The sequence below is a fragment of the Gottfriedia acidiceleris genome (assembly GCF_002128425.1).
Lineage (GTDB): Bacteria > Bacillota > Bacilli > Bacillales > Bacillaceae_G > Gottfriedia > Gottfriedia acidiceleris.
Genome location: NZ_NESS01000020.1, coordinates 1 through 52,875 on the forward strand (window position 1 = coordinate 1; position 52,875 = coordinate 52,875).

A 52,875-nucleotide genomic window follows, 5' to 3' on the forward strand; every position below is an offset into this window, starting at 1 on the left:
TCAGGTGATTATTGCGAAGAGGTCACACCCGTTCCCATACCGAACACGGCAGTTAAGCTCTTCAGCGTCGATGGTAGTTGGGGGTTTCCCCCTGTGAGAGTAGAACGTCGCCTGGTAAAAAAAAACATCAGCTACTAGGCTGATGTTTTTTTTTGTATTTATACATAGGTAAATAATGTGAAACTTGATTAGTATACTTAAAGAGGCTAATTTAACTGGTGTTTCACTTAAAGGAATTGGTTTAAGTAACAGTTCTTTCGAGGAACTCACCCTATACGATAATGTACACCGCGTAGGTAGGCGAAACAACGAAGAAAGCGACAATTGCCAGGCAGATTAGATTACAAACTTATTGTAGTCCTTTTTTAGTAGTTAAAAGGAACAAAGGTAAGTTCAAAACAGGAAAGTAGTATCATGTCAGAAAAAATTTTATAGATATAGAGCACAAAATTAGAACTATTTTCATATATTACAAAAAAATAGGCCCTAAATTGTATAAAAAGTTTTTAATTTGCAAAACTAAATAATAAACAAAATTGTTTAATCAATCGTAAATTACGTTTGAAAAACATTAAGAGGAGGAATAAAGGTGAATGAATTATCAAAATGTATAGTTTGCGAAGAGAAAAAGGAACATGGCATTCATATTATTGAAGCATTCGTATGCGAAGAGTGTGAAAAGAAAATCGTAAAAACTGAAACAGATGCACCTATATACAATTCCTTTGTAGAAAAGTTAAGATGTATTAGTACGGTGAAAGAAGAAATTGTAAATTAAAGATTAGCTTAAGCATAATAGACTAATAGTAGTAGTCTAATAAGTTTTTGTAAGTTAAAATAAAGTATAAAATGAAGGACCGATTATCTATACAGGTACCTCTACCATATTTAATTACTGTTTGGTCGCCCCTTTAGTGACTGGGCCTTTAAGTAATGGAGAGAACTTGTAAACATAATCGGTTTTTATATTGTCTATAAACTATTGGATTTTGAATTAGTTAGTTGTCTTAAATGTAGAGAGTCGAGTGTAGTAAGCTTTTATTAAAAATTATACTAGTATAGCGATACATACAAATAAATTGCGTAAATTAAAGGAAGCGTTATTAATGAATAAAATGCCGTTACTAAATGCACTGAAACAGTTCGTTAATGAAGAAACAATTTCTTTACATGTTCCAGGTCATAAAAATGGAAAGCACACTTTTATAAATGAATTAGGATTACCAAATATATTAAATTATGATGTGACGGAATTAAATGGATTAGATGACTTGCATTATCCTTCAGAGGTAATAAGTGAAGCTCAAAAAATGTTAGCTAAAGTATACAAAGCAGAAGAAAGTTTCTTTTTAGTAAATGGATCAACTGTGGGTAATCTAGCTGCAATTTTAGCATTATGTGGCGAGAATGACGAAGTATTGGTTCAACGCAATTGTCATAAATCAATTTTTCATGGTCTATTACTTGCTGGAGCAAAGCCTATATTCTTGCCATTAGATATTGATGAAGAGCTAGGACAGCCACTAGGGATAAACATTGAACAATCTATGTATGTAATAAAAAATTATCCAAAGGCAAAAGCAATAATTTTAACAAATCCTAATTACTATGGTATGTCTCAGAATTTGAAAAATATAATTGAATTCGCCCATAATATGGAGATCCCAACGATAGTAGATGAGGCTCATGGAGCACATTTTATAATTGGAGCACCTTTTCCAGAAGATGCACTATCTATGGGTGCTGATATTGTCATTCAGTCAGCGCATAAAACTTTGCCTGCAATGACAATGGGTTCATATTTACATATAAAATCAAGTCTTGTTTGTAAAGACAAATTAAGAGAAATGCTAAGAATGCTACAAAGCAGTAGTCCTTCTTATCCAATCATGGCTTCTTTAGATTACGCAAGGAATTTTGTCGAAACATTTTCTCTTGATAAAGTGAAAATACTTCAAAAGAAAATTGACGAGTTTATTAAAGAAGTTAATGAGTTATCTAGTATACAGGTAGTTACATCAAGTCGTATAAACTATATACAAGATTTACTAAAAGTAATCGTAAAAAGTGAAAAAGGACATACCGGTAAACAATTACAGGAAATATTTGAAAATGAGGGAATCTATTCAGAGCTTTCAGATTGGGGACATGTATTATTTATCCTTCCTCTAGATGAAAAATTTGATTTTAATGACCTTATTAATCGTATAAAAAAAGCAACTGAATCTATGGTATATATTGAAAATAAACAACCTAAACTTAACGTGCCTAATTTTACGAGTACAGTTTTACATAGTTATGCTGATTTAAAGAAAAAAAGGAAGTTGGTAAAAGATTTGGCAGATTCAGTAGGAGAAATCTCTACAGAAAATATTGTTCCTTATCCACCAGGCATTCCGATTTTATTAAAAGGTGAACTAGTTACTAAAAAGCATGTCGAATATATTCATGATGTATATCAATATGGAATGACGATTCAAAACTTGATTGAAGGCAAAAATTTACAAATCGAAGTATTGATTTAGGAGGAAAGAAACTTGAAATCTTTATTTATTACATTTGAAGGACCAGAGGGTGCAGGGAAAACAACAATTATAAATATGATCGCAGAGGAACTTAATAAAAGAAGTGTAAATTTTATATCAACTCGCGAACCAGGTGGTATTCGTATCGCTGAAAGTATAAGAAATATTATATTAAATACAGAGAATGTTGAAATGGACAAGCGTACGGAGGCACTACTTTATGCTGCAGCGAGGAGACAGCATTTGGCAGAGAAAGTAATCCCTGCATTAGAAGAAGGAAAAATTGTGTTATGTGATCGATTCGTAGATAGCTCTCTTGCATATCAAGGTGTTGGTAGAGGAATCGGAATAGATGAAATTTATAATATCAATCAATTTGCGATTGATGGTTTAATGCCTGATTTAACAATTTACTTTGATTTAGACCCTAAAGTTGGGTTAAATAGAGTTCATCAAGCAGATGAGAGAGAAATCAACCGATTGGATTTAGAAGAACTAGACTTTCATTTAAAAGTTCAAAGTGGATATGCTGAAATCATGAAGAGAGAACCATGGCGCTTTAAACGAATTGATGCATCAAACTCGATCGACCAAGTATTTAATGATACTTTAAAAGTTATTTTAGGAAAAATCGAAGAAATTTAATTATTTTCAAAAATTGATTACATGAACAATAACGTGACGGAACTGGTATAATAGAAGAAAGAACCTCCGGAACTTAACTAAAAATTACTTATATCAATATGTAAGTATTATAGCTAGATTTATGTAATTGATAAAACGATTCAAAAAAACGATAAACGATGCAATTAAAAAAAGTATCATTGATTAATTTATAGATATGAGTAGGTGTAAACATGAAAACATCTTGGGAGGAACTAAGCGAGCGTCAGCCAGTTGCTACAAAAATGTTAAAAAATGCAGTAATTAAAAACAGGGTAGCTCATGCTTACTTATTTGAGGGCCCAAGAGGAACTGGTAAACGCGAACTTGCATTCCACTACACAAAAGTATTACTATGTGAGAATGTAAGTGGCGCTACACCTTGTGGAACTTGTCGTAATTGTAGGCGTGTCGATTCCGGTAATCACCCAAATGTTTATGTAATCGAGCCTGAAGAAGCTTCTATAAAGAAACATCAAATTCAACAATTACAAGAAGAATTCGCTAAAACAGCTGTTGAATCAAATCGAAAAATTTATATAATAGACCACGCTGATCGAATGACGACAAATGCAGCTAATTCTTTATTAAAATTTTTGGAGGAGCCAGTCTCAATTACAACTGCATTTTTATTAACTGAACAAGTACAACAAATTTTGCCAACGATCCAATCTCGCTGTCAATCAATCCATTTTAATCCATTACCAACAAAATATTTTGAAGAACATTTAGTTAATATCGAGCTCCAATCAAACTTAATACCATTATTAGCAAGATTAACAAATAGTGAAGCAGTTGCACTTCAAATTGCTGAAGAAGAATGGTTTGCACAAGCTAGAGATTTAGTGATAGAATTATATGAAGCATTATTAACAACAAAAAAAGATAGTCTTCTAGTCATACAACAAAATGTTTCTCGTTATTTTGATACGAAGGAACAGTTACAAATGATGCTTGATATGCTTTTATTAGCCTTTAAAGATATGCTATATATATATGCTGAGCAAGATCAAAACGTTGTTTTTAAAAATGAAGAACCATTAATGAGACAAGCGTTAAATCGTATTTCATTAGAGAAAATAACTACTTGTTTAGAAATCATCCTTTTTGCTAAAAAGCGATTAACATCAAACGCAAATATGTTAATGGTTTTAGAGCAAATGATTATAGAGCTACAGGAGGGATTGTAGATTGTGTACGAAGTAGTCGGAGTACGTTTTAAAAAAGCAGGTAAAATCTATTATTTCGACCCAAATGGATTAGCAATCCCTAAAGATACTTTTGTCATCGTTGAAACGGTGAGAGGGATTGAATTTGGAAAAGTAGTTGTACCAAATAAAAAGGTCGGAGAAAATGACGTAGTCCTTCCGTTAAAAAAAGTTATGCGATTAGCTGATGAGCATGATCGTACGATTGTTGAAGAGAATAAACAATCAGCTAAAGAAGCTTATGAAGTTTGTTCTAGTAAAGTTATGCAACATGAACTAGATATGAAATTAGTTGATGTCGAATATACGTTTGATCGAAACAAAGTCATCTTTTATTTTACTGCAGATGGTAGAATAGACTTTAGGGAACTAGTAAAGGATTTAGCTGCAGTATTCCGTACTCGAATTGAATTAAGACAAATAGGAGTACGTGATGAAGCTAAAATGCTTGGTGGGATTGGGCCTTGCGGTAGAATGTTGTGTTGTTCAACGTTCTTAGGTGATTTTGAACCAGTATCCATTAAAATGGCTAAAGATCAAAATCTTTCCCTTAACCCGGCGAAAATTTCAGGACTTTGCGGCCGATTAATGTGCTGCTTAAAATATGAAAATGACGAGTATGAGGCTGCAAAAGAACAGCTTCCAGACTTAGAGGATATCATCAAAACAGCAGAAGGTCCTGGAAGAGTAGTAGGATTGAACATCTTAGAACGAGTTATTCAAGTAGAATTGATCAAAAAAGAACGCGTTGTGGAGTATACCCTAGATGATTTAATTCATGAGGGAGTCGTGTCAATACAAACCACAGATTAAGAGGTGGTAAGATTGGACAAGAAGAATATATTCTTATCTCTTTCCAATATGGAAGAACAAATTCAAGATTTATCAACACAGCTTAGCGACTTAAAACAATATATCGCTGAGCTACTAGAAGAAAATCACTATACGAAAATTGAGAATGATCACTTACGAGAACGATTAGGTCTAAATAAACGTATAGAAGAAAAAGTACAAATAAAAGACTCAAAGAAGAAAAAGGTACAAAAGGATAAGGATCTTGGGGAAGGCTATGATAATTTAGCAAGACTGTACCAAGAGGGTTTCCATATTTGTAATCTACATTATGGAAGCGTACGTCATGGTGAGGACTGTCTGTTTTGTTTATCCTTCTTTGATAAAAAGTAATGGTAGGCTATTCCGGAAGAAGCGAACGATTACCTTTTTAGAAAACAGCTGTTAAGTAAGCTGCTTAAAAAGGTAAAGTGCGCACGTTCCAAATGGAATAGCTTCTTTTTATGCATTGCTAGTTAATTATTATAAGATTAGGCAATGCTAAAAGATAATATTGGTGTGAATTTGAAAGGAACTAATTATGCTTAAAGGTGACGAACGCTTAGATTACTTATTAACCGATGATATGAGGATTATACAAAGTCCATCTGTTTTTTCATTTTCATTAGATGCAGTTCTTTTATCTAATTTTACATATGTCCCAATCCAGAAAGGTACAATTGTTGATTTATGCTCTGGAAATGGAGTTATTCCATTGATGCTACACCGAAGATCTAAAGCAAATATAATAGGTGTAGAAATACAAGAGAGATTGTACGATATGGCTAAAAGAAGTATTGAATATAACAAGTTAGACGAAAAAATAACAATGATTCATGACGACTTAAAAAATGCACCAACTAAAATAGGTAGAGAATTTGTAGATGTTGTTACTTGTAATCCACCATACTTTCAAGATATTCCGACTTCTGAACAAAATATGAATGAACATTATGCAATAGCGAGACATGAGATTAAAACGAATTTAGAAGAAGTAATCAATGCAAGTAAACAACTTTTGAAACATGGTGGGAAGTTGGCGATGGTTCATCGTCCAGGACGTATGTTGGATATTGTTACAACAATGCGTAAACATGGTATTGAGCCGAAAAGGATTCAGTTTGTTTATCCAAAAATGGGTAAGGAAGCAAATACACTTCTAATTGAAGGTATGAAAGGTGGTAAGGCTGAACTTAAAATTTTGCCTCCGATTTACGTATATGAGGAAAATAACGAGTATACGGCTGAGTTAAAGGAAATTCTATATGCAAGACCATAAACACTATTTATACGTGCTAGAATGTTCTGATGCAACTTTCTATGCAGGGTATACGACAAATATTGAGCGTAGAGTAAAACAACATAACGATGGAAAGGGTGCGAAATATACGAGAGGTAGAACACCAGTAAATTGTATATTTTTTGAGGAGTATCCAACTAAAAGAGAAGCAATGCAAGCGGAATACGCTTTTAAGCAATTATCAAGAGAAAACAAAGAACGTTATATGAGAGGAGGAATAAGCAATGATTAAAAGCCAGAAGAGCTTTTTAAATGAAGAATTAGGTTGTCTTTATTTAATACCAACGCCTATTGGTAACTTAGAAGATATGACGTTTAGAGCGGTACGAATACTAAAAGAAGTGGACTATATTGCAGCGGAGGATACCCGCAACACGAAAAAGCTTTGTAATCACTTCGAAATACCAACACCATTAGTAAGTTATCATGAGCATAATAAAGAAAAAGCAGGTCAAAAGCTTGTGGAAGATTTAAAACAAGGATTAAAAATTGGATTAGTAAGCGATGCGGGAATGCCATGCATAAATGATCCAGGTTATGAGCTTGTAAAGCTTTGTTTAGAAGAAGGCATTTCTGTCATTCCTTTACCTGGTGCAAATGCTGCATTAACATCTTTAATATCATCTGGACTACCTACCGATTCATTTTTATACATAGGATTTTTGGCACGTCAAAAGAAAGATAAGAAGAAACAATTGGAACCATTAAAGGGGCAACGTAGTACAGTCATTTTGTACGAGTCTCCACACCGTTTAAAAGAGACGCTACACGTTATTCTTGAAGTATTAGGTGACAGAAAAATAGTACTTTGTAGAGAATTAACAAAGAAATTCGAAGAGTTTTTACGAGGGACAGTTAGTGATGCGATCGATTGGGCAACGAATGAAGAAGTACGTGGAGAGTTTGTAGTTGTTTTAGAAGGGGCATCTGAAGAAGAAGTGAATAACAATGAGGAGTGTTGGTGGCAGGAGCTGTCCATTAACCAACATGTCGATTGGTACATAAACGAAAAAAACGAAAAAAGTAAAGATGCAATAAAACTCGTAGCGAAGGATCGTTCATTAAATAAAAGGGACGTCTATGCTGAATATCACGAAATTTAAAACGGATTAAAAATGAAGTTAGGCTGTCTTGTTTATTTGTAATTCTCTACTCATTTTTACTTATTTTTTATTTAGAGAATGCAATTAAAATAGGCAGCCTCTTCAATTTAATTATTATTAGCTATAAATTGTTCAATCTCGAATTTTAAAAGCTCTGCGCCTTTTTTACTTAAAACAATTTTACCATCAGCAACCTCGAGATTATTTTGAGAAATTTCTCCCGTCATCATACAAGTCATATTTGGTTCATATTTTTTTAGGATAATTCGATCATCCTGTACAAATATTTCCAGTGTGTCTCTTTCAGTGATATTTAGTGTTCTTCTAAGTTCAATTGGAATTACTACACGACCAAGCTCGTCTACCTTACGGACAATTCCTGTAGATTTCATAATTAATCCTCCTATATAAAGTTTTTTTGAAAATAAATGTACTATGTAGTCAAAAAACAAAGCTACATAGTGCTACTATGCCAAAATGGGTTAATTAAAGAGAAAATGTATGTATATTTATGAGAAATAATAGAAATAGATGTTACTATTGTGTAAAATTTAACTTATAAAATAAGTATGAAGTTGTAATAGTTAATGGGGATATGTAGATAACTCATTTTTCATTTTATAATGAAATGCAAAATCATGCGAATAATTTAGTGTCAATATTTAGAAATTTTTGAAGGAGGATTTTTGGTCAATGAGTAATAAAACTTTTTATATTACAACCCCAATATATTATCCGAGCGGAAAATTACATATAGGTCATGCTTATACGACTGTTGCTGGGGATGCAATGGCTAGATATAAGAGACTTCAAGGTTATGATGTTTTTTATTTAACGGGTACAGATGAACATGGTCAAAAAATTCAACGAAAAGCTGAGGAATTAAATGTCTCGCCTCAAGAATACTTAGATAATATCGTTGTTGGAATTAAGGACTTATGGACGAAATTAGATATTTCATATGATGACTTTATCCGTACGACAGAAAGCCGACATAAAGAAATTGTTGAGAAGATTTTCAAGCAATTACTTGATCAAGGTGACATTTATTTGGACGAGTATGAAGGTTGGTATTCGGTGCCAGATGAAACATATTATACTGAAACACAAATTGTAGATCCTTTATATAATGAAGAAGGAAAAATTATTGGTGGAAAGAGTCCGGACAGCGGTCATCCAGTAGAGCTAGTTAAGGAAGAGTCGTATTTCTTTAAAATGAGTAAATATGCTGACCGATTACTGAAGTATTATGAAGATAACCCAGAATTTATTCAACCTGAATCAAGAAAAAATGAAATGATCAACAATTTCATTAAACCAGGTTTAGAAGATTTAGCTGTTTCACGTACTTCATTCGACTGGGGTGTAAAAGTACCTGGCAATGCTAAACACGTTATTTACGTTTGGATTGACGCGTTATCTAACTATATTACAGCGTTAGGATATGGTACAGATAATGAAGAAAACTATAAAAAATACTGGCCAGCGAATGTTCATTTAGTTGGTAAAGAAATTGTACGTTTCCATACGATTTATTGGCCGATTATGTTAATGGCATTAGACTTACCATTACCTAAAAAAGTCTTTGCTCATGGATGGTTATTAATGAAAGACGGCAAGATGAGTAAATCAAAAGGAAATGTAGTAGATCCAGTAGTACTAATCGACCGATATGGATTAGATGCCCTAAGATACTACTTATTACGTGAAGTTCCTTTTGGATCAGATGGAATTTTTACACCTGAAGGATTCGTTGACCGAATTAATTTTGATTTAGCGAATGACTTAGGTAATTTATTAAATCGAACAATTGCAATGATCCAAAAATATTTTGATGGTAATATTCCTGCAGTTAATGGAACAGTAACAGATTTTGATGAAAACCTTCAACAAATGGCAAAAAGCACGAAAGAAACTGTTGAAGCTGCAATGGAAAATATGGAGTTTTCAGTTGCATTAACAAATATTTGGCAGTTCGTTAGTCGTACAAACAAATACATTGATGAGACACAGCCATGGGTACTTGCTAAAGATGAAAGCCGTGTACAAGAACTAGCTTCTGTAATGGCACATTTAGCTGAATCTTTACGTCAAGTTGGGATTTTACTAAAACCTTTCTTAACTCAGACTCCAGCGAAAATTTTCACTCAATTAGGACTAGTTGACGAGAAGATTCTTTCATGGGACAGTCTTAATCAGTTTGGAGCAATCCAAGAGGATACGAGAGTACAAAAGGGTGGTCCAATTTTCCCTCGTTTAGAGACAGAAGTTGAAGTTGCATACATTAAAGAACAAATGCAAGGGACTGTAAAACCAGTGGTAGAAGAGAAAGTGGAAGAAACTGTTCCTGAGATTACAATTGATGAGTTCTTTAAAGTTCAACTAAAGGTCGCTGAAGTAAAAGAAGCTGGTGCCGTAAAAGGAGCAAAAAAACTTCTAAAACTTCAATTAGATTTAGGAAATGAATCAAGACAAGTTGTATCGGGTATAGCGGAATACTATAAACCAGAAGACTTAATTGGTAGAAAAGTGATCTGTGTAACGAATTTAAAACCTGTTAAGCTTAGAGGGGAACTTTCCGAAGGGATGATCCTTGCAGGAAGTATTGAAGGTAAGCTATCACTTGCAACAATTGATCAATCATTACCAAACGGTACTATTATTAAATAAAGTTACTAGGAAAAGTATTTCGTGTAAAAACTAACATGAAATACTTTTCTTTTTAATTTGTTTTACTGAAATAATTGTTGTATAGTGCAGAAAATTGTAAAAATATCATAGGAATCACAAATATGATAATATTTTGTTGGATTATGGCAGGTGTTAACAAGATGTTGTTAAAAAATGTCATTATATGAAGAAAATATTACAGATTGATTACAATAGTAAAATGAAAAAATTATCAGAATTTGTTTATTAAAAGTAAGAAAGTCTTGATATAGCATGGAATTAATTTAAAATATCTTTAAAATTTTATTAGAAATTGTTTAATTTTGACCGTTTCTTTTTGTAACGGAATTGTTAACTGTGCGTTAGGTAAGAAATTTTACGGTATGCTAGACTAAATCTCAGATGAGCAAAGGGGAAGTAAAAATGCTTTTTGATACACATGTACATTTAAATGCAGATCAATACAAAGAAGACCTTGAAGAAGTAATTAGTAGAGCTCTAGAAGCAGGAGTTGTTCATCAAGTAGTTGTTGGCTTTGATCGACCAACAATTACGAAAGCTATGGAATTAATTGAGAAATATGATTTTCTTTATGCAGCTATTGGCTGGCATCCAGTTGATGCAATTGATGCAACAGAAGAAGATTTTGAATGGATTAAGGAATTATCAAAACATCCTAAAGTAGTAGCAATTGGTGAAACTGGATTAGATTACTACTGGGATAAGTCTCCAAAAGAAATCCAAAAAGAAGTATTTCGTAAACAAATTCAATTAGCAAAAGAATGCGGACTACCGATTGTTATTCACAATCGAGACGCAACAGAAGACATTGTAACCATTTTAAAAGAAGAAAATGCATCAGAAGTAGGTGGCATCATGCACTGCTTCGGCGGAAGTGTGGAAACTGCAAAAGAATGTATTAATATGAACTTCTATATTTCATTAGGAGGACCAGTTACATTTAAGAATGCAAAAAAACCAAAAGAAGTTGCGACAGAAATTCCGTTAGAAAATCTATTAATCGAAACGGATTGTCCATACTTAACACCACATCCGTATAGAGGAAAAAGAAATGAACCTAGCTATGTATCACTTGTTGCTGAAGAAATTGCACGTTTAAAAAATATATCAGTTGAGGAAGTTCAAAAACGAACCTTCGAAAATGCGTGTAATATTTTTCAGATTAACAAATGATCTCATGAACTAGTACGAATAGATATTATTCGTCACAGTTCACGTATGAAGAGTTGAAGAATTTGTCGAAAGAAAACTCTTCTACTTCTAAATCTAGTAAACATACATTCAGTAGAGTAGAAGCACTAGTTAATAGGTTTGGAGCTAGTCAATCTTTTTTCTCAGGCGAAAAGGAGGAGTAAAATCGTGATAGACGCGAATAGGTTACTTTCTAGACTTGGGAGTAGTAAAAAACTAGCAGTACAACTTGCAGGAGCTTTAGTTTTCACTGGATCAGTAGGTACAGGAGCATATGAGGGACTTAAAGAACAAGTAACTCTTGAGGTAGACGGGAAGGAACAGGTTATTCAAACACATGCAAATACTGTGGCTGAATTATTAAAAGAACAAAATATTAATATTACGAATGCAGATGAAATATATCCGTCAGCTAAAACGAAAATATCAGATGATATGGATATTACAGTTCATTTAGCGAAACCTGTTAAACTTACGATCGATGGGCAGGAAAAAGTCATTAAGACAACTGCTCAAACGGTAAAGGAATTATTAAAAGAACAAAATATTATGATCAATCCTGAAGATGTTATAATGCCTGCACTGTCAACACCGTTAGAGGAAAATGGTAAAGTAACTTACGAAAAAGCATTCCCTATGGTTTTAAATGATGGAGGAGTTTCTAAAAAAGTATTTGCAACTTCGACTACTGTCGCTGACTTTTTAGAAAAGCAGAACATTACATTAAACGAATTTGACCGAGTTGAACCAGGTGCCGGCGAAATGATCAAACAAAATGATACAGTTCGAGTTATCCGTGTCGAAAAAGTCAACGATGTGGTGGAAGAGCCTGTAGATTTTAAAGAAAAAGAGAAAAAAGATTCTTCTATGTATAAAGATGAATCTTCGGTCATTTCAGAAGGTGTAAAAGGACTTGTTAAACGTAACTTTGAATTGATTAAAGAAAATGGTAAAGTAGTTTCTAAAACACTAGTTGATGAAACGATATTAAAAGAACCTGTTGATCGAGTAGTTGCAGTTGGAACAAAGTCTGTACCAACATCAAGTGCATTAGTAAAATCTAGTGCCCCAAAATCAAGTAGTAAGGTAAAGGAAATGTATGTTGAAGCAACTGCATATTCACCTTATGATGCTGGGATGTCTGGTGTTACAGCTTTAGGTATTAATGTTCGTAAAAACCCTAATACAAAACTGATTGCAGTTGATCCAAAAGTTATTCCTTTAGGATCTAAAGTTTGGGTTGAAGGATATGGTGTTGCTATTGCTGGTGATACTGGTGGAGCAATTAAAGGTAGAAGGATCGATATTTTAATGCCTACAAAAGACGATTGTTTTGATTTTGGTCGTCGTACAGTAAAAATTCGTATTATTAAATAATATTTTTAAAATAGATCGTTGTTTGAATGAAAGTAGAAGGATAAGCCCTTCTACTTTTTTTATACTATTTTTAAGGGAGTATGAAGTTTTATTATCCTTATGGTATGATTACATATACTTGTATTGGTTGGAGGAACAAATGAAAATTAAAGAAATCATTGTTGTTGAAGGTAAAGATGATACGGCGGCAATTAAAAGGGCTGTGGATGCAGATACAATTGAAACAAGTGGTTCTGCTATAAATAAGGATACTTTAAAATTAATAAAGCATGCTCAGGAGACTAGAGGAGTAATCGTATTTACAGATCCTGATTATCCCGGTCAACGTATACGCTCGATTATTAAAGAGCATGTACCAGGATGTAAGCATGCGTTTTTACCAAAGGAAGAAGCTGTTCGTTCGGGTAAAAAAGGATTAGGAATCGAGCATGCTACTAGAGAATCTATCCGAAATGCTTTAATTCATGTTAAGCAGGAATTTATCGAAGTTGAATCCGAAATTACAAAAGAAGATTTAATAGATGCCGGATTAATTGGACATCCCTCATCAAGTGAAAGACGAGATAAACTTGGTAAAATTCTTAATATAGGTTATACAAACGGTAAGCAACTAGAGAAAAGACTGCAAATGTTTCAAATATCAAAAGATGAATTTGGACAAGCAGTAAAAAAAGTTTTAATGGAGGAAAAATAATGAAGGATATCGCAACACCTAGTCGAACGAAAGAAATATTAGCCAAGTACGATTTCTTCTTCAAAAAAAGTTATGGTCAAAATTTCTTGATTGATACAAATATACTAGAAAACATTGTAAGTTATGCAGATTTAACTGAAGAAAGTTCTGCAATTGAAATTGGTCCGGGAATTGGGGCATTAACTGAGCAAATTGCTAAGCGTGCTAAAAAAGTATTAGCGTTTGAAATAGATAATCGACTAATCCCAATCTTAGAAGATACACTTTCTCCATATGATAATATACAAATCGTTAATGAAGACGTACTGAAGGCAGATGTTGAAAAAGCGATTAATGAGTATTTGCCAAATGAGAAGGATATAATGGTAGTCGCGAACTTGCCCTACTATGTAACGACACCAATTATTATGAAGCTATTAACAGAAGGTTTACCAATCAGAGGAATTGTTTGTATGTTGCAAAAAGAAGTAGCTGACCGTATCGCTGCAAAGCCGGGGACAAAGGATTATGGTTCACTATCAATAGCAATACAGTTTTATACGCATGCTTCAACGGTTATGACTGTACCTAGAACGGTCTTCATGCCACAGCCAAACGTTGATTCTGCCGTTATAAAGCTAGTAAAACGTGAAGAACCAGCAGCAGAGGTAATTGATGAATCATTCTTTTTTGAAGTAGTTAGAGCGAGTTTTGCTCAAAGAAGAAAAACATTAAATAATAATTTATTAAATAATTTTTCTCATCTGAAAAAGGATAAAGCAATGCTGGAAGCTTGCCTTCTAGAAGCAGGTATTGAAGGAACAAGAAGAGGAGAAACTTTATCAATTCAAGAATTTGCAGTATTAAGTAATAGTCTATATAAACAAATAAAATAACAAAAAGATGATTATAAGCTAATTTTTAAACTAGTTTGTAATCATCTTTTTTTATTTGATACTTTATTTTAGTTCTGATGCCCTATAAAAGTTCAATAAACCTTCTTTTCACCCTTTTTTTTGTCCATACATAATCTAAAAAAAGAGAGCGAACTCGTAGTGTACTTAAGCAATTTTGGAGGGGAAGGCATGTGAATATTAATGTAGGAGATATAGTAGAAAGAGCATCTTATAAATATGACCTAGTTTTTCGAGTAGTGGAGGTAAAACAAATCGGGGATGAAGTCATAGCTGTTTTATATGGTGACGATTTTCGTTTAATTGCTGATGCGCCTTTATCCGACCTGCGAGTAATTATTGAGTCAGAGTATCGAGAAAAAGGTAAAAGATCATCTGTTCAAATTGAGGAAAACTACAAACTATTTAAACGGGAAGCCATGGAACAAAAAGAAAAAAGAAGATTTCAAGCAACAAATGGATTTAGAACAGATGTAAATCTTTTTCAAATGCCAGGTCGGGTTCTTCACATCGATGGAGATCCAATTTATTTAAAAAAATGTCTTGATATGTATAATAAGATGGGGGTCCCTGTTGAAGGGATCTATTGTAAGGAAACAGAATTACCAACAAAAATTGGTTATTATTTAGATCATTATCGCCCCGATATACTAGTTATAACTGGTCATGATGCATATACAAAGGCAAAAGGGGTTGTTACCGATTTAGAAGCTTACAGACATTCAAGATATTTTGTCGATGCTGTAAAAGAAGCGCGAAAAAGAGTTCCATCTTTAGACCACCTTGTAATTTTTGCTGGGGCATGTCAATCTCACTTTGAAGCGATTATACGCGCAGGAGCAAACTTTGCAAGCTCACCAACTAGAGTAAATATTCATGCATTAGATCCCGTTTATGTAGTTGGGAAAATAAGCTTCACATCATTTATGGATCGAGTAAATGTTTATGAAGTGGTTCGTAATACAATTACAGGTGAAAAGGGGCTAGGCGGGGTAGAAACAAAAGGAATTTTAAGAACAGGGCTACCTTTTCAATCAATGGAAGAGGAGTAAGGAAAAGATTTTCTACATTAACGAGAAGTCTCGTTTGTAGAAAATCTTTTTTATTTTCATACATAAATTTTCTGATTTTCACAAATAATAATCGGGTGTTGTAAAAAAAATATTGACAGGTAACCAGTATCGTTGGTATAATTTTATATTTTTTTGACTTAGTTTACATAAGATGGTATACTTGTCATAGTGAGGTGGTATGAAATGACAAAAAAATTATCTGAAATAAAGGATACTTTAGATAGTCATGTTGGACAACGACTTACATTGAAAGCAAACAGCGGACGTAGAAAGACTGTGGAACGTTCCGGTGTATTAGCAGAAACATATCCATCCATATTCGTAGTACAATTAGATCAAGAAGAGAACGCATTTGAACGCTTATCTTTTAGTTATGCAGATATTTTAACAGAAACAGTTGAATTGTTTTTCTGTGATGACCATACAAGTGGACTGATGGCGAACGGACAGTAGAATTTTTCTACTGTCCCTTTTCTTTTTATTATTCATGAAATGAAACATATTACACATACTAACAATGTCGAAGTGGAAAAAGGGGGTTGCTTTTTTTGGGTAGAAGAAAAAGAGGTATAATGTCACAGGGCTTTAAAGAGGAACTTGCAAAAGATCTTGGTTTCTATGACGTCGTTCAAAAAGAAGGCTGGGGAGGCATTCGAGCGAAGGATGCCGGCAACATGGTTAAAAGAGCAATCGAATTAGCTGAGTTACAATTATCTAATAAGCAACAATAAACAATCTTCACTTCGACAAGCGAATTTGTCTACACATTAAACCGAAGCAAAATGCTTCGGTTTTTGTGAATCGTTTTAAAGAATTTCCACAGTTATGGATCACTTTCATTGAGGTACATTTTTCTTATGAGTTAATTATGATACAATAGCAAAAAAGTAAGTGTTCATAAGAAGGTGAGAATAGTGAAATTAATGGTGAAGGCTCCTGCGAAAATAAACCTTTCATTAGACGTAGTAGGGAAAAGAGGCGACGGTTATCATGATGTAAAAATGATCATGACAACGATTGATTTAGCCGATCGAATTGAATTAGAGCTTATTCAAGAGGATAAGATTGTTGTTACATCACATAATCGTTACGTGCCAGATGATCAACGTAATTTAGCTTATCAGGCTGCGATGCTACTGAAAGAAATGTTCGGGATTAAATTAGGAGCGCATATTTTTATTACCAAAAATATTCCTGTTGCTGCTGGTTTAGCTGGAGGTAGTTCAGATGCTGCGGCAGTACTAAGGGGACTAAATAAGCTTTGGAATTTAAATTGTTCGTTAGATGAATTAGCGGAAATTGGTTCAAAAATTGGATCGGACGTATCATTTTGTGTTTATGGCGGAACAGCTATAGCTACAGGTCGTGGAGAAAAAATTGAACATATTGATACACCGCCACCTTGTTGGGTTATTTTAGCGAAACCAACACAGGGCGTATCAACGGCTACTGTTTATCAAAAGCTTAAATTAGATAATATTCAACATCCTGATGTAGATCGTATGGTTAATGCCATTTCGAATAAAAATTACAACGATATTTGTATGTCATTAGGAAATGTATTGGAAACAGTTACACTGCAATTACATCCTGAGGTTGCAATGATTAAGGATCAAATGAAACGTTTTGGTGCTGATGCTGTTTTGATGAGCGGAAGTGGTCCTACAGTATTCGGATTAGTTCGTCATGATTCTAGAATGAATCGTGTTTATAACGGACTAAAAGGTTTCTGCGATCAAGTATACGCTGTTCGGATGTTAGGCGAAAGGGAAAAACTTGATTAAAAACGAATATTATTATAAAATTTTTATAAAATATTCGTGATTTGAGGTGCTGCATGAAAATTAGAAGAAGCTCTCGTCTTGTAGGTATGACACACTATTTGTTGCATCATCCACAACAATTAGTATCATTAACATTTTTTGCTGACTTATATGCGTCTGCTAAATCATCAGTAAGTGAGGATTTAGGTATTATTAAGCAGACGTTCGAACAGCAAGGAATTGGGACACTATTGACTGTGCCAGGAGCAGCTGGTGGTGTAAAGTATATTCCTAGTATTAGTAATCAAGAAGTAAATACAGTAATTGAAGAATTATGTGATCTACTTCAAAAACCAGACCGAGTGTTGCCAGGTGGATACTTATATATGACTGATATATTAAGCAATCCTAACTATGTAAATAGTGTAGGCCGTATGTTTGCATCAATATTCAGTAATCAAAAAATAGATATCGTTATGACAATCGCAACAAAAGGGATTCCTTTAGCGTATGCTGTGGCAAACTTTTTAAATGTACCAGTTGTAATTGTTCGTCAAGATAATAAGGTTACGGAAGGATCAACAGTAAGTATTAACTACGTATCTGGTTCTTCAAAACGTATACAAACAATGTCATTGGCAAAAAGAAGCATCGAGGCAGGTTCAAATGTTTTAATTATCGATGATTTCATGAAAGCTGGTGGAACGGTTACTGGTATGAAAAACTTGCTTAAGGAATTTCAGGCAAATGTTGCAGGAATTGGTGTATTAGTAGAGGCAGTTAACATTGAAGAAAGATTAGTTGAAGATTATATTTCACTTGTAAAGTTATCTGAGGTAAATGAAAGAGAACAGCTTATTCGAGTTGAAAGAGGTAATTTCCAAGAAGAATCATTTATTAAAACTGAAAGCTTATAGTCATTAGATAAATAAGCTACTTGTATATAATAAAGAAGGGGAAGATACATAATGCAATTAATTCATACTGATCATGCACCAAAAGCAATTGGACCATATTCTCAAGCGATAATCGCTAATGGTTTATTATACACATCTGGACAAATTCCATTAACTGTTGAAGGAAATATTGTAGAAGGTGGAATTGAGGAACAAACAAAGCAAGTATTTGCGAACCTTAAGGCCGTTCTAGAAGAAGCTGGGACAGATTTATCAAAAGTTGTTAAAACAACTGTGTTTTTAAAAGATTTATCAACTTTTGTTGATTTTAATGATATTTATGAAGAGTTCTTCAATGGACATAAACCTGCAAGAAGCTGTGTAGAAGTTGCAAGACTACCTAAGGATGTATTAGTAGAGATCGAGTGTATCGCAGTTGTTTAAGACAATCAGACTGTAAATAAACTTGTTTTTAAAGATCTTTATATACTTTGAGTAAAAGCCTGAAATTATTTCAGGCTTTTTATTTTGTAGAAATTATTACTATTAATATTTCTTCTTTCTTTGATTGTTTTACTCTAATTATTGTTGATTCATCGCCTTATTAGTAGATTCTCTTCTTATGGAAAACGAGCATTCTGTAGAGGGGATCAAACACAACCAACCTACTTAAAAGAGGTAATATAAGTAATTCAAATTTCAACATCCTGAAAAAATCTAAAATTTTTTCAGATTTTTTATATTTACATTAAAACCTAATTAAAAAATTCCGATAAATAAGTTGAGGACTTTAGTTTAGTAAACATTTGTAAAAATTAAATAATTTAAATAAAAAATTTTCCAAAAAGAAGGAAATTATTGATAATTGTTGAAACTTACTAATTATGGTTTAAGTTGATAAAGGTGGTGAACAAGATGGAAGTGACAGACGTAAGACTACGCCGCGTAAACACGGAGGGTCGTATGAGAGCTATTGCATCAATTACATTAGATCATGAATTTGTTGTTCATGATATTCGCGTAATCGATGGTAATAACGGTTTATTTGTAGCAATGCCAAGTAAACGTACTCCGGATGGAGAGTTCCGTGATATCGCTCATCCGATTAACTCTTCAACTCGTAGCAAAATACAAGATTCTGTATTAGCTGAATATCACCGTGTAGGTGAGTTGGAAGAAGACTTTGAAGAAGCAGGTGCTTCTTAAAAATATGACCAAAAAGAACCCATTAATGTATAATGGGTTCTTTTTTTATGGTATAATAAAATGGATGTATTTTGTGGAAAAATATTAAAATTAGCATTTTGAGCTAACAGGTATAGGTATTTAGATTGATGGAGGATGACTATGTCAAATAAATATGCGATTGTTCTAGCTGCAGGAAAAGGTACTAGAATGAAATCAAAATTATATAAAGTACTTCACCCTGTTTGTGGAAAGCCTATGGTTCAACATGTTGTAGACCACGTAATATCAGTTGGTGTACAAAATATTGTAACCGTTGTAGGTCACGGAGCGGAATTAGTTAAAACACAATTAGGTGATCATAGCGAATATGCTCTACAAGCAGAGCAATTAGGTACTGCACATGCTGTTATTCAAGCAGCGCCAATGTTAAAGGATAAAGAAGGAACTACTTTAGTAATTTGTGGTGACACACCATTAATTTCACCAGAAACAATTCAAGCTTTATTCGATGAGCATGAAAGATTACAGGCTAAAGCTACCATTTTAACAGCCCACCTTGAGGATTCAACTGGTTATGGTAGAATAATTAGGGGCGAAAATGGGTCTGTATTAAAAATTGTTGAGCATAAGGATGCAAGTCCAGAAGAGCTAACAGTTCAAGAAATAAATACAGGTACATATTGCTTTGATAATAAAGCATTATTCGATGCATTAAATGAAGTAAATAATGATAACGCTCAAGGTGAGTACTACTTACCAGATGTTATTGAGATACTAAAAGCAAAAGGCGAAATAGTAGCTGCATATAAAACAGCAAATTTCGATGAAACATTAGGTGTAAATGATCGATATGCATTATCTATTGCAGAATCAATCATGCGTAAAAATATAAACAAAAAACATATGTTGAACGGTGTAACAATTATCGATTCAGCTAGCACATATATCTCTGCAGATGCAAAAATTGGTTCAGATACAATTATTTACCCTGGCACAATGATATATGGAAATAGTATAATTGGAACGGGTAGTACAATTGGCCCGAATACTGAAATTATCGATAGTGAAATTGGTAATGATACAGTTATTAAGCAATCAGTTGTACATGAAAGTAAAATCGGTCATTCAACTACAGTTGGACCGTTTGCTCACATTCGTCCGGCGTCAACATTAGGTGATGAAGTTCGAATCGGAAATTTCGTTGAAACTAAGAAAGTTACTTTTGGTAACGGAAGTAAAGCTTCACATTTAAGTTATGTTGGTGACGCGGAAGTTGGTCAAGGTGTTAATCTTGGTTGTGGCTCAATCACTGTAAACTATGACGGTAAAAACAAGTTTAAAACAACGATTGAGGACAATGTCTTTGTTGGTTGCAATTCGAATTTAATTGCACCTGTAACTGTGAAAAAAGGTTCATACATTGCTGCTGGTTCAACGATTACTGATGAAGTTCCAGAAGATTCACTAGCAATTGCAAGAGCAAGACAAGTGAACAAAGAAGGTTACTATAAAAATTAATTATAGATAAAAAGAAAAGAAAAAAGCGGAGGGTACACGAAACATGCCTAATCATTATCCAGACAAGCATTTAAAAGTATTTACTCTAAACTCGAATCCTAAATTAGCTGAAGAAATTGCAAAGCACATTGGTGTAGAGCTTGGTAAATGTTCGGTTTCTCGTTTTAGCGATGGAGAAGTGCAAATTAACATAGAGGAAAGTATCCGTGGTTGTGATGTATTTATCATTCAATCAACAAGTTTCCCTGTAAACGAAAGTATTATGGAATTATTAATTATGATAGATGCTTTAAAACGTGCTTCAGCAAAAACAATTAACATTGTGATTCCTTACTACGGTTACGCTCGTCAAGATCGAAAAGCACGTTCACGTGAGCCGATTACATCAAAGTTAGTTGCAAATCTTCTTGAAACTGCTGGTTCAACTCGAGTGATTACACTTGATTTACATGCACCACAAATTCAAGGATTCTTTGACATTCCGATTGATCACTTATTAGGTGTACCTATCCTTTCAGATTACTTTAGAAAAAAACAGCTTGAAGATATCGTAATTGTTTCTCCTGATCATGGTGGAGTAACAAGAGCTCGTAAAATGGCAGATCGTCTGAAAGCTCCGATTGCTATCATTGATAAACGTCGTCCAAAACCAAATGTTGCTGAAGTTATGAACATCATCGGTAATATTGAAGGTAAAACGGCTATTTTAATTGATGATATTATTGATACAGCGGGTACAATTACACTTGCTGCTAATGCATTAGTAGAGCATGGTGCAAAAGAAGTATATGCATGTTGTACACACCCTGTATTGTCTGGACCGGCAATTGATCGTATCGAAAACTCTTGTATTAAAGAATTAGTTGTAACAAATTCAATTTGTCTTACTGAAGATAAAAAGACTGATAAACTTGTTGAATTATCAGTTGCAGGCCTTCTAGGCGAAGCGATTATTCGTGTATATGAAGAGCAATCAGTAAGTACGTTATTTGATTAATATAAAAATTACATCTTTGCTTTAAAACTTATAAGAGGACGTAACCAGAAGTGGTTACGTCTTTTCGTAATATAACCATGTGATTTAGAATGGAGGGTAATAAAATGAAGTTGTTTGTAGGATTAGGCAATCCGGGTAGAGAGTATGAAAGAACGCGACACAATATTGGGTTCATTGCAATCGATGAATTAGCTCACCGCTGGGGCTTTTCATTAACCCAACAAAAATTTAATGGTATTTATACTTCAGGAATTGTAAACGGAGAAAAGGTCTTCTTGTTAAAACCTTTAACATACATGAACTTGTCAGGAGAATGTGTAAGACCATTTATGGATTATTTTAATATTGATATAGAGGACCTTGTCGTCTTATATGATGAAATGGATATTCCAACCGGAAAGCTACGTTTACGTACAAAAGGAAGTGCTGGAGGACATAATGGTATAAAGTCATTAATTCAGCATTTAGGAACACAAGAATTCCAACGTGTTCGAATTGGTGTAGATCGTCCGTCAAATGGAATGAGTGTCGTAAATCATGTATTATCAAACTTTTTTGAAGAAGAAATTGCTGAAGTAGTTGATGGGGTAAAAAGAGCCGCAGATGCATGTGAGTATTTTTTAAAGCATTCTTTCGTAGATGTAATGAATCAATATAATAAAAAATAAAAAACAGGAATTTACACTTTCACATTGAATAAGTATAGTTAGTACAATCCATACTGTATATATGAATTTTTTGTAGTATGGAGGAAGTAATGGAATTATTAGATTGTCAGTGTCGTTATTGTTATAAACAAATGGGTAGTATTGAAAAACAACAGTTGTTACAAGTTTCATCTTCGTATTGTCATTCTTTCGATGAAGAATTAAGCGATTTTGTAAATTTTATTCAATCTCCTAATCAAGTAATTTATATTGTGTGCGAGGATTGCGAAATGACTCTAGCTGAGTTTCCACATTACCATGAGTATAAGAATTTCATAAATTAAATTGCCTTTGGTTAATAACTGAGGCGTTTTTCTGTTTTTTCTAGGCTCTGTTAAGATGAAGTGCGTTAATCTGCAAATGAACCTTAAAATAAAATCCGCTATTTTACTTAGATAATGAATTGACTTTAAAGTTCTTTAATTAACAGAGCAAATTACTAAAAAACTATAAATATAAACTTCAACTAAGATTATTGTTTACTTAGATTGACTGTTAGGGGAGATTGACTTCGTGATTGGTTTAATTGAACAATTTAACCAGTATAAAGATATTAAAAAAATAATAAATGGCCTAAAAAGTGGGCTAAGAGAACAATTGGTTACAAACTTAACGGGGTCTGCGAAAACGTTGCTTGCTGGTGCTGTTTTTAAAGAAACTGGACAAACACAGTTGATCGTGACAAATAATCTTCTTCAAGCTCAAAAAGTATCGGAAGACTTAAAATCAGTAGTTGGGGAAGATAAAGTATTTTTATATCCTGCAAACGAATTGATTGCCTCAGAGATTGCAGTATCAAGTCCAGAGCTTAGATCGCAAAGACTAATCGCGTTAAACAGTTTGATGTCAAAAAAACCATCAGTAGTAGTTACACCTGTATCGGGATTAATTGGCTATTTGCCATCTCCTGAATTATGGTCTAGCTATCAAATCAATTTTGAAATTGGTGAAGAAATTGACTTATCGAATTTGATTTCAAAGTTTGTCCAAATGGGTTATGAACGTGTTGGGATGGTCGAAAGTAAAGGGGAGTTTAGCGTACGCGGAGGAATTCTTGATATTTACCCGCTAACGTATGAAGATCCTATTCGAATTGAACTTTTTGATACAGAAATCGATTCAATCCGTTCATTTTCTCCTGATTCTCAAAGATCTATTACAAAATATGAAAGTGTCCATATTGGTCCAGCGACAGAAAGGATTATTTCCAAAACTGACTTACAATTAGGGGTTCAACGAATCGAACAAGCTTTTAAAGCAACCTTATCAAAAGTAAGTGATCAACAAGTAAAAGAGTTATTGGTCGAAAAGGTAACCTATGACCTTGAGCAATTGAAGCAAGGACAATTGATTGATCAAATATACAAATACTTTGGTCTAATCTATGAAAACCAATTTAGTTTACTAGATTATGTTCCTAGGGAAACTGTTGTCGTTATTGATGAGATTTCGAGGGTTCATGAAATTGTAGAGCAGCTTAAAAAGGATGAGGCAGAGTGGTATACATCCTTACTAGCAGAAGGAAATGCGTTACAGGGAGTAAGTTTTTCACATGACTTTTTTGAATTACTACATTCAAGAAAGCGCCAACAAATTCATACGAGTCTTTTTCCAAGAAGAGTTCCACATACGCATCCTGAACAGGTAGTTTCGATTCAATGTAAATCGATGCAAGAGTTCCATGGTCAAATGAATTTGTTAAAGAATGAATTAGATCGTTGGAAGAAAAATAAATATACAATCGTTATGCTTGGCGAAACTGACGAAAGAACGAACAAAATTGAAAATATATTAGCAGATTACAAAATTGAAGGTAAAATTATTTCTTCTTTCGAGCAAATAAAAAATGGTGAAGTATACATCTTGAAAGGTGATCTACGTTCTGGATTTGAACTTCCTTTAGAAAAATTTGTTCTAATAACAGAGCGTGAGTTATTTACGAAGAAAGCTAAGAAGAAAAAAAGAATCAATACAAAATTATCGAATGCAGAACGAATAAAAAATTACTCAGAATTAAAAGTCGGAGATTATGTCGTTCATGTAAATCATGGTATTGGTAAGTTTCTTGGAATTGAAACATTAGAGATTAATGGTATTCATAAAGATTATTTACATATTCGATATCATGGAGATGACAAATTATTCGTACCGATTGAACAAATAGATCAAGTACAAAAGTATGTTGGATCTGAAGGTAAAGAGCCGAAGATTTATAAGCTCGGTGGAACTGATTGGAAAAAGGTTAAGAAGAAGGTTGAAGGCTCCGTTCAGGATATAGCAGATGACTTAATTAAGCTTTATGCAGAACGTGAAGCATCGAAGGGCTACGCTTTTTCACCTGATGGCCTGGAACAACAAGAATTCGAATCTTCATTTCCTTATCAGGAAACTGACGATCAACTTAGATCAATTCATGAAATTAAAAAGGATATGGAAAGAGAACGTCCAATGGATCGACTGCTTTGTGGTGACGTAGGATACGGAAAAACTGAAGTAGCTATTCGAGCGGCTTTTAAAACAATTGTTGAAGGTAAGCAAGTTGCGTTTCTAGTTCCTACTACAATATTAGCACAGCAGCATTTCGAAACATTGAGGGAAAGGTTTCAAGATCATCCAATCAATATTGGTTTGTTAAATCGTTTCCGTTCTCGTAAACAGCAGCTTGAAACGATGAAAGGCTTAAAAGAGGGCTCTGTCGATATAGTAGTTGGAACACATCGTTTATTATCGAAGGATATTCAATATAAAGATTTAGGACTTTTAATTATTGATGAAGAGCAACGATTTGGTGTATCTCATAAAGAGAAAATAAAACAGTTAAAAGCAAATATAGATGTTTTAACGTTAACTGCAACTCCAATCCCTCGTACATTGCATATGTCAATGCTAGGAGTAAGAGATTTATCAGTTATCGAAACACCGCCAGAAAATCGTTTTCCGGTTCAAACATATGTAGTTGAATATAATGCTGCATTAGTGAGAGAAGCGATTGAAAGAGAGCTTGCTCGAGATGGTCAAATTTATTTCTTATATAATCGAGTTGAAGATATTGAACGTATGGCTGAACAGCTTTCGATGCTTGTACCAGATGCAAAAGTAGCTGTAGCACATGGTCGTATGAATGAAGGGGAACTAGAATCAGTTATGTATGCCTTTTTGGACGGCCAGTATGACGTATTAGTAAGCACGACAATTATCGAAACAGGCGTGGATATTCCAAATGTTAATACATTGATTGTATATGACGCAGATCGAATGGGTTTATCAACACTTTATCAATTAAGAGGACGTGTAGGACGTTCAAATAGAGTAGCTTATGCTTATTTCACATATAAACAAGATAAAGTATTGACTGAAGTTGCCGAGAAGCGCCTGCAAGCAATTAAAGAATTTACAGAATTAGGTTCAGGTTTCAAAATTGCTATGCGTGACTTGTCAATACGAGGTGCAGGTAATCTACTTGGTGCACAACAACATGGATTTATTGATTCGGTTGGATTTGATTTATATTCTCAAATGTTAAAAGACGCAATCGAACAACGTAGAGGAGTTAAGAAAGAAGATATTATTTCAATTGAAATTGATATTGAAGTAGATGCTTATTTACCTGATACGTATATTCAAGATAGTAAGCAAAAAATTGAGATGTACAAGCAATTTAGACGTATTGAAACGTTTGAAGAGTTAAATGATTTACAAGACGAATTAATGGATCGTTTTGGCGATTTCCCGTTAGAAGTAGGATACCTATGTCAAGTTGCTCATATTAAGCTTTTAGCAATTGCCGAGAAGATTGAACTTATTAAGCAAGTTAAATCAGAAGTAAGTGTTTATTTCTCTGAGAAGGCAAGTGCTAATATTGATGGCGGGAAGTTATTCCAACTATGTAATTCATTTGGTAGAGGTATTGGCCTAGGAATGGATGGCTCCAAATTAAAAGTAACGCTAGACGTAAAAGGAAAAAATCCAGCTGATTGGCTAACGACGCTAGAAGGTTTAATTAATGGATTAAAGAACGTGAAAAAAGAGAGCGTAAATGCTTAAGGAAACAATACGAGTGGCTTCATTTAATTTGGCGATAAAGTAATAAAAAGTTACCAAAAAGTGCTTACAGTACTATATTTTTAGTAAAGGTGTTAAAAAATCTCACTTATTTTGTATAGAACTTTCGTTGTGTAGGATACTATCATTAATTAAGGGTGACCTTACCTCATTGTCACTCGGATATCTTTCATCAACGTAGACATGCAAGTAAGTGAGGAGGCGCTTTACAAGTATGAAAGCAACAGGTATTGTTCGTCGAATTGACGATTTAGGTCGAGTAGTAATACCAAAAGAAATTAGGAGAACTTTACGGATTCGTGAAGGTGATCCATTAGAAATATTTGTGGACCGAGATGGAGAAGTCATTTTAAAGAAATACTCACCGATTAGTGAATTAAGTGATTTCGCAAAGGAATACGCTGATGCACTTTACGACACACTTGGACATACAATCATCATAAGTGACCGAGATTCAGTTGTAGCAGTTGCAGGGGCTTCCAAAAAAGAATACTTAAACAAAAACATTGGTGATATTATCGAAAAAACTATGGCAGAGCGTAACTCAAAAGTAGTTAGCGAGCCAGGGGAAGCTTCATTTATCGAAAGTGTAATTGAAAAATACCAATCCTATGCAGTAGGAGCAGTCATCGCAAGTGGGGATCCAATTGGAGCTGTCGTTATCTTTTCAAAAGACAAGACAATTTCTGAAGTTGAAAAGAAAGCAATCGATACTGCCACTAACTTCTTAGCTAGACAAATGGAGCAATAATCATATAGGTAGTACACATGGGCCAGTAAAGGGATTTACCTTAACTGGCCTTTGTTTTTTCAATTCTTCCCTTTGACATAATCTACTGGAATCACATTTAAACGAAAACCATTTACTTGCTAAATTTGGAAAAGAGAGGTTTTTTCTTTTGGCAACTCTTTACATAAGCCCTAATAATGTAATACATTAAAGGGTGAACCGTCTAACAAAGGAGTTGTTATCCTTTTGCAAAAAGCTAAGCAAAAAGCAGCCCTACAAGGGGCTTTGTTCATAACAATGGCATCATTATTATCTAAAGTACTAAGTGCGTTTTATAAAATTCCTTATCAAAATATTGCTGGCGATTTAGGTTACTATATTTACCAGCAGGTATATCCTGTCTATGCAATTGCTTTAGCTTTTTCTACATATGGCTTTCCTTTAGTTTTATCATCTTATGTGGCTGAAAGATTGGCGAAAAAAGATGATAAAGGAGCTAAAGATTTGGTTTATGCAACATTTATGATGTTGTTAGTCATTGGTATATTATGTTTCTTTACTTTATACGTAGGAAGTAATAGTATAGCGAAATTTATGCGTGATGATCATCTAGCGATGTTAATTCGTGTAGTTAGTGTTGGCTTTTTATTTGTTCCAATAACATCAGCATTTCGAGGATATTATCAGGGTTTAGGTGATATGGGACCTACTTCAGTCAGTCAAGTGATTGAGCAATTAATTCGAGTTGTTACGATTTTAGTGCTGTCACTTTATTTAATGCAAACGACTGACAATCTTTATATTGTAGGTGCAGGGGCTGTTTCAGGTTCAATACTAGGTAGTATAGCAGCGATACTGTACTTCTTTTATTGGGTTTCTTTTCGTGGCTCTGGTTTAACAATACCATCATTTGGTTTACTTAAAACCTATCGTGTAGAATTAAAAACAATTTTGTATCAAGGTATCTTACTAAGCTTAAGTAGTTTAGTACTTGTATTCATTCAATTTATCGATTCACTCTCTTTTTATCCGTTATTAGTACAATATGGGTATCATGTTGAAGGTGCTAAGCTAGTAAAGGGTATTTATGATCGTGGATTTCCGCTAATTCAATTAGGCTCTGTCATTGCTTCATCTTTTTCACTGGCTCTAATTCCGTACTTATCTAGTGAATTAGTTCGTAAAGAACATCATTCTATAAATAATCGAATTTCAGGTGCCATAAGAGTAAGTATAGTAGTTGGAGCAGCAGCAACAATTGGTTTAATTTCAATTATCCATCCGACCAATATAATGCTTTATCGAAATGATTTAGGAACGGATGTCCTAACTGTTTTATGTATTTCGATCTTCTTTGCTGGAGTATCGATTACGACATCTTCTATCGCTCAAGGTTTAGGAAAAAGCTTAATCCCAGCTTTAAATGTAATTGCTGGAGGATGTGTTAAGTTTATTGGAAATGTTATTTTAATGGAGCAAATCGGATCTAAAGGAGCAGCATATTCAACAGTATCTGCTTTAATCATTGTTACGATTTTAAACTTAGCTTACATATATAAATTGTCAAATGTAACATTTTTTGACTTTAAGTTTATTGTGAAATTACTAATTTCTTTAGCTGTTATGTATGGTAGTGTTTATGGTTATGAATATGTATTTGAAAAATATGCAATGTTTATTAACCCGCTTCGTTTAAGAATGTTAGTTGAAGCACTATCTTCAGCGGTTGTAGGAGCAATAGTATTTGCGGTTGTATTAATTAAAATTAAGTTATTTACAGTAGAAGAGCTTAGCTCGATTGTTAAAAGCGAAAAATTACTAAAATGGCTTTCTTAAATGAACAGGAGGATCAACATGAAAAAGATTACAGTTTTAGGTTTAGGAGCAGGTGATCTTAATCAACTTCCGTTTGGTATTTATAAGGTGTTACAAAAAACTGACAATCTTTATTTACGTACAAAAGACCACCCTGTTATTAGTGAATTAGAAAAAGATGGATTAACATTTCAATCATTCGATGAAATTTATGAAAAACATGATCGTTTTGAAGAGGTATATCAAGAAATTGTTCAATTATTGGTAAAAGCGTCGGAAGAAGAGGAAATTACATACGCCGTACCGGGACATCCTCTTGTGGCGGAAAAAACTGTTCAGCTATTAATCGAGCTTGCAGATAAAGGAAGTATCGAGCTAGATATCAAAGGTGGACAAAGCTTTTTAGATGCGATGTTTACTAGTTTGAAGATTGATCCAATCGAAGGCTTCCAGTTTGTTGATGCAACGGATTTAGAGTCGGAATACATTACATATAGACAGCATTTGATCATATGCCAGGTTTACGATCAAATGACTGCCTCTCATACGAAATTAAAGCTAATGGAGCAGCTTGCAGATGATTATGAGGTAGTTATTGTTACCGCAGCGGGTAGTTCAAACGAGCAAATAAGAAGAGTACCATTGTTTGAATTGGATCGCGATACATCAATCAATAATTTGACAAGTGTTTATGTACCTCCAGTTAAAAATGAAGAAGACCTATATCATCAATTTGAGACACTACGCTCTGTTATTGCTACTTTACGAGGCCCTAATGGATGCCCATGGGACCAAAAGCAAACCCACGAATCATTAAAGAAGTACTTATTAGAAGAGGCTTATGAACTACTTGAAGCAATCGACGAAGAAGATGACGATCATATTATTGAGGAACTCGGAGATGTATTACTTCAAGTCATGCTACATGCTCAAATTGGAGAAGATGAAGGCTACTTCTCAATTAAAGATGTAATTCAAGGTTTAGTAGGTAAGCTAATCTATCGTCACCCGCATGTATTTTCAACAGTTCATGTGAATGATGAGAAAGATGTATTAAAAAATTGGCAAGAATTAAAACAAGCTGAAAAGGGACATGTAGTTGAGTCGGTACTTTCAGGCATACCGAAGGACCTTTCAGGATTACTAAAAGCAGAGAAACTTCAAAGTAAAGCCGCGAAAGTAGGGTTTGACTGGAAGGAACTATCACCAGTAGTAGATAAGGTTAATGAAGAGTTAACTGAAGTGCTTGATGCCATTAAATCAAAAGAACAGTCTAAAGTTGAAGCTGAACTTGGTGATTTGTTATTTAGTATTGTTAATTTAGCCCGTTTTATTGATGTAAATCCTGAAGAAGCGATTTTAAAAACAAATATGAAATTTACAAAACGTTTTCAATATATTGAATCTAGACTTCGTGAAATAAATAAAACATTTTCTGATGTATCTCTTGAAGAAATGGATGAAATATGGAATGAAGCAAAAAAATTCGAATGATCTCTATTGAATGAGAAATAAGGAGAATATAATATGAGACTTGATAAATTTTTAAAAGTATCGAGAATTATTAAACGTCGTACACTTGCCAAAGAAGTAGCTGATCAAGGAAGAATTATGATTAACGGTACAGTTGCAAAAGCATCTACAGAAGTCAAAGTAAATGACGAATTAAAAATTCGTTTCGGACAGAAAATCGTTACAGCAAAAATTAATTTACTTAAAGAGACTGTTCGAAAAGAAGAAGCAGACGCAATGTATACAATCATAAGCGAAGAAAAACTGTCAGATAGCTTGTTCTAAAAAAGTTGTCCCTTCATATACTTGTACAAATAACACTGTATTAGGAATCGATTTACAAGAGGTACAGTTTATGTAAATGGAGGGACTAGTATGAATAATCCATATGAGTTAAATGCGAAAAATACAAGCCAAATAATCGAACAGGATTTATCGTTAAAAAGTAGAAGATATCTTGAAATTACTGGAGTAAAACAGGTTGAGAGCTTTGATAGTGAAGAGTTTCTATTAGAAACAGCCTTAGGTTTTTTGCACATTAAAGGTCATAATTTACAAATGAAAAACCTCGATGTAGAAAAAGGTCATGTAGCGATAAAGGGAAAGATTAATGAACTTTGTTATATTGACGAATACAGTTCGGGGAAAGCTAAAGGAATCTTTAGCAAGCTATTTAAATGAGCTTAAACGTTCAGTTCTACTCAATGATAGCGATGGTCGGTATGGGTGCTTATCTTGGTATGGCACTAGATACATACCATCGTTTTTTATATCGAGGTACTCGTAATCGACTGATTGTATTTGCAACTGATATATTATTTTGGATTTTTCAAGCTCTACTAGTTTTTTATGTATTATACTTAGTTAATGAAGGTGCACTCAGGTTTTATTTACTATTGGCTTTACTTTGTGGTTATGCGGCATACCAAAGTCTTTTTCGAACGATTTATAAAAAGATATTAGAATTTGTTATTCAGCTAGTCATTAGTATTTATCGCATTATAGTAAAGTTAATTTTATTTTTTATCGTAAAACCTATAAAGTGGATTATTCAGGTAATAATCGTAATTCTTTTGTTTATTTATGGACTCCTTATTCGACTAATCCGTTTACTTTACAACGTTGTACTATCAATTCTCTTGTTTTTCGGCAGAGTATGTTGGTTTTTTGTGCCAAAACGAGTCAAAAACTATTTAATACAATTTAAAGGAGTTTTTAGAAAATTCAAGAATATCTTCCTTACTACTATTAAAAAAGTAAAGGACCTTTTAGATAGGAGGAAGAAATAGGTGGAACATGCGAGAAAGTTGGATCTAACTAGCCAAGTTCAAGATAAACAAAATATTACTTTAGTTGAGGAACAAGGTGTTAAGACTGGGAGAAGGAGTTTTAAAAAGTTTTTAGTGCGCATTTCGTTATTCTGCTTTTTATCTGTCCCCCTATTTTTTTTATTACAATCTCATTATGAAACACAGCAACATGTTTATTCTTCTAAAGTAAAACAATTAAAACTAGCAAAGGTTGATTTAAAGAAAACAAAGAGTACGGTATCAGATTCAAAGCGCATGATTGACCAATTGAACGATGACCAATATATTATTGAGTTAGCAAGGAAAAATTTATTTTTTTCTAAAAAAGGAGAAATAATCTTTCCCAATATCAAGTAATTATCGTTTCATTGACACTTGTTTTTATAATTTTATATAATATAGTAAATCCAGTTAAACATTTTTAAGGAGGAGCATTTTTTTTATGTCAATTGAGGTAGGCAGCAAAGTTAGTGGGAAAGTTACAGGGATTACAAATTTTGGTGCTTTTGTTGAGTTACCAGAAGGAGTAACTGGACTTGTTCACATTAGTGAAGTAGCTGACAACTATGTTAAAGATATTAACGAACATTTAAAAGTTGGCGACGAAGTAGAAGTAAAAGTAATTAATGTTGAAAAAGACGGTAAAATTGGCCTTTCAATCAAAAAAGCGAAAGAACGTCCACCAGTAAAAGAGGGAGAGCGTGAGCAAAGACCTCGTCAAAGTAGACCTTCATATGGAGGCGGCGGTGGTGGAAACCGTGGTAAAAATCAAAACCGTTCGGATCAACGTCCGGTTAAAGAAACATTCGATCAAAAAATGAGTAAATTCTTAAAAGACAGTGAAGATCGTCTAGCTTCATTAAAACGTAACACAGAATCTAAACGTGGTGGCCGCGGAGCTCGTCGAGGCTAATTTCCTACCTTGTCAGGACATAAATAGGTATATAGAACACGCACCCTTTAATGGGTGCGTTTTTGTATTAGAAAAAAATAATAAAATAACATGTAAAAAAACTATTGACGGTTAATTAGTACCATGATAATATAAATCTTGTCGTTTAAAGATAATGGCGGTGTAGCTCAGCTGGCTAGAGCGTACGGTTCATACCCGTGAGGTCGTGGGTTCGACTCCCTCCGCCGCTACCATTCCCTTTAACGGCCCGTTGGTCAAGTGGTTAAGACACCGCCCTTTCACGGCGGTAACACGGGTTCGAATCCCGTACGGGTCATACAACAACAAAAACGTTTAGTCTCTACAAGAGAGGCTAGGCGTTTTTTTCTTTCCTTGTCTATGCCTCAGTTTCTTTTAAAATTAATTTCTTCATTCTATACGTTCTCTCTTTATTCTGAATTTCGATTGACATAAAATTTAATAATTGCGTTTCTTTTACCCTATTAGAGAAATTATGCTGCAAGCTTTTCTCATATTTTGTAAAACAGTTGTACGTAAAAGCTTTTTCCGTCGAAGAAAACTTTTATTTGCCTTTGTCATTTTGACATATTCCTTCAATTGGACAAGTTAAAATATGTTCAATAAACCAAATCGGATGAGGTGGAAATATGACGAAACTGCAAAGAGGGTCTTCTAATTCTTCAGCAAGCTTAGTCCCTACTAATGGATTTCAATCAGTATTTCGGCAATCTTCTAAATCAATTAAGTCCAAATTAGAGAGAGCATTCTTTGACTTTGGGCTACTAATCTTTATAACGGGATTTTTATTAGGTCGAGCGTTGATACTATCACATATTCTCCCGTTTGTATTACCGTTTTTTGCCTCAGTTTATATGATGAAACGTGAGCGTACAGGTATAGCCTTTGTTGCTCTTATGATTGGTTCATTAACTGTGTCGATTGAAACGGTTAGTTATGCATTTGCCACAATTGTCCTATTTTTTATCCTAAATATTTTCTTCGCTAGAGTTAAACGACATTATATAGGTCTAGTACCTTTTCAAGTTTTTTTATCAGTCTTTATTAGTCATCTATTAATTGCATATGCTTTTCAACAAGAAGTTCTAATGTATGATGTTTTAATGGCTTCAGTTGAAGCGGGATTAAGTTTTATTTTAACAATGATCTTTTTCCAAAGTGTACCTCTACTTGCGATTCCTAAAAGAAAACAGCTTTTAGGTGTTGAAGAAATCGTATGTTTAGTTATTCTTTTAGCTTCGGTTGTGACGGGGACAACTGATTGGTATATTCAAGATTTATCTATTCAACATATTGTTACTAGATATATTGTCTTACTATTTGCCTTCGTAGCAGGAGGAACGGTCGGTTGTACAGTAGGGGTTGTAACTGGTCTTATACTAAGTCTAGCAAGTGTTTCGAGTCTCTATCAAATGAGTTTATTAGCATTCTCGGGATTACTTGGTGGCCTGCTTAAAGAGGGAAAAAGATTAGGTGCAGCAGCTGGACTATTAATTGGGACATGCCTAATTAGCTTTTACGCTGAGAAACAGTCAGATATTATTTTTTCAATTATTGAATCAGTAATTGCCATCGTATTATTTTTAATAACACCATCTTTCCTGCTAAAGCAATTAGCTAAACTAGTACCAGGAACAGAAGAACACTCTACAGATCAACAACAATACTTGCGTAAAATAAGAGATTTGACAGCTAATCGAATTAATCAATTTTCGAATGTGTTTGAAGCATTATCTGCAAGTTTTTCACAGCCAAGTCAGTTTGCACATATTGAAGATGAATTAACGGATGAAGAATTGTTCATTTGCAGTATTTCAAATAAGTGCTGTAATAGCTGTATGAAAAAGGACCATTGCTGGTCAAACAATGGTGACCGAACATATCAATACATGGAAAATATGATGCATTTAGTTGAAAAGGATCAGCTCATTAAGAATGGCCAATTTATGAGAGAATGGGAAAAATATTGTCAGCGTTCTTCAAAAATGGCTGATTTAATGAAACAAGAGGTCTTCTACTTCCGTGCAAATCAAAGACTTAAAAAACAAGTTCAAGAAAGTAGAAGGTTAGTGGCAGAGCAATTACGCGGAGTTTCAAAAGTAATGGTTGATTTTGCAAAAGAGATTCAACGTGAAAAAGAAAACCATCAATTACAAGAGGACCAAATCCTACAGGCTTTATTAAACTTTGGAATTGATGTTAGCCAAGTAGAAATTTATAACTTAGAGCAAGGTAATATTGATATAGATATATTAATTCCGTTTGAAAACGAGTATGGTGAATGTCAAAAACTAATTGCGCCAATCCTATCGGATATTTTAAAAGAGACAATTGTTGTATTAAAAGAAGAGGCAGCGACAATTCCAAATGGAGGTAATTATTTAGTTACATTTGGATCAGATAAGGCATTTGTTATTGAAACTGGAGTTGCGACTGCAGCTAAAGGTGGAGGCTTTATATCGGGTGATGCTTTTAAAATAATGGATGTTGGAGCAGGAAAGCATGCTATTGCGATTAGCGATGGAATGGGAAATGGCGAAAGAGCTCATATTGAAAGTAATGAAACACTTAAACTACTTCAAAAAATATTAAATTCAGGCATTGAAGAAACAGTCGCTATTAAATCGATTAATTCGATTCTATCTTTACGCACGACTGAAGAGGTCTTTGCTACATTAGATTTAGCGATGGTCGATTTACACGATGCTTCAGCGAAATTCTTAAAAATTGGTTCTTCACCAAGCTTTGTTAAACGAGGTAAGCAAGTTATTAAAATTGAAGGTAGTAATTTACCAATCGGTATTATTGATGAATTTGATGTAGAAGTCGTAAGTGAGCAATTAAAAGCTGGAGACTTACTTATTATGATGAGTGATGGTATTTTTGAAGGACCTAAACATGTTGAAAATTACGAAATGTGGATGAAACGTAAAATAAGCGAATTTGAAACAGATGATCCACAATCGGTAGCAGAATTGTTACTTGAGGAAGTAATTCGTTCGAATACAGGCGATATTAATGATGATATGACGGTTGTGGTTGCTGTTGTTAAACGAAACTTGCCAGAGTGGTCATCTATCTCATCATATAGTGCGATGGCTTAGTAAAATAAAATAAATAAAGGTTTATCCCCTCCCGTAATTGGACAAAATGGTAACAACTTTTACGCGGAGGGGATTTTGTATGTATAAGGGAAAGTTAAAACAAATTCTATTAATAACAGATGGTTACTCAAACCATGGTGAAGATCCGTTAGCTGTTTCAAGCCTGGCGCAAGAATACGGTATTACGGTAAATGTAATTGGAATTTTAGATGAAAATGTACAAAGTGGTGACGGGTTAAAGGAAATCGAAGAAATTGCTAGAGCGGGTGGAGGGATTAGTCAAGTTGTTTACACGAAGCAACTTTCTCAAACCGTCCAAATGGTTACTAGAAAAGCGATGACACAAACAATTCAAGGATTTGTTAATAAAGAATTAAAGCAAATATTAGGCGACAGTAATTCAATTGAATCACTTCCTCCTTCAAAGCGAGAAGAGGTATATGAGGTTGTTGAGGATATCGGTGAAACTGTAGGTTTAGAAGTTATTATTTTAGTAGATACAAGTGCTAGTATGAAAGAAAAACTAGAAACTGTTAAGGAATCATTATTTGATTTACAAATTAGTTTAAACTCAAGAACAGGAGAAAATGCCTACTCATTATTTATATTTCCCGGGAAACATGACGATGTAGACAAATTACTAGATTGGACACCTAAATTAGAAAAACTAAATACAATTTTTCCTAAGTTAACGATGGGTGGTATGACACCAACTGGTCCTGCGCTACGTGAGGCTTTAAACTATTTTAACGAACAAAACTACGATAGAGGTAATAATGGTGATGATGAACAATCAATTGAATGGGCAGATTAATTTAGCTCCTGGGACTCTCATTACTGGAAAGTGGAATAAAAACAAATACGAAATTAAGAGTTTACTTGGAAATGGAGCAAATGGAACAGTTTATCTAGCATCTGGAAAAACTGGGGATGTTGCTATTAAACTAAGTAAAGATTCTACTAATATTACGAACGAAGTAAATGTTTTAAAAAAAATCACACAGGTCCAGGATTCATTCCTTGGGCCTTCTTTTATCGATGTAGACGACTATATAAATCCAGGAACGAATGAATGCTGCTATTACTATGTTATGGAATACGTAAATGGTGTAAGTTTACCAAAATTTATTGAAAGAAATGGAATGGAATGGAGTAGTATTTTTATCATACAAGTTTTATCCTTGTTAGATAAATTGCACCATAAGGGCTTCGTTTTTGGAGATTTAAAAACAGATAATCTACTAGTTACGAAAGAGCCTAATAAAATCCAGTGGGTCGATTTTGGAGGAGTTACTCAAATTGGACGTGCAGTTAAAGAGTTTACGGAGTTCTTTGATCGTGGTTACTGGGGCTTAGGTTCTAGAAAAGCAGAAATTTCCTATGACTTATTTGCTGTTACGATGATTTTTATCCACTTGCATTGTAAAAAACAGTTTTTAAAAAATGGGCAGGGAATAAATCAAATTGAACAAGTAATAACTCAAACACAGACTCTTAATCCATATAAAGAATTTCTTATGAAAGGATTAAAAGGGGAGTATGTTAGTGCAAGTGCGATGAAACAGGCTCTATTGATGTATGAACAAAAGATAAATGCTACAAAAAAGAAGAAGAGTAAAAAGGTTCAAACTACTACATCACAAACCAATTCGATTAATCAAACGAGGCAATCGAAAAAACAAAGTCAGTCTGCTAACCAAACAACAAAATCAAAAAAAAATAGTCAGTCTACAAATCAAACTAGACATTCAAATAGTCAGAATCAAAAACCTAGCCAATCAACACAGACAAGAGCAGCGAACAATGTCCAAGTGAAGCAAAAGAAAAAAAGAATTCATTGGTTCGAAACATCAACCATTCTCTTGTTAATGGGCTTGGCCTATGCATTATATTTTTACTATCAGTTGAAATTATAGTACTCCAAGTGTTGGAATGGTAACATAAAGATATGAATTTTACTTTCATTAGGAGTATAGGTAAATGGTAATTAATCAATTAAAGGGATTTATAAAACAAAACAATATTGTCAGAAACAGTGTCATTGTGATTGGTGTTTCTGGAGGTCCAGACTCGATGGCGTTAGCTCACTCATTTTTATCGATCAGAGAGGACTATGGGTTCTCGATTATTATCGCACATGTAGATCATATGTTTAGAGGACAAGAATCTTTAGATGATTTGGAATATGTTAAGAATTGGTGCCTCCAGAATAAAGTTCAATATGAAGGTAAGAGTATAAATGTGAATCAGTATATCGAGGAAACGGGGTTAAGTAGTCAATTGGCGGCAAGGGAATGTCGATATCGTTTTTTTGATGAAATCATGAAGAAATATGGAGCGAATTATTTAGCGCTAGGTCATCATGGGGAAGATCAAGTTGAAACGATTTTGATGCGGTTAGTAAGAGGTAGCTCGCGGATCGGTTACGCCGGCATTAGGGAAAAAAGGTCTTTTAGTACTGGCGAAATTATTCGTCCATTTTTAGATTTAAGAAAACAAGAATTAACTACATATTGTCAAAAGCAAAGTATTATCCCCCGAAAAGATCCAAGCAATGATAAAGATGTTTACACAAGAAATCGATTTAGACATCATATTCTACCTTTTATTTTTGAAGAAAACCCAACTGCACAAAAAAGATTCCAGCAGTTTAGTAGACAACATTTGGAAGATGAACTATATTTAATGGAATTAACTGAAGACGCAATGAATACAGTTATAAAAAATAAAGAAAAGCAAGCAGTCACTATTGATATTAATCAGTTTTTAAATGTGCCTATATCTTTACAAAGAAGGTGTATTCAACTAATATTAGAATATGTCTACCTATATCTACCTAAAGGCTTGACACAAGGGCATCTTAATTCAATTCTGACTTTATTACGAAATGAAAAATCCACTTGGGAGCAGCATTTACCTGAAGGACTTTTTGTCACACGCTCATATAATGAATGCACCTTTACATTCGAACAAATGAATGTGAAGGATTATACTATTTCCATTAATGAGCCGGGTGTATATGAACTACCAAATGGTTTTTCGATAAAAGTTGAATTAAACAATCAATGTTTTGAACCAAAAAACGACATGTTTATTTGTTCTGTCAAGGATGTTTCTTTTCCACTCATTGTTCGGAATCGAAAGAATGGTGATCGAATGTCATTAAAAGGTATGAATGGGTCAAAAAAGTTAAAAGATATATTTATTGATGAAAAAATGAAACAATCATTACGTGATGAATGGCCAATAATTACGGATAGTCAAAATAACATATTATGGGTACCTTTCGTAAAGAAATCTGCATTTGAAAGAAATTTTTCGACAGATGAGTCACTCATTGCAATACAGGTGGTTTCTAAGAGTTTCTAGGAGGAAAAGATGAAACAAGACATTCAACAAGTATTAGTAAGTGAAGAGGCAATTCAACAAAAAGTAGTAGAATTAGGTGCAGTACTAACTGAAGAGTACAAAGACCGCTTTCCACTAGTAGTGGGTGTTTTAAAAGGAGCTCTTCCGTTCATGTCTGATCTTATCAAGCATATTGATACATATATCGAAATTGATTTTATGGATGTTTCTAGTTATGGACATAGTACAGTTTCTTCTGGTGAAGTAAAAATTGTGAAAGATTTAAATACTTCTGTAGAAGGAAGAGATGTAATCATTCTAGAAGATATTATTGATAGTGGTCTAACTTTAAATTATTTAGTTGAACTATTTAAACATCGCAAAGCTAATACAGTTAAGATCGTTACTTTATTAGATAAGCCAAGCGGACGTAAAGCAAATATTGAGGCTGATTTAGTTGGTTTCGAAGTACCAGATGCTTTCGTAGTAGGATATGGTTTAGATTATATTGAACGTTATCGAAACCTGCCATATGTTGGCGTTTTAAAGCCTGAAGTATACACGAAATAAGTCAAGTTTTATTCGTTTGTTTACATGGTATAACTATGCTACTATATAAAGTAATTAAATTGAAAGAGAGGAGGTTTGGAATTGAATCGAATTTTCCGTAATACAGTCTTTTACATATTAATCTTCTTAGTTGTGATTGGTGTTGTTACATATTTCAATGGGCCAGAATCTCAAGTTAAGAAAGTAAGTTACGATACATTTTATACTAAGTTACAAAAAGGAGATGTTAGCAGCTTAACATCTATCCAACCTAAAAATGGAGTGTACATAGTAAGAGGTCATTTTACAGATGTAAAAAAAGGCGAATCTTTCCAAACTCAAGTACCAATTAGTGACGAAACGACAAAAATAGTTAACAAAGCAGTTGCTGACTATAAAATAAAGGCTAATTGGAATCCAGCTGAAACAACAAGTGCATGGGTGCAAATCTTCACTTCACTCATCCCATTTGTTATTATTTTCATTCTTTTCTTCTTCTTAATGAATCAAGCACAAGGTGGCGGAAGCCGTGTTATGAACTTTGGGAAGAGCAAAGCTCGTCTTTATAATGACGAGAAAAAGAAAGTACGTTTTAAAGATGTTGCAGGTGCAGATGAAGAGAAGCAAGAGCTTGTTGAAGTAGTAGAGTTCTTGAAGGATCCTCGTAAATTTGCTGAATTAGGTGCAAGAATTCCTAAAGGGGTACTATTAGTAGGACCTCCTGGTACAGGTAAAACATTATTAGCGAGAGCTGTTGCGGGAGAAGCTGGAGTTCCATTCTTCTCAATCAGTGGTTCTGATTTCGTTGAAATGTTTGTAGGGGTCGGTGCTTCTCGTGTTCGTGATTTATTTGAAAATGCGAAGAAAAACGCTCCTTGTATCATATTTATAGATGAGATCGATGCTGTAGGTCGTCAACGTGGTGCTGGACTAGGTGGAGGTCACGATGAACGTGAACAAACATTAAACCAGTTACTTGTTGAAATGGATGGTTTTGGTGCAAACGAGGGTATTATTATCATCGCTGCAACAAACCGTGCAGATGTATTAGATCCAGCGTTATTACGTCCAGGACGTTTTGACCGACAAATTACTGTTGATCGCCCTGATGTAATTGGACGTGAAGCAGTATTAAAAGTACATTCAAGAAATAAACCATTGTCTCCAGAGGTAGACTTAAAAGCTATCGCTCAAAGAACTCCTGGATTCTCTGGTGCAGATTTAGAGAATTTATTAAACGAAGCGGCATTAGTTGCGGCTCGTCGTGATAAAAAGAAAATCGATATGCTTGATATTGACGAAGCAACTGACCGTGTTATTGCGGGACCTGCTAAGAAAAATAAAGTTATATCTGAAAAAGAGCGTAAAATTGTTGCGTTCCATGAAGCTGGACATACGGTTATTGGCCAAGTGTTGGATGAGGCTGAGATGGTTCATAAAGTAACAATTGTACCTCGTGGTCAAGCTGGTGGATATGCAGTAATGCTTCCAAAAGAAGATCGTTACTTTATGACAAAACCAGAATTACTTGATAAAATTTGTGGTCTACTTGGTGGACGTGTTGCTGAAGAAGTGGTATTTGGTGAAGTAAGTACAGGGGCTCATAATGACTTCCAACGTGCAACAGGTATTGCTCGTCGTATGGTTACTGAGTTCGGTATGAGCGACAAACTAGGTCCATTACAATTTGGTCAATCTCAAGGAGGTAATGTATTCCTTGGTAGAGACTTTAATAATGAACAAAATTATAGTGATAAAATTGCTTATGAAATAGACGTAGAGATTCAAACAATCATTAAAGAATGTTATGCAAAAGCAACTGATATTATTAAGACGCATCGCGATAAATTAGACTTGCTTGCTAACACATTATTAGAAGTAGAAACTCTAGATGCAAAAGGAATTAAGAGTCTTTGGGAACAAGGAACACTTCCTCCATCTCCAACTTCAAAAGACGAGGTTAAAGTTAACATTTCTAAAAAGAATGATGAACCAACTGAGCCTAAAATCACTGAATAAAAATTAAGAGTGTCTTTCTAGACACTCTTTCTTTTTGTTTATTGATCAAAAATCAAAGGACAAGACTTTGAAAAAAAATCGGTTCAATGAAGCGTTTTAAAAAACCTATGCGACCCCATTCCTGAAGTAAAGCATCTATTTTTAAACTACTATCAACTTGTGTTATCATTATTTTTATAGTGATTAAAAAATGTACTTGAAACAAAAAATATAAAAAATGTTTATTTTTGAAATGGAGAGACGGTGGATTATATGTTGTTTGTAATCGATGTAGGAAATACAAATACTGTTTTAGGTGTTTATCAAGAAGACGAGTTAATACATCACTGGAGAATTGAGACGAATCGTTATAAAACGGAAGATGAGTACGGTATGGTCATTGGTTCATTACTTGAATATGCAGGTATTGGATTTGATGAGTTTCATGCAGTTATTATTTCATCAGTTGTCCCACCGATTATGTTCTCATTGGAAAGAATGGCAACAAAATACTTTAAACAAAAGCCACTTATCGTTGGTCCTGGTATAAAAACAGGTTTAAACATAAAATATGATAATCCGAAAGAAGTAGGCGCGGACCGAATTGTTAATGCGGTTGCTGGAATTGCACAATACGGAAGTCCGTTGATTATAGTAGATTTCGGAACAGCTACTACATATTGTTATATAGATGAAAATAAAAATTACATCGGTGGAGCTATTGCACCAGGAATCAATATATCAACAGAGGCTTTATATACAAAGGCTTCAAAACTACCGCGTATTGAGCTTTCAAGACCTTCTAACATTGTCGGTCGTACAACTGTGGAGGCAATGCAAGTTGGTATCTTATATGGTTATGTAGGTCAAGTTGAAGGTATTGTAAAACGAATGAAAGCACAAGCAAAGGTAGAACCTACTGTTATAGCAACAGGCGGTCTTGCATCATTAATATCCAAGGAATCGGATATCATAGATGTTATGGATCCGTATTTAACATTAAAAGGGTTACATTTAATTTATAAACGAAATTCATAAAAAGGGGTACAATATGAAAGATTATTTAGTAAAAGCATTAGCTTTTAATGGTGAAGTCCGTGCTTATAGCGTTAGATCAACAAATATTGTAAAAGAAGCTCAAGAACGTCATGACACATGGTCAAACGCTTCTGCTGCTTTAGGTCGTACACTAACAGCTGCTACAATGATGGGTGCTATGTTAAAAGGCGACGAAAAATTAACTTTAAAGGTTGAGGGTAATGGCCCAATTGGCCATATTTTAGTCGATAGTAATGCAAAAGGTGAAGTACGAGGGTATGTACAAAATCCGCATGTTCAAACTGAACTTAACAAACATGGAAAAATAGATGTAGCTAAAGCCGTTGGTACTGTAGGTACAATCTCGGTTGTTAAAGATATTGGTATGAGAGAACCTTTCACAGGCTCAGTACCTATTGTATCAGGTGAACTAGGTGAAGACTTCACTTACTATTTTGCTGTATCTGAACAAACACCTTCATCTGTAGGTGTCGGCGTATTAGTAAACCCTGATCATTCGATTTTAGCAAGTGGAGGATTTATTATTCAAATCTTACCTGGTGCTAGTGAAGAATGTATTACGCAAATTGAAAATCGTTTAAAAACAATTAAACCGGTTTCTAAGCTAATTGAAGAAGGGCTTACTCCAGAAGAAATTCTATACGAAGTGTTAGGAAAAGAAGAAGTTAAAGTTTTAGAAACAATGGATGTAAAATTCCAATGTCAATGCTCAAGAGAGAGAATTGAGGGTGCTCTTTTAAGTATTGGTAAACAAGAATTACAATTAATATTAGATGAAGATGGAGAAGCAGAAGTAACATGTCATTTCTGCAATCAACCTTATCATTATTCTGAAGAGCAATTAAAAGAATTAATTAACAAATTGTAGGTGAAAATTGAAGGGATTTGTCGAACTTTCTTTTCATAATTTATTATGAATTTCATACAAGTTATGTATAAGAGAAAGTAATTGACAGATTCTTTTGTTTTTTACATAATGTATATTAAACAGGTCAATATACTAGGGATTAGGAGTGGATGAAATGAAAGTTGCAAATTCAGTTTACGAATTAATCGGTAGAACTCCAATTGTAAAACTTAACAGATTAGTAGACGAGGACAGCGCGGATATTTACTTAAAACTAGAGTTTATGAATCCTGGTAGTAGTGTAAAAGATCGTATTGCTCTTGCGATGATTGAGGATTCAGAGAAAAAAGGTTTAATAAAACCAGGTGATACAATAATTGAACCAACTAGTGGAAATACTGGTATTGGATTAGCGATGGTAGCAGCTGCTAAAGGCTATAAAACAATTCTAGTAATGCCAGAAACAATGAGTATTGAGAGACGAAACTTATTACGTGCATATGGCGCAGAATTAGTTCTAACTCCAGGCCCTGAAGGAATGGGAGGAGCAATTCGTAAAGCAGATGAATTAGCAAAAGAAAATGGGTATTTCGTTCCACAACAGTTTAATAATATTGCAAATCCTGAAGTCCACCGTTTAACAACTGGTCCTGAAATTGTTGAACAAATGGGAGATCAACTTGATGCCTTCATTTCAGGAGTAGGTACTGGAGGAACAATCTCTGGTGCTGGAGCTGTTTTAAAAGAAGCATACCCTGGAATTAATATTGTTGCAGTTGAACCTGAAGATTCTCCGGTTTTATCGGGTGGTAAACCAGGGCCGCATAAAATTCAAGGTATTGGAGCAGGGTTTATACCTGAAACTTTGAACACGGATATTTATGATGAAATCGTACAAATTAAAAATGACGATGCAATGGAGACGGCTAGAAAAGTAGCAAAAGAAGAAGGTATACTTGTAGGTATTTCTTCTGGTGCAGCAATTAGTGCCGCAATACAAGTTGCAAAAAAACTTGGAAAAGGTAAAAAAGTACTTGCGATCATACCAAGTAATGGAGAGCGTTATTTAAGTACAGCATTATACCAATTTGAGTAATTTTTTAAATCCCTTTGCTGGCTGCAAAGGGGTTTTTTGTTTTTCCATAAAATGCTTTGATGTATACTTCCTACTTTTTGTGTAAAATGAAAAAAGAAGCGCTATCAGAGGGGGATATTCACATGAATTATGAAATCTTTTCAAAAGTTATTAATTATACTACTCCATTCTTTAAACACTTTGTAGAAACGGTAAAAGAGAAAAAGAATGCCGTACTTCTTGAAAGTGGTCGTGACGGTAGATATTCAATTATGGCTTCAAATCCCGTTGCGAAGTTATATGGGAAGGATAATAAATTAACGGTTGAAGTAGGGATTGAGGGATACTCAGGGAAAGTGGAGTATGAAGGAAATCCAATTGAGTTAGCAAAGGAATATCTATCTAAATATAAAACAGAAAAAAGAGATGATTTACCACCATTCCAAGGAGGAGCAATCGGTTATTTCACATATGACTGCAATCATTATATCGAAGACTTACCGTCATTAGCTGAGGATGTCTATAATATTCCAGATGTCTATTTATTAATCTTCCATGAAGTGGTTATATATGACCATCAAGAAAATCAATTATATTTTATTGTTATAGATGAAATGAAAAATGCTGGTAAGGCACAGGAACGACTAGACTCTTTAGAAGAGTTCTTCATTAGCGAAGTAGAGCAAATCGATTTGTCTAGACTAACTTCTACTGAAGAGATACAAAAAACAATTTATATGTCTGAACAAAAATTTACAGATGCTGTTGGAAATGTTAAAGAATATATCAGTGCGGGAGATGTCTTCCAGGTAAATTTATCTGTACTACAATCTGAGACATTGGTTACAGAGCCACTCTATATATACGAGCAACTTAGAGAAATAAATCCTTCACCATATATGTCCTATTTAGATTTTGACGAGTTTCAAATTGTTAGTTGCTCACCAGAGCTATTAGTAGCAAAACGTGATCAAGAAGTTTGGACAAGACCAATAGCAGGTACAAGGTCTCGTGGTAAAACAGTTGAAGAAGAACAACAACTGATGGAAGAATTACGTTCAAATGAAAAAGAACAGGCTGAGCATATTATGCTAGTTGATTTAGAGCGCAATGATTTAGGAAGAGTATGCGAGTATGGAACTGTTGAAGTAGACGAACTATTAGTAATCGAAAAGTATTCGCATGTAATGCATCTTGTTTCAAATGTTAGAGGTAAACTACAAAAGGATAAAGACTCATTTGATTTATTAAAAGCAGTATTTCCCGGGGGAACAATAACAGGAGCTCCGAAAATTCGCACGATGGAAATTATTGAAGAACTAGAGCCAACGAAGCGCGGCATTTATACAGGTTCTGTTGGATGGATTAGCTTCAATGGAGATATGGAATTAAACATTACAATTCGAACAATGATTACAAAAGACCAGCAAGCATTTGTACAAGCTGGTGCTGGTATTGTTATTGATTCAAATCCAAAACATGAGTATCTAGAAAGTCTTAAGAAAGCTCAAGCTTTATGGACAGCTAAGAAAGTAAGTGAAGAAAAAGCTAAGTTGGGTGGGAATGTAAAATGATATTAATGATCGATAATTATGATTCGTTTACCTATAATCTAGTTCAATATTTAGGTGAATTAGGTGAAGAGTTAATTGTAAAACGAAATGATGAAATTACTTTAGAAGAAATTGAAGCATTAGCCCCATCTTATTTGATGATTTCACCAGGTCCTTGTACACCAAACGAGGCTGGAATCAGTTTAAAAGCAATTGAACACTTTGCTGGGAAAATCCCAATTTTAGGCGTATGCTTAGGTCACCAATCAATTGCTCAAGTATTTGGTGGCGACGTAGTACGTGCAGAACGCTTAATGCATGGGAAAACATCAGCAATTACACATGAAGGTTTAGGATTATTTAATGACTTACCATCACCAATTGACGTTACAAGATATCACTCTTTAATTGTTAAAAAAGAAACTTTCCCCAAGGAGCTTGAAATAACAGCTTGGACGAATGAGGGAGAGATCATGGCTTTAAAACATAAGACATTACCGATTGAAGGAGTACAATTTCATCCAGAATCGATTATGTCACAATTCGGTAAAGAGATGCTTAGAAACTTTTTACAAGCATATAAACCGTCTAGGAGTACAGTATGAAACTATATTGTAATGGAGAATTCTTAAACGATTATAAAGTAAAAATATCTCCATTTGATCACGGCTTTTTATATGGCTTAGGAGTATTTGAAACATTTCGGATCTATAATGGGCATCCATTTCTATTATTTGATCATTTAAAGCGTTTAAGAAAGTCGTTATTGAACCTGAATATCGAATGGAATTTGCTAGATGAGGAAGTACAAACGATTTTAAATAGGTTAATTGAAATAAATGAATTAAAAGATGCATATATACGTTTGAATGTTTCAGCAGGTGAAGGAGAAATAGGTTTATACACTGGTAAGTATTCGAATCCAAATACAATCATATTTATTAAACCTATGCATGAAAGTAATATCTCAGAGAAAGAAGGGGTAATACTAAATACCCCTCGAAACTCTCCTGAAGGAAAAGAGCGATTAAAATCTCATCATTATTTAAATAATATTATCGGGAAAAAAGAGATTGGTAACTCACCAAATATGGAAGGGATTTTTTTAAATAAAGAAGGATTTCTTTCGGAGGGTATCGTTTCAAATCTCTTTTTTATAAAAAAAGATCGAATATATACGCCACATGTTGATACGGGGATCTTGAATGGGATAACAAGACAGTTCGTGATTCATTGGGCTAATTTAAAAGGGATTCCAGTTGAAGAGGGATTTTATACAAAACAAGAGCTATTAAAAGCGGATGAAATATTTATTTCAAACTCAATTCAAGAAATTATTCCCGTTACAGTAATTGGAGAGCGTTTCTTTAATGTTAGTGAAAATAGCGTAATAAAGGATTTACAAAAGGATTATAGACTTCATCGAAAATCCTTGTTAAGCATGAATGATATGGAAAGAAGTGAACAAGCATGAGAAGAGCAACAAAACCTTTGATTTGTGGAAACTACTCATTACCAATTCAGAATGAAACAATTGTGATGGGAATTTTAAACGTAACTCCGGACTCATTTTCTGATGGTGGTCGATACAACGAAATCGAATTAGCAATACAACATGCAAAGAGGTTAATTGCTGATGGAGCAAAAATTATTGATGTAGGTGGGGAATCGACAAGACCTGGAGCTGCAACAGTTGATGAAGACGAAGAATTAAGAAGAGTAGTTCCGATTATTAAAGCTTTATCTAAAGAAATTGATGTCCCAATTTCAATTGATACATATAAATCTGAAGTAGCAAAACAAGCTGTTGAAGCAGGAGCTACAATCATTAATGATGTTTGGGGAGCAAAGAAAGATCCAAAAATTGCTGAAGTGGCTGCAGTATACAACGTGCCAATTTGTTTAATGCACAATCGAACAGACGAAAACTATTATAGTTTAATGAGTGATCTTGTATGTGATTTAGTAGAAAGTATTAATATTGCAAAACGCGCAGGAGTTAAGGATGAAATGATCATTTTGGACCCGGGTGTTGGTTTTGCCAAATCAGCTGAGCAGAACTTGGAAGTTTTAAACCAAATGGAGCAAATCAAATCATTGGATTATCCTGTGTTACTTGGTACTTCTCGAAAAAGGTTTATAGGGGAGGTTCTTGGTACTGAAGTACATGAGCGAATGGAAGGTACAGGAGCTACAGTCTGTTTAGGTATTACGAAAGGCTGCGAAATTGTACGAGTACACGATGTATTAGCAATTTCCCGTATGGCTAAAATGATGGATGCGATGTTAAAGATTGGAGTATAAAATGGATAAAATTTATGTAACGGGTATGAGATTTTATGGGTACCATGGTGTATTTAAAGAGGAGAAAACATTAGGGCAAAGATTTAATGTAGATTTAATTGTCGAATTAGATACAAAAAAAGCAGGAGAAACAGATGATTTGGCGTATTCAGTAAGTTACGCAGACTTATTTAAAACCTGCGAGGAAGTAGTTCAAGGTCAGTCTTATGATTTAGTAGAATCAGTGGCTGAAGAGATTTCAAAACAAATTTTAAATACATATGATTTAATTCAACAATGTACTGTAAAAGTCATAAAACCAGATCCACCAATTCCAGGACATTATGATTTCGTAGCAGTTGAAATAACAAGAGGTCGCATATGAAAAATGAATCGTATTTAAGCTTAGGAACGAATATAGGTGACCGAGAAGGATTTCTTACAAAAGCCATTAAGGAGTTAGCGAATCATTCCGAAATTCAAGTAGAACAAATCTCTTCTATATATGAAACAGACCCAGTCGGTTACGTAGACCAAGATGCATTTTTAAACCTCGTTATTAAAATTTCTACCAATTTAACACCACTGCAATTACTTGATGTTACACAAGGAATCGAACACAACCTTGGTAGAAAAAGGGAATTACGTTGGGGACCAAGAACAATAGACCTTGACATATTACTCTACAATCACGAAAATATAGAAGTTGAACACCTAAGAATTCCGCACCCTAGAATGTTTGAAAGAAGCTTTGTATTAATCCCTTTAAAAGAAATTAACCAAACATTGAAGGTTGAAACTAAATTTTTAGAGGATAAAGGAGTTCGATTATGGAAGCTGAAAAGTGGGGGAGACGGATTAGGGCTTTTAGAAAATTAAAAGGTTATACCCAAGAAGGCTTTGCGAAAAACCTTGGAGTTTCTGTATCAGTATTAGGTGAAGTTGAGCGAGGGAATCGTATGCCGACAGAACAATTTTTGCATGATTGTGCAAAACAATTAAAAGTGAGTGTAGAGGAATTATCAATATAGATTTTTTTTAGAGGAGCAATGGAAGGAGGATGGGATGTGCTAAAAATTGGTGACATCGAGATGAAAAATCCCGTCGTACTAGCGCCCATGGCTGGAGTTTGTAACTCAGCTTTCCGTCTAACAGTAAAAGAATTTGGTGCAGGTTTAGTATGCGCAGAAATGGTAAGTGATAAAGCTATTCTTCATAATAACAAAAGGACAATGGATATGCTTTATATGGATGAGCGTGAAAAGCCATTAAGCTTACAAATTTTTGGTGGTGAAAAATCAACATTAGTTGAAGCTGCTAAGTACGTTGACGAAAATACGAATGCAGATATTATTGATATTAATATGGGTTGTCCAGTTCCTAAGATTACAAAAGTAGACGCAGGTGCTAAATGGCTTTTGGATCCAAACAAGATTCATGAAATGGTATATGCTGTAGCACAGAATGTCAGTAAACCAGTTACAGTTAAAATGCGTCTTGGATGGGATGATGACCACATTTATGTAGTAGAAAACGCAAAAGCAGTTGAAGCAGCGGGTGGAAAAGCAGTTGCGATCCATGGACGAACTCGTTATCAAATGTATGAAGGTAAATCTGATTGGAGCTGGATTAAAGAAGTTAAAAATCAGGTTTCGATTCCGGTTATCGGTAATGGTGATGTAGAGACTCCTCAAGATGCTAAGCGTATGTTAGATGAAACAGGCTGTGATGGCGTTATGATTGGTCGTGCTGCATTAGGAAATCCATGGATGATTTATCGCACAGTAAAATATTTGGAATCGGGTGTATTAATGCCAGAGCCAGCACCACGTGAAAAAATTGACGTATGTTTATTGCATTTGGACCGATTAATAGATTTAAAAAATGAACATGTTGCTGTATTGGAAATGAGAAAACATGCTGCGTGGTATTTAAAAGGTTTGAAAGGCACTGCAAAAGTCCGTGATCAAATTAACGAGGTTAGCACTCGTTCACAAATGTTTGAAGTATTAACAACATACGTTAATGAAGTTGAAGCAAAAATGAAAGCTGCTCAAGCTTTGTAAGTTTGACAGGTTTAGCTTGACAAAATATAATAAGTTATAGTAAACAAAACTGCCAGATCGAATTACTGGCAGTTTTTCTATTAAAATCAAATTGTATTTAAATATTTTTGAATAATTACGTGGAGTTGAGAAAATGAGTCACGAAGAATTAAATGATCAAGCCCTTATACGTAGGGAGAAATTAAAAACACTTGAAGGAAAAGGTATCGATCCGTTCGGTAAGAAATTTGTGCGCACACATTCTTCAAATGATTTATTAGCACAATTTGACCAATTTTCTAAAGAAGAATTAGAAGAAAAAGCTATCGTTGTTTCATTTGCAGGTCGAGTAATGACTAAACGTGGTAAAGGTAAAGCTGGATTTGCACATGTTCAAGATTTAAATGGACAAGTTCAAATCTATGTACGTAAAGATGCTGTAGGCGAAGAACAATACGAAATCTTTGATATTACTGATTTAGGTGATATCGTCGGTGTTACTGGTGTAGTATTTAAAACGAATGTAGGGGAATTATCGATTAAAGTTAAAGAATATACATTCCTTTCAAAAGCATTATTACCACTTCCTGATAAATTCCATGGTTTACAAGATGTTGAACAACGTTACCGTCAAAGATATTTAGATTTAATGAATATGGATAGCCGACAAACATTTATTGCTCGCAGTAAAATTATCCAATCAATGAGACGTTATTTAGATAGCCAAGGTTATTTAGAAGTTGAAACTCCTATGCTACATGCAATTGCAGGTGGAGCTTCTGCAAGACCATTTATTACTCATCATAACGCGCTTGATATGGAATTATATATGCGTATTGCAATTGAGCTACATTTAAAACGACTTATTGTAGGTGGACTAGAAAAAGTTTATGAGATTGGTCGTGTATTCCGTAATGAAGGTATTTCGACTCGTCATAACCCTGAGTTTACGATGATTGAATTATATGAAGCTTATGCTGATTATGCCGACATTATGGAACTTACTGAGAATCTAATTGCTCATATCGCTAAAGAAGTTTTAGGTACTACTACTATTCCTTACGGTGAATACACGGTAAACCTAGAGCCGAAATGGACTAGACTTCATATGGTTGATGCGATTAAAGAAGCTTGTGGAGTAGATTTCTGGCCAGAGATGTCAGTTGAGCAAGCTAGAGAATACGCTAAAGAACATAATGTTGAAGTTAATGAGAATATGTCAGTTGGTCATATTATTAACGAATTCTTTGAACAAAAGGTTGAAGAAACTTTAATTCAACCTACATTTATTTATGGTCACCCTGTTGAAATTTCGCCGCTAGCGAAGAAGAATGCTGACGATCCACGTTTTACTGATCGTTTTGAGTTATTTATTGTGGCGCGTGAACATGCTAATGCATTTACAGAGTTAAATGATCCAATTGATCAAAAAGAGCGTTTTGAAGCACAGCTTAAAGAACGTGAGCTTGGTAACGACGAAGCGCATATGATGGATGATGATTACATCGAAGCATTAGAACATGGTATGCCACCAACTGGTGGTCTAGGAATAGGTATTGACCGATTAGTTATGTTGTTAACTAATTCTCCTTCAATCCGTGACGTGCTATTATTCCCATTAATGAGACATAAATAAGATCTAACTGGCTAAAGTATTCCTTTAGCCAGTTTTTTTATATGCTTGAACGTATCTTTTTAAAGGAATAGGGACATCATTTATTTATTGGAATCTGGTTAGAACTATCTGAATAAAAAGAATTTAAAATTTGGTATTGTATTTTGTTTTTATAGGTGATATATTATTAAACGTTGTCACATTAATACGAAATGACAACGAAAAAAAACTTTAAAAAAACATTGACAACATTTAAAAGAAAATGTTAAGATGTTTAAGTCGCCTCAGAGCGATGAAGTGAACTTTGAAAACTAAACAAAACATGAAGTAAACGTCAATTATTAGTTTTTTGAGCAATAACAAGATTTAAACTTAACTTTTATGGAGAGTTTGATCCTGGCTCAGGACGAACGCTGGCGGC

53 protein-coding genes, 2 tRNA genes and 1 rRNA gene are annotated in these 52,875 nt (G+C 34.1%); 55 read left to right on the plus strand and 1 reads right to left on the minus strand.

Annotated elements, in window-relative coordinates:
* The 10 genes from rrf to rsmI all read left to right on the plus strand — a co-directional run bounded on the left by rrf (nucleotide 1) and on the right by rsmI (nucleotide 7,630).
* Nucleotides 1-116 (plus strand): 5S ribosomal RNA (rrf, locus tag B6K90_RS21405).
* A 473-nt stretch (nucleotides 117-589) separates the two neighbouring features.
* Nucleotides 590-778 carry a sigma factor G inhibitor Gin gene (locus B6K90_RS21410; RefSeq protein ID WP_235821887.1) on the plus strand — a complete coding sequence of 63 codons (189 nt, stop codon included), beginning with the start codon at nucleotides 590-592 and terminating at the stop codon, nucleotides 776-778.
* 328 nt (nucleotides 779-1,106) lie between these two features.
* The gene (locus B6K90_RS21415; RefSeq protein ID WP_088014755.1) at nucleotides 1,107-2,525 is read left to right on the plus strand and encodes an aminotransferase class I/II-fold pyridoxal phosphate-dependent enzyme; all 1,419 of its coding nucleotides are present in this window, start codon (nucleotides 1,107-1,109) and stop codon (nucleotides 2,523-2,525) included.
* A 12-nt stretch (nucleotides 2,526-2,537) separates the two neighbouring features.
* A complete protein-coding gene (gene tmk, locus B6K90_RS21420; RefSeq protein ID WP_088014756.1) occupies nucleotides 2,538-3,170 on the plus strand; it encodes a dTMP kinase in 633 nt (210 codons plus the stop codon).
* Between the two features lie 212 nt (nucleotides 3,171-3,382).
* Nucleotides 3,383-4,378 carry a DNA polymerase III subunit delta' gene (gene holB, locus B6K90_RS21425; protein WP_088014757.1) on the plus strand — a complete coding sequence of 332 codons (996 nt, stop codon included), beginning with the start codon at nucleotides 3,383-3,385 and terminating at the stop codon, nucleotides 4,376-4,378.
* A 3-nt stretch (nucleotides 4,379-4,381) separates the two neighbouring features.
* Nucleotides 4,382-5,209 (plus strand): PSP1 domain-containing protein, encoded by an 828-nt coding sequence (locus tag B6K90_RS21430; protein WP_088014758.1) that lies wholly within the window; start codon nucleotides 4,382-4,384, stop codon nucleotides 5,207-5,209.
* Nucleotides 5,210-5,221: 12 nt separating this feature from the next.
* Complete coding sequence (yabA, locus tag B6K90_RS21435) at nucleotides 5,222-5,581, plus strand: DNA replication initiation control protein YabA (protein ID WP_114347090.1); 360 nt, start codon at nucleotides 5,222-5,224, stop codon at nucleotides 5,579-5,581.
* A 184-nt stretch (nucleotides 5,582-5,765) separates the two neighbouring features.
* A complete protein-coding gene (locus tag B6K90_RS21440) occupies nucleotides 5,766-6,506 on the plus strand; it encodes a tRNA1(Val) (adenine(37)-N6)-methyltransferase (protein WP_088014759.1) in 741 nt (246 codons plus the stop codon).
* Nucleotides 6,493-6,759 (plus strand): GIY-YIG nuclease family protein, encoded by a 267-nt coding sequence (locus tag B6K90_RS21445; RefSeq protein ID WP_088014760.1) that lies wholly within the window; start codon nucleotides 6,493-6,495, stop codon nucleotides 6,757-6,759. The genes B6K90_RS21440 and B6K90_RS21445 overlap by 14 nt, the downstream gene beginning before the upstream one ends.
* Entirely contained in the window at nucleotides 6,755-7,630 is an 876-nt protein-coding gene (rsmI, locus tag B6K90_RS21450) for a 16S rRNA (cytidine(1402)-2'-O)-methyltransferase (protein WP_088014799.1), read from the plus strand. Before B6K90_RS21445 ends, rsmI begins: the two co-directional genes overlap by 5 nt.
* 107 nt (nucleotides 7,631-7,737) lie before the next feature.
* Here the strand turns inward: rsmI and B6K90_RS21455 are convergent, their stop codons facing one another.
* Nucleotides 7,738-8,022, minus strand: coding sequence for an AbrB/MazE/SpoVT family DNA-binding domain-containing protein (locus tag B6K90_RS21455; protein ID WP_088014761.1), 285 nt, complete (start codon nucleotides 8,020-8,022; stop codon nucleotides 7,738-7,740).
* Between the two features lie 301 nt (nucleotides 8,023-8,323).
* Here B6K90_RS21455 and metG point away from each other — a divergent pair, with 301 nt between their 5' ends.
* From metG to lysS, 45 genes are all read left to right on the plus strand, one after another.
* Nucleotides 8,324-10,300 carry a methionine--tRNA ligase gene (gene metG / locus B6K90_RS21460; RefSeq protein WP_088014762.1) on the plus strand — a complete coding sequence of 659 codons (1,977 nt, stop codon included), beginning with the start codon at nucleotides 8,324-8,326 and terminating at the stop codon, nucleotides 10,298-10,300.
* A gap of 423 nt (nucleotides 10,301-10,723) precedes the next feature.
* The gene (locus B6K90_RS21465; protein WP_088014763.1) at nucleotides 10,724-11,494 is read left to right on the plus strand and encodes a TatD family hydrolase; all 771 of its coding nucleotides are present in this window, start codon (nucleotides 10,724-10,726) and stop codon (nucleotides 11,492-11,494) included.
* A gap of 186 nt (nucleotides 11,495-11,680) precedes the next feature.
* A complete protein-coding gene (locus B6K90_RS21470; RefSeq protein ID WP_088014764.1) occupies nucleotides 11,681-12,889 on the plus strand; it encodes a G5 and 3D domain-containing protein in 1,209 nt (402 codons plus the stop codon).
* Nucleotides 12,890-13,028: 139 nt separating this feature from the next.
* The gene (gene rnmV, locus B6K90_RS21475; RefSeq protein ID WP_056474503.1) at nucleotides 13,029-13,583 is read left to right on the plus strand and encodes a ribonuclease M5; all 555 of its coding nucleotides are present in this window, start codon (nucleotides 13,029-13,031) and stop codon (nucleotides 13,581-13,583) included.
* The gene (gene rsmA / locus B6K90_RS21480) at nucleotides 13,583-14,458 is read left to right on the plus strand and encodes a 16S rRNA (adenine(1518)-N(6)/adenine(1519)-N(6))-dimethyltransferase RsmA (RefSeq protein WP_088014765.1); all 876 of its coding nucleotides are present in this window, start codon (nucleotides 13,583-13,585) and stop codon (nucleotides 14,456-14,458) included. Before rnmV ends, rsmA begins: the two co-directional genes overlap by 1 nt.
* 191 nt (nucleotides 14,459-14,649) lie before the next feature.
* Nucleotides 14,650-15,528 (plus strand): sporulation peptidase YabG, encoded by an 879-nt coding sequence (gene yabG, locus B6K90_RS21485; RefSeq protein ID WP_088014766.1) that lies wholly within the window; start codon nucleotides 14,650-14,652, stop codon nucleotides 15,526-15,528.
* A 204-nt stretch (nucleotides 15,529-15,732) separates the two neighbouring features.
* Nucleotides 15,733-16,002 carry a biofilm formation stimulator Veg gene (gene veg / locus B6K90_RS21490; protein WP_088014767.1) on the plus strand — a complete coding sequence of 90 codons (270 nt, stop codon included), beginning with the start codon at nucleotides 15,733-15,735 and terminating at the stop codon, nucleotides 16,000-16,002.
* A 119-nt stretch (nucleotides 16,003-16,121) separates the two neighbouring features.
* Entirely contained in the window at nucleotides 16,122-16,280 is a 159-nt protein-coding gene (locus tag B6K90_RS21495; protein ID WP_056474548.1) for a small, acid-soluble spore protein, alpha/beta type, read from the plus strand.
* Between the two features lie 183 nt (nucleotides 16,281-16,463).
* Nucleotides 16,464-17,333 (plus strand): 4-(cytidine 5'-diphospho)-2-C-methyl-D-erythritol kinase, encoded by an 870-nt coding sequence (ispE, locus tag B6K90_RS21500; RefSeq protein WP_088014768.1) that lies wholly within the window; start codon nucleotides 16,464-16,466, stop codon nucleotides 17,331-17,333.
* A 53-nt stretch (nucleotides 17,334-17,386) separates the two neighbouring features.
* Nucleotides 17,387-18,229: a pur operon repressor gene (purR, locus tag B6K90_RS21505; protein ID WP_056474490.1), complete on the plus strand. Its 843-nt coding sequence runs from the start codon at nucleotides 17,387-17,389 to the stop codon at nucleotides 18,227-18,229.
* A 51-nt stretch (nucleotides 18,230-18,280) separates the two neighbouring features.
* Entirely contained in the window at nucleotides 18,281-18,652 is a 372-nt protein-coding gene (locus tag B6K90_RS21510; protein WP_088014769.1) for a RidA family protein, read from the plus strand.
* A 471-nt stretch (nucleotides 18,653-19,123) separates the two neighbouring features.
* Nucleotides 19,124-19,414, plus strand: coding sequence for a septation regulator SpoVG (spoVG, locus tag B6K90_RS21515; RefSeq protein WP_056474486.1), 291 nt, complete (start codon nucleotides 19,124-19,126; stop codon nucleotides 19,412-19,414).
* A 141-nt stretch (nucleotides 19,415-19,555) separates the two neighbouring features.
* Complete coding sequence (gene glmU / locus B6K90_RS21520) at nucleotides 19,556-20,914, plus strand: bifunctional UDP-N-acetylglucosamine diphosphorylase/glucosamine-1-phosphate N-acetyltransferase GlmU (RefSeq protein WP_088014770.1); 1,359 nt, start codon at nucleotides 19,556-19,558, stop codon at nucleotides 20,912-20,914.
* Between the two features lie 43 nt (nucleotides 20,915-20,957).
* On the plus strand, nucleotides 20,958-21,911 hold the full coding sequence (locus B6K90_RS21525) for a ribose-phosphate diphosphokinase (protein WP_088014771.1): 954 nt from the start codon (nucleotides 20,958-20,960) through the stop codon (nucleotides 21,909-21,911).
* Between the two features lie 104 nt (nucleotides 21,912-22,015).
* Nucleotides 22,016-22,579, plus strand: coding sequence for an aminoacyl-tRNA hydrolase (gene pth / locus B6K90_RS21530; protein WP_088014772.1), 564 nt, complete (start codon nucleotides 22,016-22,018; stop codon nucleotides 22,577-22,579).
* An 89-nt stretch (nucleotides 22,580-22,668) separates the two neighbouring features.
* A complete protein-coding gene (locus tag B6K90_RS21535; RefSeq protein WP_167555462.1) occupies nucleotides 22,669-22,902 on the plus strand; it encodes an anti-sigma-F factor Fin in 234 nt (77 codons plus the stop codon).
* 229 nt (nucleotides 22,903-23,131) lie between these two features.
* Nucleotides 23,132-26,662, plus strand: a complete 3,531-nt coding sequence (gene mfd, locus B6K90_RS21540) for a transcription-repair coupling factor (protein ID WP_088014774.1) — start codon at nucleotides 23,132-23,134, stop codon at nucleotides 26,660-26,662.
* Nucleotides 26,663-26,894: 232 nt separating this feature from the next.
* The gene (gene spoVT, locus B6K90_RS21545; protein ID WP_088014775.1) at nucleotides 26,895-27,431 is read left to right on the plus strand and encodes a stage V sporulation protein T; all 537 of its coding nucleotides are present in this window, start codon (nucleotides 26,895-26,897) and stop codon (nucleotides 27,429-27,431) included.
* Between the two features lie 225 nt (nucleotides 27,432-27,656).
* Nucleotides 27,657-29,246, plus strand: a complete 1,590-nt coding sequence (locus tag B6K90_RS21550; protein ID WP_088014776.1) for a putative polysaccharide biosynthesis protein — start codon at nucleotides 27,657-27,659, stop codon at nucleotides 29,244-29,246.
* Between the two features lie 18 nt (nucleotides 29,247-29,264).
* Entirely contained in the window at nucleotides 29,265-30,719 is a 1,455-nt protein-coding gene (gene yabN / locus B6K90_RS21555; RefSeq protein WP_088014777.1) for a bifunctional methyltransferase/pyrophosphohydrolase YabN, read from the plus strand.
* Between the two features lie 33 nt (nucleotides 30,720-30,752).
* A complete protein-coding gene (locus B6K90_RS21560; protein WP_088014778.1) occupies nucleotides 30,753-31,022 on the plus strand; it encodes an RNA-binding S4 domain-containing protein in 270 nt (89 codons plus the stop codon).
* A gap of 90 nt (nucleotides 31,023-31,112) precedes the next feature.
* Nucleotides 31,113-31,418, plus strand: coding sequence for a sporulation protein YabP (gene yabP / locus B6K90_RS21565; protein WP_088014779.1), 306 nt, complete (start codon nucleotides 31,113-31,115; stop codon nucleotides 31,416-31,418).
* Nucleotides 31,415-32,026, plus strand: a complete 612-nt coding sequence (yabQ, locus tag B6K90_RS21570) for a spore cortex biosynthesis protein YabQ (RefSeq protein WP_088014780.1) — start codon at nucleotides 31,415-31,417, stop codon at nucleotides 32,024-32,026. The genes yabP and yabQ overlap by 4 nt, the downstream gene beginning before the upstream one ends.
* Entirely contained in the window at nucleotides 32,027-32,404 is a 378-nt protein-coding gene (locus B6K90_RS21575) for an FtsB family cell division protein (RefSeq protein ID WP_139840780.1), read from the plus strand. It begins immediately after the preceding gene.
* 85 nt (nucleotides 32,405-32,489) lie between these two features.
* Nucleotides 32,490-32,960, plus strand: coding sequence for a S1 domain-containing RNA-binding protein (locus tag B6K90_RS21580; protein WP_056474447.1), 471 nt, complete (start codon nucleotides 32,490-32,492; stop codon nucleotides 32,958-32,960).
* A gap of 156 nt (nucleotides 32,961-33,116) precedes the next feature.
* Nucleotides 33,117-33,193: transfer RNA gene (locus B6K90_RS21585), tRNA-Met, on the plus strand.
* Between the two features lie 11 nt (nucleotides 33,194-33,204).
* Nucleotides 33,205-33,276 (plus strand) — tRNA-Glu (locus B6K90_RS21590).
* 331 nt (nucleotides 33,277-33,607) lie between these two features.
* A complete protein-coding gene (gene spoIIE, locus B6K90_RS21595) occupies nucleotides 33,608-36,082 on the plus strand; it encodes a stage II sporulation protein E (RefSeq protein WP_088014781.1) in 2,475 nt (824 codons plus the stop codon).
* Between the two features lie 79 nt (nucleotides 36,083-36,161).
* Complete coding sequence (locus B6K90_RS21600; protein WP_088014782.1) at nucleotides 36,162-36,896, plus strand: vWA domain-containing protein; 735 nt, start codon at nucleotides 36,162-36,164, stop codon at nucleotides 36,894-36,896.
* Nucleotides 36,865-37,998, plus strand: a complete 1,134-nt coding sequence (locus B6K90_RS21605) for a protein kinase domain-containing protein (protein ID WP_167555463.1) — start codon at nucleotides 36,865-36,867, stop codon at nucleotides 37,996-37,998. Before B6K90_RS21600 ends, B6K90_RS21605 begins: the two co-directional genes overlap by 32 nt.
* Before the next feature lie 64 nt (nucleotides 37,999-38,062).
* On the plus strand, nucleotides 38,063-39,451 hold the full coding sequence (gene tilS, locus B6K90_RS21610) for a tRNA lysidine(34) synthetase TilS (protein ID WP_088014784.1): 1,389 nt from the start codon (nucleotides 38,063-38,065) through the stop codon (nucleotides 39,449-39,451).
* A gap of 9 nt (nucleotides 39,452-39,460) precedes the next feature.
* Nucleotides 39,461-40,000, plus strand: coding sequence for a hypoxanthine phosphoribosyltransferase (hpt, locus tag B6K90_RS21615; RefSeq protein ID WP_088014785.1), 540 nt, complete (start codon nucleotides 39,461-39,463; stop codon nucleotides 39,998-40,000).
* A gap of 81 nt (nucleotides 40,001-40,081) precedes the next feature.
* Nucleotides 40,082-41,998, plus strand: coding sequence for an ATP-dependent zinc metalloprotease FtsH (ftsH, locus tag B6K90_RS21620; RefSeq protein WP_088014786.1), 1,917 nt, complete (start codon nucleotides 40,082-40,084; stop codon nucleotides 41,996-41,998).
* A gap of 252 nt (nucleotides 41,999-42,250) precedes the next feature.
* Entirely contained in the window at nucleotides 42,251-43,015 is a 765-nt protein-coding gene (locus B6K90_RS21625) for a type III pantothenate kinase (protein WP_056474433.1), read from the plus strand.
* A gap of 13 nt (nucleotides 43,016-43,028) precedes the next feature.
* Nucleotides 43,029-43,904 carry an Hsp33 family molecular chaperone HslO gene (gene hslO, locus B6K90_RS21630; protein ID WP_088014787.1) on the plus strand — a complete coding sequence of 292 codons (876 nt, stop codon included), beginning with the start codon at nucleotides 43,029-43,031 and terminating at the stop codon, nucleotides 43,902-43,904.
* Nucleotides 43,905-44,058: 154 nt separating this feature from the next.
* Nucleotides 44,059-44,979, plus strand: coding sequence for a cysteine synthase A (gene cysK / locus B6K90_RS21635; RefSeq protein ID WP_088014788.1), 921 nt, complete (start codon nucleotides 44,059-44,061; stop codon nucleotides 44,977-44,979).
* A gap of 122 nt (nucleotides 44,980-45,101) precedes the next feature.
* Entirely contained in the window at nucleotides 45,102-46,532 is a 1,431-nt protein-coding gene (locus B6K90_RS21640; RefSeq protein WP_088014789.1) for an anthranilate synthase component I family protein, read from the plus strand.
* Entirely contained in the window at nucleotides 46,529-47,116 is a 588-nt protein-coding gene (gene pabA / locus B6K90_RS21645; RefSeq protein ID WP_088014790.1) for an aminodeoxychorismate/anthranilate synthase component II, read from the plus strand. The genes B6K90_RS21640 and pabA overlap by 4 nt, the downstream gene beginning before the upstream one ends.
* Entirely contained in the window at nucleotides 47,113-47,985 is an 873-nt protein-coding gene (gene pabC / locus B6K90_RS21650) for an aminodeoxychorismate lyase (RefSeq protein WP_088014791.1), read from the plus strand. Before pabA ends, pabC begins: the two co-directional genes overlap by 4 nt.
* Entirely contained in the window at nucleotides 47,982-48,815 is an 834-nt protein-coding gene (gene folP / locus B6K90_RS21655) for a dihydropteroate synthase (protein ID WP_088014792.1), read from the plus strand. Before pabC ends, folP begins: the two co-directional genes overlap by 4 nt.
* A 1-nt stretch (nucleotide 48,816) precedes the next feature.
* Nucleotides 48,817-49,179 (plus strand): dihydroneopterin aldolase, encoded by a 363-nt coding sequence (folB, locus tag B6K90_RS21660; protein ID WP_088014793.1) that lies wholly within the window; start codon nucleotides 48,817-48,819, stop codon nucleotides 49,177-49,179.
* Complete coding sequence (gene folK, locus B6K90_RS21665; protein ID WP_088014794.1) at nucleotides 49,176-49,673, plus strand: 2-amino-4-hydroxy-6-hydroxymethyldihydropteridine diphosphokinase; 498 nt, start codon at nucleotides 49,176-49,178, stop codon at nucleotides 49,671-49,673. Before folB ends, folK begins: the two co-directional genes overlap by 4 nt.
* Complete coding sequence (locus tag B6K90_RS21670; RefSeq protein ID WP_088014795.1) at nucleotides 49,625-49,825, plus strand: helix-turn-helix domain-containing protein; 201 nt, start codon at nucleotides 49,625-49,627, stop codon at nucleotides 49,823-49,825. Before folK ends, B6K90_RS21670 begins: the two co-directional genes overlap by 49 nt.
* A gap of 36 nt (nucleotides 49,826-49,861) precedes the next feature.
* A complete protein-coding gene (gene dusB / locus B6K90_RS21675; protein WP_088014796.1) occupies nucleotides 49,862-50,860 on the plus strand; it encodes a tRNA dihydrouridine synthase DusB in 999 nt (332 codons plus the stop codon).
* A gap of 133 nt (nucleotides 50,861-50,993) precedes the next feature.
* Complete coding sequence (lysS, locus tag B6K90_RS21680) at nucleotides 50,994-52,475, plus strand: lysine--tRNA ligase (RefSeq protein ID WP_088014797.1); 1,482 nt, start codon at nucleotides 50,994-50,996, stop codon at nucleotides 52,473-52,475.
* Nucleotides 52,476-52,875 lie beyond the last annotated feature (400 nt).

Excerpts from the sequence above, each read along its gene's own strand:
- B6K90_RS21415 (WP_088014755.1), top strand. The coding sequence starts at position 1,107 with ATGAATAAAATGCCGTTACTAAATGCACTGAAACAGTTCGTTAATGAA.
- holB (WP_088014757.1), top strand. The coding sequence starts at position 3,383 with ATGAAAACATCTTGGGAGGAACTAAGCGAGCGTCAGCCAGTTGCTACA.
- B6K90_RS21445 (WP_088014760.1), top strand. The coding sequence starts at position 6,493 with ATGCAAGACCATAAACACTATTTATACGTGCTAGAATGTTCTGATGCA.
- B6K90_RS21455 (WP_088014761.1), bottom strand. The coding sequence starts at position 8,022 with ATGAAATCTACAGGAATTGTCCGTAAGGTAGACGAGCTTGGTCGTGTA.
- metG (WP_088014762.1), top strand. The coding sequence starts at position 8,324 with ATGAGTAATAAAACTTTTTATATTACAACCCCAATATATTATCCGAGC.
- B6K90_RS21465 (WP_088014763.1), top strand. The coding sequence starts at position 10,724 with ATGCTTTTTGATACACATGTACATTTAAATGCAGATCAATACAAAGAA.
- rnmV (WP_056474503.1), top strand. The coding sequence starts at position 13,029 with ATGAAAATTAAAGAAATCATTGTTGTTGAAGGTAAAGATGATACGGCG.
- rsmA (WP_088014765.1), top strand. The coding sequence starts at position 13,583 with ATGAAGGATATCGCAACACCTAGTCGAACGAAAGAAATATTAGCCAAG.
- veg (WP_088014767.1), top strand. The coding sequence starts at position 15,733 with ATGACAAAAAAATTATCTGAAATAAAGGATACTTTAGATAGTCATGTT.
- B6K90_RS21495 (WP_056474548.1), top strand. The coding sequence starts at position 16,122 with ATGTCACAGGGCTTTAAAGAGGAACTTGCAAAAGATCTTGGTTTCTAT.
- purR (WP_056474490.1), top strand. The coding sequence starts at position 17,387 with ATGAAAATTAGAAGAAGCTCTCGTCTTGTAGGTATGACACACTATTTG.
- B6K90_RS21510 (WP_088014769.1), top strand. The coding sequence starts at position 18,281 with ATGCAATTAATTCATACTGATCATGCACCAAAAGCAATTGGACCATAT.
- spoVG (WP_056474486.1), top strand. The coding sequence starts at position 19,124 with ATGGAAGTGACAGACGTAAGACTACGCCGCGTAAACACGGAGGGTCGT.
- glmU (WP_088014770.1), top strand. The coding sequence starts at position 19,556 with ATGTCAAATAAATATGCGATTGTTCTAGCTGCAGGAAAAGGTACTAGA.
- B6K90_RS21525 (WP_088014771.1), top strand. The coding sequence starts at position 20,958 with ATGCCTAATCATTATCCAGACAAGCATTTAAAAGTATTTACTCTAAAC.
- pth (WP_088014772.1), top strand. The coding sequence starts at position 22,016 with ATGAAGTTGTTTGTAGGATTAGGCAATCCGGGTAGAGAGTATGAAAGA.
- B6K90_RS21535 (WP_167555462.1), top strand. The coding sequence starts at position 22,669 with ATGGAATTATTAGATTGTCAGTGTCGTTATTGTTATAAACAAATGGGT.
- spoVT (WP_088014775.1), top strand. The coding sequence starts at position 26,895 with ATGAAAGCAACAGGTATTGTTCGTCGAATTGACGATTTAGGTCGAGTA.
- yabN (WP_088014777.1), top strand. The coding sequence starts at position 29,265 with ATGAAAAAGATTACAGTTTTAGGTTTAGGAGCAGGTGATCTTAATCAA.
- B6K90_RS21560 (WP_088014778.1), top strand. The coding sequence starts at position 30,753 with ATGAGACTTGATAAATTTTTAAAAGTATCGAGAATTATTAAACGTCGT.
- yabP (WP_088014779.1), top strand. The coding sequence starts at position 31,113 with ATGAATAATCCATATGAGTTAAATGCGAAAAATACAAGCCAAATAATC.
- yabQ (WP_088014780.1), top strand. The coding sequence starts at position 31,415 with ATGAGCTTAAACGTTCAGTTCTACTCAATGATAGCGATGGTCGGTATG.
- B6K90_RS21580 (WP_056474447.1), top strand. The coding sequence starts at position 32,490 with ATGTCAATTGAGGTAGGCAGCAAAGTTAGTGGGAAAGTTACAGGGATT.
- spoIIE (WP_088014781.1), top strand. The coding sequence starts at position 33,608 with ATGACGAAACTGCAAAGAGGGTCTTCTAATTCTTCAGCAAGCTTAGTC.
- B6K90_RS21600 (WP_088014782.1), top strand. The coding sequence starts at position 36,162 with ATGTATAAGGGAAAGTTAAAACAAATTCTATTAATAACAGATGGTTAC.
- B6K90_RS21605 (WP_167555463.1), top strand. The coding sequence starts at position 36,865 with ATGATGAACAATCAATTGAATGGGCAGATTAATTTAGCTCCTGGGACT.
- tilS (WP_088014784.1), top strand. The coding sequence starts at position 38,063 with ATGGTAATTAATCAATTAAAGGGATTTATAAAACAAAACAATATTGTC.
- hpt (WP_088014785.1), top strand. The coding sequence starts at position 39,461 with ATGAAACAAGACATTCAACAAGTATTAGTAAGTGAAGAGGCAATTCAA.
- B6K90_RS21625 (WP_056474433.1), top strand. The coding sequence starts at position 42,251 with ATGTTGTTTGTAATCGATGTAGGAAATACAAATACTGTTTTAGGTGTT.
- hslO (WP_088014787.1), top strand. The coding sequence starts at position 43,029 with ATGAAAGATTATTTAGTAAAAGCATTAGCTTTTAATGGTGAAGTCCGT.
- cysK (WP_088014788.1), top strand. The coding sequence starts at position 44,059 with ATGAAAGTTGCAAATTCAGTTTACGAATTAATCGGTAGAACTCCAATT.
- B6K90_RS21640 (WP_088014789.1), top strand. The coding sequence starts at position 45,102 with ATGAATTATGAAATCTTTTCAAAAGTTATTAATTATACTACTCCATTC.
- pabA (WP_088014790.1), top strand. The coding sequence starts at position 46,529 with ATGATATTAATGATCGATAATTATGATTCGTTTACCTATAATCTAGTT.
- pabC (WP_088014791.1), top strand. The coding sequence starts at position 47,113 with ATGAAACTATATTGTAATGGAGAATTCTTAAACGATTATAAAGTAAAA.
- folP (WP_088014792.1), top strand. The coding sequence starts at position 47,982 with ATGAGAAGAGCAACAAAACCTTTGATTTGTGGAAACTACTCATTACCA.
- folB (WP_088014793.1), top strand. The coding sequence starts at position 48,817 with ATGGATAAAATTTATGTAACGGGTATGAGATTTTATGGGTACCATGGT.
- folK (WP_088014794.1), top strand. The coding sequence starts at position 49,176 with ATGAAAAATGAATCGTATTTAAGCTTAGGAACGAATATAGGTGACCGA.
- B6K90_RS21670 (WP_088014795.1), top strand. The coding sequence starts at position 49,625 with ATGGAAGCTGAAAAGTGGGGGAGACGGATTAGGGCTTTTAGAAAATTA.
- lysS (WP_088014797.1), top strand. The coding sequence starts at position 50,994 with ATGAGTCACGAAGAATTAAATGATCAAGCCCTTATACGTAGGGAGAAA.